The 57,435-nt window shown below is 41.8% G+C and carries 63 protein-coding genes (2 of these 63 running past the window's edge); 42 read left to right on the top strand and 21 right to left on the bottom strand.

Features of this window, described 5'->3' with window-relative positions; genetic code table 11:
- From JS40_RS06745 to JS40_RS06710, 8 genes are all read right to left on the bottom strand, one after another.
- Positions 1-357, bottom strand: partial view of a SusD/RagB family nutrient-binding outer membrane lipoprotein gene (locus tag JS40_RS06745; RefSeq protein WP_034259332.1) — the beginning only. 1,197 nt of this gene lie to the left of the window's left edge; the window shows 357 of its 1,554 coding nt (coding positions 1-357); the start codon lies at positions 355-357; its stop codon lies off the left edge, out of view.
- An 11-nt stretch (positions 358-368) separates the two neighbouring features.
- Positions 369-3,521: a SusC/RagA family TonB-linked outer membrane protein gene (locus tag JS40_RS06740; protein ID WP_034259331.1), complete on the bottom strand. Its 3,153-nt coding sequence runs from the start codon at positions 3,519-3,521 to the stop codon at positions 369-371.
- A 201-nt stretch (positions 3,522-3,722) separates the two neighbouring features.
- The gene (locus tag JS40_RS06735; protein ID WP_034259330.1) at positions 3,723-5,045 is read right to left on the bottom strand and encodes a SusD/RagB family nutrient-binding outer membrane lipoprotein; all 1,323 of its coding nucleotides are present in this window, start codon (positions 5,043-5,045) and stop codon (positions 3,723-3,725) included.
- Between the two features lie 17 nt (positions 5,046-5,062).
- A complete protein-coding gene (locus JS40_RS06730) occupies positions 5,063-8,362 on the bottom strand; it encodes a SusC/RagA family TonB-linked outer membrane protein (protein WP_034259328.1) in 3,300 nt (1,099 codons plus the stop codon).
- Between the two features lie 166 nt (positions 8,363-8,528).
- Positions 8,529-8,960 (bottom strand): hypothetical protein, encoded by a 432-nt coding sequence (locus JS40_RS06725; RefSeq protein WP_034259326.1) that lies wholly within the window; start codon positions 8,958-8,960, stop codon positions 8,529-8,531.
- Between the two features lie 19 nt (positions 8,961-8,979).
- Complete coding sequence (locus tag JS40_RS06720; RefSeq protein WP_034259324.1) at positions 8,980-10,407, bottom strand: RagB/SusD family nutrient uptake outer membrane protein; 1,428 nt, start codon at positions 10,405-10,407, stop codon at positions 8,980-8,982.
- A gap of 17 nt (positions 10,408-10,424) precedes the next feature.
- Positions 10,425-13,487: a SusC/RagA family TonB-linked outer membrane protein gene (locus JS40_RS06715; protein ID WP_034259322.1), complete on the bottom strand. Its 3,063-nt coding sequence runs from the start codon at positions 13,485-13,487 to the stop codon at positions 10,425-10,427.
- A 119-nt stretch (positions 13,488-13,606) separates the two neighbouring features.
- Positions 13,607-15,304 (bottom strand): BamA/TamA family outer membrane protein, encoded by a 1,698-nt coding sequence (locus JS40_RS06710; RefSeq protein ID WP_034259320.1) that lies wholly within the window; start codon positions 15,302-15,304, stop codon positions 13,607-13,609.
- A gap of 183 nt (positions 15,305-15,487) precedes the next feature.
- Here JS40_RS06710 and rpsL point away from each other — a divergent pair, with 183 nt between their 5' ends.
- The 38 genes from rpsL (at position 15,488) to ctlX (ending at position 39,650) form a co-directional block, all read left to right on the top strand.
- On the top strand, positions 15,488-15,862 hold the full coding sequence (rpsL, locus tag JS40_RS06705) for a 30S ribosomal protein S12 (protein WP_006795815.1): 375 nt from the start codon (positions 15,488-15,490) through the stop codon (positions 15,860-15,862).
- Between the two features lie 23 nt (positions 15,863-15,885).
- Positions 15,886-16,362, top strand: a complete 477-nt coding sequence (gene rpsG, locus JS40_RS06700) for a 30S ribosomal protein S7 (RefSeq protein ID WP_034259318.1) — start codon at positions 15,886-15,888, stop codon at positions 16,360-16,362.
- A 3-nt stretch (positions 16,363-16,365) separates the two neighbouring features.
- Positions 16,366-18,498: an elongation factor G gene (gene fusA, locus JS40_RS06695; RefSeq protein ID WP_034259317.1), complete on the top strand. Its 2,133-nt coding sequence runs from the start codon at positions 16,366-16,368 to the stop codon at positions 18,496-18,498.
- Positions 18,499-18,508: 10 nt separating this feature from the next.
- Positions 18,509-18,814, top strand: coding sequence for a 30S ribosomal protein S10 (rpsJ, locus tag JS40_RS06690; protein ID WP_010181931.1), 306 nt, complete (start codon positions 18,509-18,511; stop codon positions 18,812-18,814).
- Positions 18,815-18,984: 170 nt separating this feature from the next.
- Positions 18,985-19,596, top strand: coding sequence for a 50S ribosomal protein L3 (rplC, locus tag JS40_RS06685; RefSeq protein ID WP_034259315.1), 612 nt, complete (start codon positions 18,985-18,987; stop codon positions 19,594-19,596).
- Positions 19,596-20,225, top strand: a complete 630-nt coding sequence (gene rplD, locus JS40_RS06680) for a 50S ribosomal protein L4 (RefSeq protein WP_034259314.1) — start codon at positions 19,596-19,598, stop codon at positions 20,223-20,225. Before rplC ends, rplD begins: the two co-directional genes overlap by 1 nt.
- 7 nt (positions 20,226-20,232) lie before the next feature.
- Positions 20,233-20,523, top strand: coding sequence for a 50S ribosomal protein L23 (gene rplW, locus JS40_RS06675; protein ID WP_034259313.1), 291 nt, complete (start codon positions 20,233-20,235; stop codon positions 20,521-20,523).
- Positions 20,524-20,549: 26 nt separating this feature from the next.
- Positions 20,550-21,374, top strand: coding sequence for a 50S ribosomal protein L2 (gene rplB / locus JS40_RS06670; protein WP_034259311.1), 825 nt, complete (start codon positions 20,550-20,552; stop codon positions 21,372-21,374).
- A gap of 3 nt (positions 21,375-21,377) precedes the next feature.
- The gene (gene rpsS, locus JS40_RS06665; RefSeq protein WP_034259310.1) at positions 21,378-21,656 is read left to right on the top strand and encodes a 30S ribosomal protein S19; all 279 of its coding nucleotides are present in this window, start codon (positions 21,378-21,380) and stop codon (positions 21,654-21,656) included.
- A 6-nt stretch (positions 21,657-21,662) separates the two neighbouring features.
- On the top strand, positions 21,663-22,073 hold the full coding sequence (gene rplV, locus JS40_RS06660; RefSeq protein WP_034259308.1) for a 50S ribosomal protein L22: 411 nt from the start codon (positions 21,663-21,665) through the stop codon (positions 22,071-22,073).
- A gap of 3 nt (positions 22,074-22,076) precedes the next feature.
- Positions 22,077-22,802 carry a 30S ribosomal protein S3 gene (gene rpsC, locus JS40_RS06655; RefSeq protein ID WP_034259307.1) on the top strand — a complete coding sequence of 242 codons (726 nt, stop codon included), beginning with the start codon at positions 22,077-22,079 and terminating at the stop codon, positions 22,800-22,802.
- Positions 22,803-22,820: 18 nt separating this feature from the next.
- Entirely contained in the window at positions 22,821-23,240 is a 420-nt protein-coding gene (gene rplP, locus JS40_RS06650) for a 50S ribosomal protein L16 (RefSeq protein WP_034259306.1), read from the top strand.
- Positions 23,241-23,251: 11 nt separating this feature from the next.
- Complete coding sequence (gene rpmC / locus JS40_RS06645) at positions 23,252-23,443, top strand: 50S ribosomal protein L29 (RefSeq protein ID WP_034259305.1); 192 nt, start codon at positions 23,252-23,254, stop codon at positions 23,441-23,443.
- 17 nt (positions 23,444-23,460) lie between these two features.
- Positions 23,461-23,721: a 30S ribosomal protein S17 gene (rpsQ, locus tag JS40_RS06640; protein WP_034259304.1), complete on the top strand. Its 261-nt coding sequence runs from the start codon at positions 23,461-23,463 to the stop codon at positions 23,719-23,721.
- Between the two features lie 2 nt (positions 23,722-23,723).
- A complete protein-coding gene (gene rplN / locus JS40_RS06635) occupies positions 23,724-24,092 on the top strand; it encodes a 50S ribosomal protein L14 (RefSeq protein WP_034259303.1) in 369 nt (122 codons plus the stop codon).
- An 11-nt stretch (positions 24,093-24,103) separates the two neighbouring features.
- On the top strand, positions 24,104-24,418 hold the full coding sequence (gene rplX, locus JS40_RS06630) for a 50S ribosomal protein L24 (RefSeq protein WP_034259302.1): 315 nt from the start codon (positions 24,104-24,106) through the stop codon (positions 24,416-24,418).
- 2 nt (positions 24,419-24,420) lie between these two features.
- Positions 24,421-24,972, top strand: a complete 552-nt coding sequence (gene rplE / locus JS40_RS06625; RefSeq protein WP_034259301.1) for a 50S ribosomal protein L5 — start codon at positions 24,421-24,423, stop codon at positions 24,970-24,972.
- 3 nt (positions 24,973-24,975) lie between these two features.
- A complete protein-coding gene (gene rpsN, locus JS40_RS06620; RefSeq protein WP_034259300.1) occupies positions 24,976-25,245 on the top strand; it encodes a 30S ribosomal protein S14 in 270 nt (89 codons plus the stop codon).
- Positions 25,246-25,330: 85 nt separating this feature from the next.
- On the top strand, positions 25,331-25,732 hold the full coding sequence (gene rpsH, locus JS40_RS06615; protein ID WP_034259299.1) for a 30S ribosomal protein S8: 402 nt from the start codon (positions 25,331-25,333) through the stop codon (positions 25,730-25,732).
- 18 nt (positions 25,733-25,750) lie between these two features.
- Positions 25,751-26,293, top strand: a complete 543-nt coding sequence (rplF, locus tag JS40_RS06610) for a 50S ribosomal protein L6 (RefSeq protein ID WP_034259298.1) — start codon at positions 25,751-25,753, stop codon at positions 26,291-26,293.
- An 11-nt stretch (positions 26,294-26,304) separates the two neighbouring features.
- Positions 26,305-26,661 carry a 50S ribosomal protein L18 gene (gene rplR, locus JS40_RS06605; protein WP_034259296.1) on the top strand — a complete coding sequence of 119 codons (357 nt, stop codon included), beginning with the start codon at positions 26,305-26,307 and terminating at the stop codon, positions 26,659-26,661.
- 5 nt (positions 26,662-26,666) lie between these two features.
- Positions 26,667-27,191, top strand: coding sequence for a 30S ribosomal protein S5 (gene rpsE, locus JS40_RS06600; protein WP_034259294.1), 525 nt, complete (start codon positions 26,667-26,669; stop codon positions 27,189-27,191).
- A gap of 11 nt (positions 27,192-27,202) precedes the next feature.
- The gene (gene rpmD / locus JS40_RS06595) at positions 27,203-27,382 is read left to right on the top strand and encodes a 50S ribosomal protein L30 (protein WP_034259293.1); all 180 of its coding nucleotides are present in this window, start codon (positions 27,203-27,205) and stop codon (positions 27,380-27,382) included.
- Positions 27,383-27,392: 10 nt separating this feature from the next.
- Complete coding sequence (rplO, locus tag JS40_RS06590) at positions 27,393-27,845, top strand: 50S ribosomal protein L15 (RefSeq protein ID WP_034259291.1); 453 nt, start codon at positions 27,393-27,395, stop codon at positions 27,843-27,845.
- A gap of 13 nt (positions 27,846-27,858) precedes the next feature.
- Positions 27,859-29,202: a preprotein translocase subunit SecY gene (secY, locus tag JS40_RS06585; RefSeq protein ID WP_034259289.1), complete on the top strand. Its 1,344-nt coding sequence runs from the start codon at positions 27,859-27,861 to the stop codon at positions 29,200-29,202.
- A gap of 2 nt (positions 29,203-29,204) precedes the next feature.
- Positions 29,205-29,420, top strand: a complete 216-nt coding sequence (gene infA / locus JS40_RS06580; RefSeq protein WP_034259287.1) for a translation initiation factor IF-1 — start codon at positions 29,205-29,207, stop codon at positions 29,418-29,420.
- 78 nt (positions 29,421-29,498) lie between these two features.
- Positions 29,499-29,615, top strand: a complete 117-nt coding sequence (gene ykgO / locus JS40_RS15235; RefSeq protein ID WP_013305171.1) for a type B 50S ribosomal protein L36 — start codon at positions 29,499-29,501, stop codon at positions 29,613-29,615.
- 2 nt (positions 29,616-29,617) lie between these two features.
- Positions 29,618-29,992 (top strand): 30S ribosomal protein S13, encoded by a 375-nt coding sequence (gene rpsM / locus JS40_RS06575; protein ID WP_034259285.1) that lies wholly within the window; start codon positions 29,618-29,620, stop codon positions 29,990-29,992.
- Positions 29,993-30,003: 11 nt separating this feature from the next.
- Positions 30,004-30,405 (top strand): 30S ribosomal protein S11, encoded by a 402-nt coding sequence (gene rpsK, locus JS40_RS06570; RefSeq protein ID WP_034259283.1) that lies wholly within the window; start codon positions 30,004-30,006, stop codon positions 30,403-30,405.
- A gap of 83 nt (positions 30,406-30,488) precedes the next feature.
- Positions 30,489-31,094 carry a 30S ribosomal protein S4 gene (rpsD, locus tag JS40_RS06565; protein WP_034259281.1) on the top strand — a complete coding sequence of 202 codons (606 nt, stop codon included), beginning with the start codon at positions 30,489-30,491 and terminating at the stop codon, positions 31,092-31,094.
- A 21-nt stretch (positions 31,095-31,115) separates the two neighbouring features.
- On the top strand, positions 31,116-32,108 hold the full coding sequence (locus JS40_RS06560) for a DNA-directed RNA polymerase subunit alpha (RefSeq protein WP_034259279.1): 993 nt from the start codon (positions 31,116-31,118) through the stop codon (positions 32,106-32,108).
- 60 nt (positions 32,109-32,168) lie between these two features.
- A complete protein-coding gene (gene rplQ, locus JS40_RS06555) occupies positions 32,169-32,654 on the top strand; it encodes a 50S ribosomal protein L17 (protein WP_034259278.1) in 486 nt (161 codons plus the stop codon).
- A 116-nt stretch (positions 32,655-32,770) separates the two neighbouring features.
- Positions 32,771-33,892 carry a glutamine-hydrolyzing carbamoyl-phosphate synthase small subunit gene (gene carA / locus JS40_RS06550; protein WP_034259276.1) on the top strand — a complete coding sequence of 374 codons (1,122 nt, stop codon included), beginning with the start codon at positions 32,771-32,773 and terminating at the stop codon, positions 33,890-33,892.
- Positions 33,889-35,175, top strand: coding sequence for a phosphopyruvate hydratase (eno, locus tag JS40_RS06545; RefSeq protein WP_034259274.1), 1,287 nt, complete (start codon positions 33,889-33,891; stop codon positions 35,173-35,175). Before carA ends, eno begins: the two co-directional genes overlap by 4 nt.
- Positions 35,176-35,320: 145 nt before the next feature.
- Positions 35,321-36,607 (top strand): citrate synthase, encoded by a 1,287-nt coding sequence (locus tag JS40_RS06540; protein WP_034259272.1) that lies wholly within the window; start codon positions 35,321-35,323, stop codon positions 36,605-36,607.
- Positions 36,608-36,673: 66 nt separating this feature from the next.
- Positions 36,674-37,594 carry a dimethylarginine dimethylaminohydrolase family protein gene (locus tag JS40_RS06535; RefSeq protein WP_034262185.1) on the top strand — a complete coding sequence of 307 codons (921 nt, stop codon included), beginning with the start codon at positions 36,674-36,676 and terminating at the stop codon, positions 37,592-37,594.
- Between the two features lie 36 nt (positions 37,595-37,630).
- Positions 37,631-38,434, top strand: coding sequence for a transporter (locus JS40_RS06530; protein WP_084677453.1), 804 nt, complete (start codon positions 37,631-37,633; stop codon positions 38,432-38,434).
- Positions 38,435-38,741: 307 nt separating this feature from the next.
- Complete coding sequence (ctlX, locus tag JS40_RS06525) at positions 38,742-39,650, top strand: citrulline utilization hydrolase CtlX (RefSeq protein WP_034262182.1); 909 nt, start codon at positions 38,742-38,744, stop codon at positions 39,648-39,650.
- Positions 39,651-39,659: 9 nt separating this feature from the next.
- On the opposite strand, the gene JS40_RS06520 is transcribed toward ctlX, so the two are convergent.
- Positions 39,660-41,087 (bottom strand): SDR family oxidoreductase, encoded by a 1,428-nt coding sequence (locus tag JS40_RS06520; protein WP_034262179.1) that lies wholly within the window; start codon positions 41,085-41,087, stop codon positions 39,660-39,662.
- 117 nt (positions 41,088-41,204) lie between these two features.
- On the opposite strand from JS40_RS06520, the gene JS40_RS06515 reads away from it, so the two are divergent.
- Positions 41,205-41,411, top strand: a complete 207-nt coding sequence (locus tag JS40_RS06515) for a hypothetical protein (protein ID WP_034259269.1) — start codon at positions 41,205-41,207, stop codon at positions 41,409-41,411.
- A 1-nt stretch (position 41,412) separates the two neighbouring features.
- Here the strand turns inward: JS40_RS06515 and JS40_RS06510 are convergent, their stop codons facing one another.
- Positions 41,413-41,844: an arginyl-tRNA synthetase gene (locus JS40_RS06510; protein ID WP_034259267.1), complete on the bottom strand. Its 432-nt coding sequence runs from the start codon at positions 41,842-41,844 to the stop codon at positions 41,413-41,415.
- Between the two features lie 152 nt (positions 41,845-41,996).
- On the opposite strand from JS40_RS06510, the gene argS reads away from it, so the two are divergent.
- On the top strand, positions 41,997-43,772 hold the full coding sequence (argS, locus tag JS40_RS06505) for an arginine--tRNA ligase (RefSeq protein WP_034259265.1): 1,776 nt from the start codon (positions 41,997-41,999) through the stop codon (positions 43,770-43,772).
- Here the strand turns inward: argS and JS40_RS06500 are convergent, their stop codons facing one another.
- From JS40_RS06500 to JS40_RS06460, 9 genes are all read right to left on the bottom strand, one after another.
- On the bottom strand, positions 43,773-44,453 hold the full coding sequence (locus JS40_RS06500) for a hypothetical protein (protein ID WP_152558148.1): 681 nt from the start codon (positions 44,451-44,453) through the stop codon (positions 43,773-43,775).
- Positions 44,454-44,458: 5 nt separating this feature from the next.
- A complete protein-coding gene (locus tag JS40_RS06495) occupies positions 44,459-45,103 on the bottom strand; it encodes a response regulator (RefSeq protein WP_034259263.1) in 645 nt (214 codons plus the stop codon).
- Entirely contained in the window at positions 45,100-47,061 is a 1,962-nt protein-coding gene (locus JS40_RS06490) for a tetratricopeptide repeat-containing sensor histidine kinase (protein WP_034259262.1), read from the bottom strand. The genes JS40_RS06495 and JS40_RS06490 overlap by 4 nt, the downstream gene beginning before the upstream one ends.
- Positions 47,062-47,104: 43 nt before the next feature.
- Entirely contained in the window at positions 47,105-47,644 is a 540-nt protein-coding gene (locus tag JS40_RS06485) for a hypothetical protein (protein ID WP_051957515.1), read from the bottom strand.
- Positions 47,645-47,689: 45 nt separating this feature from the next.
- The gene (locus JS40_RS06480; RefSeq protein ID WP_034259260.1) at positions 47,690-48,241 is read right to left on the bottom strand and encodes a hypothetical protein; all 552 of its coding nucleotides are present in this window, start codon (positions 48,239-48,241) and stop codon (positions 47,690-47,692) included.
- A 138-nt stretch (positions 48,242-48,379) separates the two neighbouring features.
- Positions 48,380-48,919: a hypothetical protein gene (locus tag JS40_RS06475; protein ID WP_034259259.1), complete on the bottom strand. Its 540-nt coding sequence runs from the start codon at positions 48,917-48,919 to the stop codon at positions 48,380-48,382.
- Positions 48,920-49,040: 121 nt separating this feature from the next.
- On the bottom strand, positions 49,041-51,599 hold the full coding sequence (locus JS40_RS06470) for a carboxypeptidase-like regulatory domain-containing protein (protein WP_034259257.1): 2,559 nt from the start codon (positions 51,597-51,599) through the stop codon (positions 49,041-49,043).
- The gene (locus JS40_RS06465) at positions 51,580-52,488 is read right to left on the bottom strand and encodes a FecR family protein (protein WP_034259255.1); all 909 of its coding nucleotides are present in this window, start codon (positions 52,486-52,488) and stop codon (positions 51,580-51,582) included. Before JS40_RS06465 ends, JS40_RS06470 begins: the two co-directional genes overlap by 20 nt.
- Before the next feature lie 62 nt (positions 52,489-52,550).
- Positions 52,551-53,090 (bottom strand): RNA polymerase sigma factor, encoded by a 540-nt coding sequence (locus tag JS40_RS06460; RefSeq protein ID WP_316932508.1) that lies wholly within the window; start codon positions 53,088-53,090, stop codon positions 52,551-52,553.
- Positions 53,091-53,167: 77 nt separating this feature from the next.
- On the opposite strand from JS40_RS06460, the gene JS40_RS06455 reads away from it, so the two are divergent.
- The gene (locus JS40_RS06455) at positions 53,168-54,955 is read left to right on the top strand and encodes a hypothetical protein (protein ID WP_034259251.1); all 1,788 of its coding nucleotides are present in this window, start codon (positions 53,168-53,170) and stop codon (positions 54,953-54,955) included.
- 55 nt (positions 54,956-55,010) lie between these two features.
- Positions 55,011-55,472 carry a hypothetical protein gene (locus JS40_RS06450; RefSeq protein ID WP_233273945.1) on the top strand — a complete coding sequence of 154 codons (462 nt, stop codon included), beginning with the start codon at positions 55,011-55,013 and terminating at the stop codon, positions 55,470-55,472.
- An 81-nt stretch (positions 55,473-55,553) separates the two neighbouring features.
- On the opposite strand, the gene JS40_RS06445 is transcribed toward JS40_RS06450, so the two are convergent.
- Both JS40_RS06445 and JS40_RS06440 read right to left on the bottom strand, forming a co-directional pair.
- Entirely contained in the window at positions 55,554-55,961 is a 408-nt protein-coding gene (locus JS40_RS06445) for a hypothetical protein (protein ID WP_034259248.1), read from the bottom strand.
- Between the two features lie 2 nt (positions 55,962-55,963).
- Positions 55,964-57,435, bottom strand: the 3' portion of a protein-coding gene (locus JS40_RS06440) for a M28 family peptidase (RefSeq protein ID WP_034259246.1). Its footprint extends 10 nt past the window's final position; only the last 1,472 of its 1,482 coding nucleotides appear in the window; its start codon lies beyond the right edge, outside the window — the gene reads right to left on this strand; it ends in the stop codon at positions 55,964-55,966.

Below are 57,435 nucleotides of genomic sequence, written 5' to 3'. Positions count from 1 at the left end.
GTTAATATCTTCAGTTTCCAGTGCCAGTGCCAGTTCTTTCAGCTGTTTCGTTTCAATAAGACAGTTTGCATACGCATTGACCCAAACACCGTTAAATGAATCAGAGTCATACTGATTGGCGTAAAAAGGAGAATTCCGCATCAACTCCATACGTGTCACAGTTGCAACGTTGAATTGCAACCCTTGAAAGAAACTGTTGAATCCCAATTGGCTTGCATTGAACAAGAATTCAATATTCGCTTCGTCAGCACCAAGATTACTTGGGTCCTCGGTAAGATTCGTATCTATGGTTTCGCATGATACTGTAAACAGCGTTAGCAGTATTGCGATGATTTTTATGTGAATATATTTTTTCATGATATGTTTTTTTAGAATGATGCTTTTATACTAAGACCGATTCTTCTTGAAGAGGGGCTGGTTCCACCTTCAATACCGGCACCGTTACTATTCACCCCTGTTCCTATCGAGTTCGTGTCTAGATTGATACCATCCGGTGCATTTAGTGCTTTATAGTATAAGTTCTCACCAACAACAGCGACTGAAAAATAACCGAAAGGTGTTTTATCCAATGCTTTGTCTGTAAAACGGTACGTAAGTGCGACCTCCTGAAGACGAATAGTAGTTCCGTCAAAAATCCCGAATTGATCCGGGCCGTTGTTGTATTCGTTAAAGAGCGCATCTCCTGCGCTTATTACTACCTCATTAGGTTCTCCCGTAGTAGTGTTAATTCCCGGAAGTACATAGCCCACATTTTGTAGACCATCACCATCCGTAGTTAACCCTCGACCCAATAAGGATCGAGCCGTCGTTGAATACACATCACCGCCCTGTCTGTATTGTACGTTAGCCGTTAATGAAAGATTCTTAAACCGTATGGCAGTGAACATGGACGCTATCCAATCGGGATTAGGATCACCAATTATAGCAATATCATCTGCGATCTCGTATTGACGTCCGTTGGTTAGATAGTTTCCGTTTTCATCGGTAGCAATTACCTCTCCTAATATAATATTGACAGGTTGACCTTCGATAAGGTAATTTCCTACCGTTCCAAGAGTAGTAACTGCAAATCGATCTTCTTCCAGTTTCGTCACTTCAGATTCGTTCTTTGTAAAGTTTCCACCAATATCGAAAGAAAAATTATCGGTTTCGATCGCCGTAATATTCAATTCGAGTTCAATTCCGTCTACCTGAAACTCATTAACGTTTCTGGGAGAGACCGTGAAACCTGTTGAGGGGTCCAGATTTCTTGTAAAGATAAGATCGCTTGTTACTCTTTTGAAGTAACTTGCATCGAAAGAGATCCGGTTTTTCCAGAATTTAGACTCAAAACCGAATTCGTATTCTTCAATCAAGGCAGGACCCAGCTCACGGTTGGCTAATGTGTTGCTGATGGCATCCGTATTAATAACATCTCCGTTCGCAGTCACAAATGTATTGGAGTTGGAATCGATCGTTTGAATGGTTGGATACGGGATAAAGCCCCCAAATAAACTTCCACCAGGTACATTGAAGTCTGCAGAGGTCCCGTAATTGGCACGAACTTTAAAATAATTAAGGACATCACCCTTTAAGGCTGTAAAGGCCTGTGTTGGTATAAAAGACAAGCCAACACCGGGGTAGAACTGTGAGTTATTTTCGAAATTAGATGTCCAATCGTTTCTTGCACTGGCCGTTAAGAACAAATAATTATTATAATCTAAGGTCGCTTGGGCTAAGATACCGGGTCTGTTTAATGCATACCTGCCAGAGGTGGCCGATTGTTCTTCGAAGAAGTCATGCTCTAAAGCGTCAAAAACGGTTTGTCCTGTGCTATTTGTAGCTTCTAGAGCTTCTTCAGTTCTACTAATATCGACACCGACATTGGCACTTATTCCAAATCGGTCTTGAGCAAATCGCTCCTCGATGTTCATTAAGAAAGCATGCGTGAAAAGTGTTTGTCTTCTCGCACTGGTGGTTAGTGCACCTGTAGTATTTGAAGCATCGGTACTTCCTCGATTAATATAGATCTTTCGCTGTTCAACGCTAACATCTGTTCCAAAGCGATACGTTGCCGACAACCATTCCGTAAGATTAAAACTGGCTGATACCTGACCGTAAATTCTGTTTACATCTTCTTCTACACCAGAGTTGTTAATATACCAGTACGGATTGGAAGCACCGGAGTCGTTTTGAAAGTTGATCTCTTGACCCGTGAGAGGGTGCTGTGATGGCCATCCGGCCAAGTCGATACTTCGAGGTGTGTTGAGCAGTCCTGTAAAGATGGGCCCTGTAAACGGAGAAGTAAAATCAACTCGTGAGTAATTTAGGGTAGAAGAAACGTTGATCTTATTTGCCAAGTTTCCGTTACCACCCACAGATAGTGTATTTCTGCGAAGTGTATTGCCGGGTAAAAAACCTTGATCATCCAGATTCCCCACAGAGAGGTTGTATCCAAAATTTTCGGTCCCGCCGTTTACGCTGGCATTGATGTTTTTTACAATTCCGGTTCTAAAGAAGTTCTCTTGAGATTTATAGTTTTTGTAATCAACTCTGGAATCTACTTGGTCCGGAAATCCATCATTAAAAACCGGGCTATTGAGTGAATAAGGGTGCGAGACCTGTCCTTGAGCATCCACGTTTCCGTAGTCCCATCTGCCAAAAGTTGCGCCCCAGTTTCCGAAGAAATTGTAGTAAGCATCATAATACCCTTGACCGCGCTCGTCTGTAAAATCGGGTAGACTTGCAATCTCGTTATAAAAAGTAGAAACAGTAAGTGTGACTTCCGTTTGTTTGTTTCTGTTACCTCCAGCGCTACCGGCTTTTGTTGTAATCACGATCACCCCGTTTTTACCATCGGCACCATAAAGAGTGGTTGCACTTAACCCTTTAAGAACGTTTACAGTCTCTATGCTGTTTGGATCGAGGTCCAAAGAACGACTCGTTCCGGAAAATCCGCTTCCGTTTGTATTCGAATTGAATCGAACACCATCAACTACATAAAGTGGTTGGTTGTTACCTGTAGAAGTAAGACCTCGAATAGTGATACTCGACCCGGCTCCTGAAAGACCACTGGCATTAATAATGTTGACACCCGCAGCTTTTCCTTGAAGAATTTTGGTGATATCACCGGTGGCCCTTTGTTCTATATCCTCTGCGGAAATAGATGTTACTGCATAGCCTAACGCTTTTTTCTCCTTTTTGATACCCAGAGCGGTCACGATCACTTCGTCCAGCTCTGAAGCGCTTTCATTTAGTGTTACGTTGATCGTGCTCCTAGCCGGAGTTACTTGTATCTCCTCCGCTGTGAAACCAACGTATGAGAACATTAAGATATCACCGTTGCTGGCCATGATAGAATAGTTTCCGTCAAAATCAGTTTGGGTTCCTGTTGAAGTGCCTTTTAAGATAATGTTTACACCGGGTAAAGGCAGCCCGGAATTGTCGCTGACATTACCTGTGATCGTCCTTTCTTGTGCAAGAGCTGTGAACGAGATACTAAGAAATGTCAAACAAATAATCCAGAATAGTTTTGTTTTCATATTCACCGTTTTAGAATGTAGTACAAATGTGGTGATTATATGATTTTAATGCAATTAAATATCATAAAATGTTAAGGAAAAACTATAAAAAGAGAAGTTGTAGTGAAGAACATGTATGTTCTGTGCGTCCCGCATAATCTAAATAAATAAAAAAAAGCCGTTAGTATTACTAACGGCTTTTGATATTAAAATGAATGCTACTTATTGGTTTACCGGAGTAGCAGTAAACAGTGTTGGAATTGGGCGTGGGGTATTAGGATTCACATCCAATTCAGTTTGAGAGTACAGAAAACGTTCTGGTAATTGTGACCCTGTTTTAAGAGGCACTCCCAAAATGTTATCAGTTCTTGTTAGATCATGCCAAGTTTGAGGAGAAGGATATAAGGTAATGTACTTCTCTTCTAAGATGTGCAATAATAATGTTCCTCCAGTTGCCGCAGAGGGAGGGAATCCTCCACCATACTGAGCATCTAAAGCAGCTCTTACGGCATTTAAAGTGTTTTGCGCCAAGGTATTATTGCCTGTTCTTTGAGCAGCTTCCGCAAGGATCAATTGTGTTTCATGCCAAGAGATAATTGGTAATGAAGCGTCTTGTGCCATCAATTGACCTTCCGACGTTCCAAAATTTCCGTTCTCTTTGTAGTAGAAGTCGTATCTCGCAGCTTCTCCAGGTGTAGGTAACATACGGTTAGCCGATCCATTAGGATCAATAAGCTCTTGCAAATAACTTCCTACCGGACTAGTGTTTGCTGGTCTGGCAAGTACAGTAAAATTATACCATAGATTCTGAGAACCTGTTGAGCTGGTGTGAGTAGAGAAATAGTCTCCGCCTACGCTATTGATACCAGCTTGAGCAGCTGTAAGAGCCATTGGGTAATTTTTAGAGATCATGTAGTATCTCGCTTTGAATGAATTCGCTACTCGTCCTAATGTTGAGGTCGTGCTTGTAGAACCATTACCATCTGAGATATAGAGCGTAGATCCTGAACCTGCAGCAATTGCTTCATCCAATAGAGTTTGCACATGAGCTAGAACAGAGGCTTGGCTATCGTACACAGGGAAGTCAATTCCATCTACAGAAGCTTCGCTATCCGGAACAGCACCAAAAGATGTCGCCAACTCACCTAAGAAATAGGCTTCAAGCATAGCGGCAGTTGCAAAGGCATCATTGTCTTCTTCTATTAGCGCCTGTTCTTTAGCCAATCGAACGCTTCTTATTCCTTCTACATAGGTATTGCTCCAAAGTGCGTCAAAATCGGTTGGTGTAAAACGATATTGCTCGTATCCAATCCACTGTGCATCTGCACCTGTGATAGAGTTCGACATGATTCCAGCATATCTGGAAGCATCACTCTCTGCAAGATATGTAGCAACTAGTTCCGCTTGAGAAATCAAGTTTACAGTAGGTACGGAACCTACAGTGTTCGGGTTATCTTGGTAATTTGTTTCTGTAACCAATTTCTCGCAAGAAAATAGGAGCACCGAAATGGTTGTTAGAAGCAAAATTGATTTTATATTTTTCATCTTTCTATTTTTTTAAATTATAGTCCTAAACGTAAGGTAAATTGATAACTAGCTGTAGACGGGTTGGTAAAGTATTCCAAACCTCTACCCTTAGAAGCACCAGTTAAGTTATTATCTGGATCAAAACCTTCAATATCAGACCAAGTTACTAAATTTCTTCCTGAAACCGCAAGGCTTAGAGATTCTAAACCAACGTGCTCGATCAATCTTGTTGGGAATGAATAAGAAAGTGTAATTTGACGTAACTTCACATACGAAGCATCTTCTACATATAGCTCTGATGAACCGTTAAAACCACTTGCTGTTCCTCCGTTATACCATGCTTGATCCAATAATACAGTTCCAGCTCCAAAGTCATCTAAATTACCACGAACGGTATAACTTCCATCAGCGTTTTGCTGCGCATTTGGAAGATCAGCAATGGCTACCCCTTGGAAGTTTACAATTGTAGCTGCATCAGCTGCAGAAACTGTAACTTCATTAGCAGTAATAGAGGTCACACCAAAGTGGTTCAATACCCCTAATGTACCATTCCATACATCCATTCCCTGACGGAAATCGAATAATGCTGATAGTTCAAATCCTTTGTATGCGAACTCTGTTCCAAGACCACCGATCCAATCTGGGTTCGGGTCACCAAGTACCTGCTCACCTTCTGTTGAGATAACAGGAAATCCAAAGTCGTTTAATTCTAGATTGCCATTCTCATCTCTCAATAAAGGTTCTCCTGCAAAGACTGCAAAAGGTTGACCATCATAAACTGAAGAAGCAGAACCTGTAAATCCGTTAAGTACGGTTAACAACTCACCGTTTCCATCAGGACTCATTACTAAGTTATCGTTCATACTGTAGTTGGCGTTGATCTTCCATGAGAAATCATCGGTTTTGATGATTGTTGCACTCATATCCAATTCTAATCCTTTGTTTGTGATCGTTGCAGCATTACTTGTAAGTGCCGTAAATCCAGAAGATGGAGCAACTACTCTGTCTAAAAGTACGTCTTCGGTCTTACGATCGTAATAGGTACCGTTAAGAGAAAGACGGTTGTTGAAGAATCGTAAATCTACGCCTCCTTCAATTTCTTTTACTCTTTCTACCACTAGATTTGGATTTCCTTGAGTGTTCTCCAAAGAAGAAACACTTCCATACTGGTCTCCCGATAAGGCATCTCCCCATGAGGAACCAACACCGCCACCAACAAATCCACTACTTAATGAGTAAGAAATTGGTGCAACAGCTACTTCACCGTAAGAAGCTCTTAATTTACCGAAACTTAATATGTTGTTATCACCTATGGCTTCAGAGAATTTCCAACCTAAAGAAGCAGCAGGATAATAGAAATTCTGATCCGGTAGGGTAGAAGATCTATCCATACGACCCGTTAAGTTAAAGAGTACTTGGTTAAAAATCTCACCTTCTACTAATACGTAAGCACCTACCTGCTTCGAGTAATCTGTAAAGTTAAAGGCTGCAATATTTTCTGCAGCAGCATTACCAACATCAATTAAATCTGATAAGGTAATAAATGGATTTACAAACGTAGTCGCCGTAGCTGCAAACTGCTCTAATTTATTGTCTTCATAGGTTGTACCGACAATCCAGTTGAAATTAAAGTTATCTGAAATATCGTGGTTAACACTTAAGAAAGCCGTTGCGTAATCTGAAGATACAAATCGCTCGTCTTGTCCAAAGAAGCCCTCCCCAGTTGTTGGAGTACCGGTGATACTATTTTCGTTCGTTCCTGAATTGAACGGGAAAAATTCTCTTCTTCTATCTCTATAGGAGTCTTTGTTATATCGGGCCGTTAAAAACACATTGTCACTAAATTTGTAAGTGATTTCGGGTGACATAGTGATACGATCTACATTGATAGTATTCACCTGTTCGTTCACTGTCCACAACGGGTTGTTATATACTGGAATTGGTCCAAGAGGAGTTCTATAGCCTCGTTGCGCATTGATAATAGCATTCCCTTGCGCATCAAATGCAGTTCCTTTATAATCACGGTTGTCAAAATCTGCAGGAGTTCTTAACAAACCAAGATATAATCCGTTTAAGTTCGATCCAGATTGAATCGCATCTGCCTCAGTCTTCACATAAGAAGCTGAAACTCTTGCTGAAAGCTTATCTGAAAAGTTTGTTGTGTTGTTAAAACGCATTGCTCTACGAACGTAGTTGGATCCATTCTTAATGATACCTTCTTGATTCCATTCGCTAGCACTAATATAAGTATTCCCGTTTTCTCCTGAATGATCCAAACTAAGATCGTTCTCGAAAGTTAGACCGGTTCCGATTACCGCATCGAAATTAGACTCCAAAAAAGTTTCTCTGGATCTCTTTTCAATGATAGGATAATAAACTGTACCATCTAACGCTTCAAATCTTTGTAAACTACTAGTATCTACTAAGTCTGGTCCACCCGGACGACTTGCGATAAGATCACCCCAAGCACCATTGAAACTAGAAGCCATACCGTTAGTTCCTTGACCATATTTACTCTGAAGATCCCAACGCTCGTTGACTTCATCTACATAAATACTTGATTTGTAATTAAGGTTCCACTTTCCTGCGGCTCCTCTACCAGATTTCGTTTTAATAACGATTACCCCGTTTGCAGCACCGGTACCATAGATGGCAACCGCAGAAGCTCCCTTAAGGACGCTTACAGATTCGATGTCTTCTGCAGGAATATCGTTCAATCGAGATTGCTCCGATACACCAGCTACACCAGCTCCAAAATTAAAGTTGTTAATTAAAACCCCATCAATAACATAAAGTGGTTCGTCATCACCTTGAATGGTGTTCGCTCCACGAATCTGGATAAAAGCTCCAGCTCCGGGATCACCACTACCTCTAACAACGTTCACACCTGAGGTCTTTCCTGCCAAACCTGTGGCAACCCCAACTTCACCCGATCTTGTGATGCTTTCAGATTGTACGGTTGTTGTTGATGTAAGGTCATCATCCTTCTTACGTGTTAACCCGATCGCATTAATGATTACCTCGTTCAATACAGCCGCATCCTCTTGAAGAAGGACGTCTATATCGCTTGAGGCTCCTGTAATTGGGCGTTCAACCGTAGTAAAACCAACGTAACTAAAAACCAACGTCTGACCAACACTCGCTTGAATCGAGTAATTTCCGTCAAAATCGGTTTGAGTACCGCTGCTTGTACCTTTCACGACGATGTTAACTCCAGGCAGGGGCAGACCAGTATTGTCGCTCACCGTACCGGAGATTGTTTTTTCTTGTGCGAACGTGAGTTGCACGACAAACGCCAATAATAGCGTTAAGATTCCACTAAACTTTGTTCTCATTTTATAATTTATTTGAATTAGCCAATGCCAAAAATCATAATAAAAAGTTAATTACACAACTTTTTAAACCTAAATTTTGCTTTTAAGCCTCAGGGAATGCTTTATTTATAGGCAAAAAAAAGACCGTTACAATGTAACGGTCTCTTATGTGTAATGTGTGATTAAACTATTGTTGTTTCACATTAAAAGAAATAGGGGTTCCTGAAACAATCTCGTCCGTAGATGTCACTACCAAATCAAGATCTTGAATTTCAGTAGTCAAATTAACATCGTTTACTGTAACTACAAACATTACTTCTCTCTCGTTTGCAGGAATAGTGATGGTTGCAGGGAAAGAGACGCTCGCTGCGCCTACTTCTGAACTACTTGCTATTGAAACAGAAAACGTAATCCCTTGTGATGATGCTACCGATGAAAATGCGCGCACTTCCTTTTCGGCTGAACCACCGACAGGTACGTTGATATTTGGACCACCTGTACCTCCAACAAGTCCAACAACGGGATCTCTGTTAGTTTCATAATCATTATAGTCTGTTTCACAAGAAACCGTCAATCCTGTTACTAACAATAGGATAATTATTTTGGTTATATTTTTCATACGAATTGAATTTTATTGATTAATATCCTGGATTTTGTACCAAGTTTGGATTTGCGTCCAGAGACTCCAGTGCCATAGGTAACTGAAATTTGTTACTTCCTGCAGGTAAGGTCAACACCTCTGATGGTGTCCCGGAACCGTCGGCTTCATCTCCGGCAGCTGTTCTTTGAACAGGTAATCCCCAACGCTTAAGGTCTAAGAATCGCTGATATTCGAAAGCAAATTCCAATCTTCTTTCAAGACGAATAGCATCGCGTAAAGCAGTTCCGGTTTCTCCACTAGGAGGAGTAAGGTAACGCTTGGTGCGAACTGCATCTAAAGCTTGTCTGGCTGCTGGTTCATTTCCTAAGTTGAAAAGTGCTTCGGCTTTATTAAGTTGCGCTTCCGCAGCACGGAAAAACTTATAGTCAACTTGTCCGTTCACTTGACCTTCTCTTCCTAATAGTTTCTTGATCGCATTGTATTGCGTTCCGCCATTAGATCCAGGAATAATATACGCTTCTTTACGGATATCATCATCTGCGTACAAGTTGAATAACTCAAAAGATGCAACATATTCAGGAATAAGGCTTGTTAGAGAACCTTGGCTCCAAGTTACTCCAATGCTATTTCCTAATACGCCAACTTCATTTGGAATGTAGAATGTTAATCCGTCTCTGCTTGAGTCTTCCCAAACTGCCACTACATTGTCACGAGAAGCGACTGGAGTAGAAACTGCATTTGCTGCGTTCACTGCATTTTGCCATTGTCCCATGTATAAATATACTCTAGAAAGCAAGATGTTAACAGCGTCTCTTCCCATTCTTCCTTCCGGGTTCGTGGCGTTGATACCTGCTGCAGCCTCTTCCAAATCCTGTGCGATAAGCGCATACGTTTCACTTACTGTAAGACGAGCAGGTTCGATAAGTGGATCTGCTTCGGTTACATAAGCAACACCTAAGCTTCCGCCGGCATCTCCAGACTGCGTCGGGATTTTTGCAAACATAGCAGCAACATTGAAATGTGCCAATGCACGAAGCGCTTTTGCTTCAGCCACAATATTTGCTTTATTCTCACCTTCGAAATTTTCAGCATAGAAAAGTATCTGGTTTGCTTTATAGATAAGTGCATACGCATTTCTGTAAAGTCCTAACATGGTACTTCCAGCGTTGTAGTTATAACGGTGTAGGTATTGCTTAGAAAAACGTCCGTCTTGAGATATAGTAACATTGTCTGCTAATACATCCGGGGCGCTAAGCATGGACCCAGCATCACTACTGCCGTAAAATGATCCGGCGGTTAGCGAGACATAAACGCCACGTATACCATTTTCGAAATCCTGTGCAGTGATGAATGCTTGTTCAGTTGCAAATTCATCGAATGGAATCTGATTTAAATCCTTATCACAAGAAGCAAAGGTTCCTGCGAATAGGATTACTGTGATTAAAATTTTGACTGTATTTTTCATATTATCTTTTATTAATTTTAGAAACTTACGTCCAGACCTAACTGAAACGATTGTGTATTTGGATAGCTATAAAGGGTAGCTTCTCCCGGAGCAACAGAATTAGCAAAGCTAATAGTTTCTCCAGAGGATAGACCAACTTCAGGATCTCCAAAGAACTCAGTAAATGTTAAAAGGTTTTGACCTTGCACATAGATTCTGAATGAATTAAACGGAGTTCTGTCCAATGATGTTGACGGGAATGTATAGGAGAAAGTCACGTTACGCAAACGAATGTAATCTCCTTTTTCCAAGAAACGATCTGAATTGATCTCAGTTACTTCATCTCTGTAAATAGGGCTTGGGTTCACGTTGGTGTCACCCGGTCTTTGCCAATAGTTGAAAGCTTCCAAAGCTTGGTTGCTTTGTACATTGACACCATCTGAAACTAAATTTGATTTTACGAAGTTGTTAATGTAGTTACCTGCTTTAAATACAAAGTCAGTTCTAAGACCAAATCCTTTATAATTTACGTTACTGAAGAAACCTCCTTCTTTATCAGCGATGGTTGATTTACCTTGGAAAACTCGGTTATCGAATTCATCTTCCGGAAGATCGCTTGCAAAATAAGTATTACCGTCGGCACCAAAATACAATGGGCGTCCGGTTGCTGGATCTACTCCGGCATAACGTACCAAGAAGTGCTCGTTGATCTTTCTTCCTTCACTGTAACGAATGTTAAAAGCGTTACCCGGTGTAACATCTTCACCGTCCGGTAATTCTAATACTTCAGTATCAAGGAATACAATATTTCCTCCTACGGTCCAAGTTAAGTCGGTAGATCTAAAAATATCTGCCTGTAACGACAATTCAAGACCAGAGTTTCTAATTTTTCCTAAGTTTCCAAAAATGGCACCAACACCTGCTTCATCTGCAGTTGGAACACTAAATAGAAGGTCTTCTGTATCTCTGATAAAGTAGTCTACAACCCCACGGACTCTTCTGCTGAATAGATTGTACTCCAAACCAACGTTTGTGGTTGTTGTAGTTTCCCATTGAAGTTCCGGGTTTCCAATATTAGATAAGTTCGTGGCCGACCCTCCTGGGTACGATCCAAACTGAACTGTATTTAAAGCCGCATATCGCGTAATACCATCACGGTTACCTACAGTACCGTAAGCACCTCTAATTTTAAGATCGTTGATGGCATCGATACCAAAGAATTCCTCTTTAGCGATGTTCCATCCGGCACTGGCACTGTAAAAAAGACCGTATTGGTTGTCAATACCGAAATTTGAAGAAGCGTCATATCGTGCAGAAGCAGAAAGAAGATATTTCTCATCGTAATCATAATCTGCAAATAAACCATAAGAAATCAAAGCAAGTTTATTTCTGGTGGTTGAAGCAGCAGTTGGCATGTTTGCATTCGACTGCGTCGATAATTCAGCAGATGGGAAACCGATACTTCTTAATGAGTAACCATTGTTCTCGTTGTAGTTATATTCAAATAACCCCAAAAGATTTAGGTGGTTGTTGTTCGCATTTAAGTTGTAGTTCAATCTATTGCTAACAGTGATATCATAACGATACGCGCCTGTATCCAATTTGTTTCCTGGATTGTCTGCATCACCAATTAACGAGTCTAATATACCTCCCGGCTTCGAATAACTTTCAGTTCTTCTGTTCAAACTGTTGATGGCTACTGCAAAACCATAACTAAGGTCTTCTGTAAACTTTACTACAGCATCTAAGCTAGATATCAAACTGTTTTCGATAGCCACTGCCGGTTCAGACAATAAAGCTCCTCGAACGTTGAAAGAAGTACTTGTAGGACTATATAATGGATTACCATTTTCGTCCAATACTACATTACCGTCTTCGTCTAAAACGAATTCTGTTTCGTACGGGTTGTAGTCATACATCGCACGGAATGGGTTTTGTACGTTGTTTCTATCTCGTGGCTCATCACTGGTAGAACGGGCATAACCAACATTCACCCCAATACTTAACCACTCCTTAGCGTCAAAATTAACATTCAAACGTGAGTTGATTCTTTCGAATCCATCCAATTGATCGATAATCCCGGTGTTTCTGTCATGACCTACGGAGAAATAATAATCTGCTTTTTCAGCTCCACCAGAGATGGAAACATTATTATTCTGGATATATCCTTCTTTAAGAATTAGATCTTGCCAGTCGGTTTGATTGTTGATCAAAAATTGACGCTCAGCACTTCCAGGCTCTGTAGTAACACCCGGCAAGCTTGAAGCTGCTATAATTCCAAGCGCAAACATTTCGGCTTCGTATTGCAGTTTTTGCTCGGCATTCATGATGTCGAAATTAGGATCGATTCTGGAAATGGTTCCAAATCTAGAACTGAATCGCACCACGGCATCTTTATTACGATTACCGCTCTTGGTAGTAATAACGACAACCCCACTTGCTCCTCTGGAACCATATCGCGCGGTAGTTGCAGCATCTTTTAAGATCGTTACGTTTTCAATATCTTCATTGGCAATGTTACCAAGGTCATCTTCTCTAATAATAGCACCATCTACAACATATAGAGGTGAAGAAGCTCCTGCGGTAAGCGAACCTACACCACGAATACGTACAAACGCTCCCTGGCCTGGTTTACCGTTTGCGGCAGTTACCTGAACACCCGCAGCTTTACCTTGTAGCAAGTTGTCAATACTTGTAGTTGGAGCTAACTGGGAAATTTCTGAAGCCGATATGGAAACCACAGATGAAGTTTGAACCGTTTGATTACGATTCGAATATCCCGTTACCACAACAGTTTCAAGAACCGATCCTGCCTGCATTTCTACATTAATTGTGTTGGAGGTCCCAACCACAACTTCCTTGGTCTCAAACCCTATATAACTAAATGTAAGAGTTTGTCCAACATTTGCATTAATGGAGTAGTTCCCGTCAAAATCAGACTGAGTTCCGGTACTTGTTCCTTTAATGATGATGTTAGCACCTGGCAAGGGAAGACCTACATCATCCGTCACCGTTCCTGTAATTGTTTTTTCTTGTGCAAAAGTGAGCTGCACTACTAACACTAACAAGAGTGTTAAAATTCCACTAAACTTTGTTTTCATTTTATGATTTATTTGAATTAGCCAACGCCAAAAGTCACAATAAAAAGTAGATTAAACAACTTTTTAAACTTAAAATTTATCATTTTTTAAAGTTTTCTTTACTTAGGGATGTTAAAAAATTAAAATCTGGAAGTGAGGCTTAGATGTATTTTAGTATTTGCGAAGGCAAAATCTTGTTGAGTGCCACTCCCGTTGGCGATATTGAATTTAAATATTCCTGCCTTGGTCCGCATTCCTAAACCAATTCCGAAACTGTACAGCCGCTCTTCCTGTGTAAAGAATTGATTTTCAAAATATCCCAGATCGATAATACTGTGTATATATATGGAGGGAGTAAATGCATAGCGGTATTCGGTATTTAACACCGAAAATAATGAAGCATCTATGCTGTTCTCGTTAAAACCACGAATACTGTTGATCCCTCCAAACCGAAACAACTCGTTGGTTAAGTAGGTGTCGGATATTAAAAAGCTTGTAGTGTTCTGTATATAGATAGAATTCTTATTGTTCAAATTGAATATGTGTTGAGCGCTTACGCTAATTCGCTGTTGCGATTCTGTCGTTCCTCTTAGTTCCCGACGACCTATTTCGGTATCTAAGGATAAGAATGTTTTAACGGGAAAAAGATAACTGTTCTGCGGTTTTGTGTAAGCCAATCCGGCAATGGCAAATCGTGAGGTGTAATCGTCTACGGGTGTTCCGGCTACGGTCGTTTCGAGCAAATTACTGGATTCATAACCTTTATAGCCTATGTATGTGGATGATGCTGGATTTATCTGGTAGGTTACCCTTGCCTGTTGCTGGGTAGTAACAAAAGTGCTGTCCCTTTTAAATATTTGGAGTTCGGCGCCTATCCCGAATGGGGTCTTGAAGAGGTACGGCATGGTGACCCTTGCCCGAAAGTTCTGTTGTTCGTTGCCATCGGCTTTATAATTGATGAGCAACTGCTCCCCAAAGTTTAGGTTGTTATTCAGTTCCAAATTCAAATACCCGTTAAATTCCAGTCGCTGGGTGTCTTCATTGGTAGCGAATCCCAAAATACCGTCAAACAAATTGTTGTTTTCTTTTTGTAGGTAAAAATAGACCGTGGTATTATTTTTTCTGAAGAGGGCCTCCGGAGGTTTGATCGTAGAAACAAATCCCAGTCCGTTCAATACATCGTTTTGGGCTACTAATTTTTTTTGACTAAAGCGTTTTCCTTTCTTTACCCCGGCAAAGTAGGTGAGGTAAGATCTAGGAAACTTTTCATACCCCTTGACAACAATTGAGTCGATCGTTCTAACATTTCCGGTGTTAATAAGGAGGTCTGCGGTAAGGGTGCCGTCTTCGGTTTTAGTGATATTGGTTAGACTCGTTCGAGTAAAGGGATCGCCGTTCTCTGCTACTAGGGTGTTGAGTTTTTGGAGGGATGAAGATAGCTTCGGAAAAGGAAGCGTGAAATAGGTTTCGGTTACATCCTGGGAGATCTTCTGAAGGATTTTTTCTGAAACTAGGGTGCGCTCATAGAATATTTTGATGGTCTTGTACCTTCTGCCAAGAAAAAAACGAGCTGTATGGACACTGTCGTTCTCCTTCCGAAGCATTTGCAACTCACTTTCTATATAGCCTATATTTTGAAATCTTAGAAGCAGGGAATCTGCTTCGGCCACAAGCGATCGATAATCCAGAAAACGGGACTGAAATCCCAGGCTGTCCAGAAGCGATGTATTGACCGTTTCTTCGGCCTCTATTTTCAGTTCCAATTGCTGAGCATCTGCTGCCCAAAAAACAGCAGTATATATATTAAGGTATAAAATAAGGAAGAGGCTCTTTTTCAACAACTCACATTTTAACTTGTAAAACTAACGTTTCATCGCCGGTTTTAATATCTCTTCTGCGAAATAATAAAACCGCTTGTAAAATTACTTTAGGAACGTTTGATTAATTCAATTTTATTTCTACCTTTGCAAGCCCTTAAAAAGAGGGATTTTATATTTAATAAAGTATAATTAAAAGTTTATATGCCAACAATTTCACAATTAGTACGAAAAGGAAGAGCCAAAATAACCAAGAAGAGTAAATCGGCTGCTTTGGATTCGTGCCCTCAACGAAGAGGTGTGTGTACGCGTGTATATACCACTACGCCTAAGAAACCTAACTCTGCGATGCGTAAAGTAGCAAGGGTTCGGTTAACAAATGGTAAAGAGGTAAACGCTTACATCCCTGGTGAAGGTCACAATCTACAAGAGCACTCGATAGTATTGGTTAGAGGTGGAAGGGTAAAGGATTTACCGGGAGTTAGATACCATATCGTTCGTGGCGCTTTGGACACCGCTGGTGTTGCAGGGAGAACACAACGTAGATCTAAGTACGGAGCTAAACGCCCTAAGAAGTAATTAAAAAACTTTAAAGAGAAGACATGAGAAAAAGACAAGCCAAAAAGAGACCCCTTTTGCCGGATCCAAGGTTTAATGACCAGTTGGTAACACGTTTTGTGAACAACATGATGTGGGACGGAAAAAAGTCGGTGGCTTTTAAAGTGTTCTACGATGCAATCGATATTGTAGACGAGAAAAAAACAGACGATGAAAAAACGGCATTAGAGCTTTGGAAAGATGCACTTTCCAATGTAATGCCTCACGTAGAAGTTCGTAGTCGTAGAGTTGGTGGGGCTACCTTCCAAATTCCTATGCAAATTCGTCCGGATCGTAAAATTTCTACCGCAATGAAGTGGTTGATCCTTTACGCACGTAAGAGAAACGAAAAATCTATGGCGCAGAAGTTGGCCGGCGAGATCCTTGCTGCCGCTAAAGAAGAAGGCGCTGCGGTTAAGAAGCGTACCGATACGCACAAAATGGCCGAAGCAAACAAAGCATTCTCACATTTCAGATTCTAAAAAATGGCACAAAGAGATTTAAAATTTACAAGAAATATAGGTATTGCTGCGCATATTGATGCCGGTAAAACCACAACTACAGAGCGTATTCTGTACTATACCGGAGTAAGTCACAAAATTGGTGAAGTACACGATGGAGCAGCTACGATGGACTGGATGGAACAGGAGCAGGAACGAGGTATTACTATTACTTCGGCTGCTACTACCTGTACCTGGAAGTTCCCTTTGAAAAATGGAGAACCTGTAGACGAAACAAAAGATTACCACTTTAACATTATCGATACTCCTGGTCACGTTGACTTTACTGTGGAGGTAAACCGTTCCTTACGTGTATTGGACGGATTGGTATTCCTTTTTAGTGCGGTGGATGGTGTAGAACCACAATCTGAAACGAACTGGAGACTTGCCGATAATTACAAGGTGCCACGTATTGGTTTTGTTAACAAAATGGACCGTCAAGGATCTAATTTCTTGGCTGTTTGTCAGCAGGTAAAAGACATGTTGAAGTCTAATGCTGTACCTATTGTATTGAACATTGGGGACGAGGCAGACTTTAAAGGGGTGGTCGATTTGGTTAAGAACCGTGCGATCATCTGGCATGACGAAACCTTAGGAGCTACCTTCGATGTGGTGGATATACCTGAAGACATGAAAGAAGAAGCAAGAAAGTACCGAGGACTTCTTATTGAAGAGGTTGCTGCCTACGACGAAAACTTGCTTGAGAAATATATGGAAGATGAAGATTCTATTACCGAAGAGGAAGTGCATGCTGCACTTCGTGCTGCGGTAATGGATATGTCTATCATTCCAATGATCTGCGGATCGGCGTTTAAAAACAAAGGAGTTCAGTTCTTATTGGATGCCGTTTGTCGTTACTTGCCTTCTCCCGTGGACAAAGAAGGTATTATTGGGATTAACCCGGATACCGAGAAAGAAGAGATCCGTAAGCCGGATGTATCTGCACCTTTTGCAGCCTTGGCATTTAAGATCGCTACCGATCCTTTCGTAGGTCGTTTGGCATTCTTCCGTGCATACTCTGGTCGATTGGATGCCGGTTCTTATATCCTGAACAACCGTTCCGGTAAAAAAGAGCGTATTTCTCGTATCTACCAAATGCACTCTAATAAGCAAAATGCTATCGATTATATTGAAGCTGGTGATATTGGAGCTGCGGTAGGGTTTAAAGATATTAAGACGGGAGACACCATGTCTGATGAGAAACACCCTATTGTTCTGGAAAGTATGAACTTCCCGGATCCTGTAATTGGTATCGCAGTTGAGCCTAAAACTAAGGCAGATGTTGATAAGTTAGGTATGGCTTTGAGTAAATTGGCGGAAGAAGATCCAACATTTACCGTTCGTACCGATGAGGCGTCAGGTCAAACCATTATCTCTGGTATGGGTGAGCTTCACTTAGATATTATTGTAGACCGTTTGCGTCGTGAATTTAAAGTAGAGGTAAACCAAGGTCAGCCACAGGTTGAGTACAAGGAAGCCATTACAAAAATTGCAGATCACCGCGAAGTGTATAAGAAACAATCAGGTGGTCGTGGTAAGTTCGCCGATATCGTATTTACATTAGGGCCAGCCGAAGAAGGAAAAGTTGGACTCGAATTCGTGAATGAGGTAAAAGGAGGAAACGTTCCTAAAGAATTTATCCCTGCTGTTGAAAAAGGATTCAAACAGGCCATGGTAAATGGTCCATTGGCTGGATTTGAAGTGGATAGCATGAAAGTTACTTTAAAGGACGGATCGTTCCACCCTGTGGATTCGGATGCGTTATCTTTCGAGTTGGCTGCTAAAATGGGCTTTAAAGCCGTTGCTAAGAAAGCAGGAGCTGTAATTCTTGAGCCAATTATGAAATTGGAAGTAATTACACCTGAGGAGAACATGGGTGATATCGTTGGTGACTTGAACCGTCGTCGCGGTCAGGTAAATAACATGAGCGACAGAGCTGGAGCTAAAGTTGTAAAAGCTGAAGTGCCACTTTCTGAAATGTTCGGTTATGTAACCACATTAAGAACCTTATCATCAGGTCGTGCCACATCAACAATGGAATTTGCACACTATGCTGAAACTCCTTCTAATATTTCAGAAGAAGTGATCGCAGCTGCAAGAGGAACCGCTAACGTATAATATTTCAGCAATGAGTCAAAAAATAAGAATCAAACTAAAATCTTACGATCACAATTTAGTGGACAAATCTGCTGAAAAAATCGTGAAGACCGTAAAAAGTACCGGTGCTGTAGTAACGGGTCCAATCCCATTACCAACACACAAAAAGATCTTTACCGTATTGCGTTCACCACACGTAAACAAGAAGAGTAGAGAGCAATTCCAGTTGAGCTCGTATAAGAGACTATTGGATATCTACAGCTCTTCTTCAAAAACAATTGACGCTCTAATGAAATTAGAGTTGCCAAGTGGTGTAGAAGTAGAGATCAAGGTATAGTGCTTTTGCTGGAACAGTATAGTTTCAGTAACATGTCCGGAGCTGCGTGCAATGGAAAAACGGAACAAAATACATTCAGGGTTGAATTTATTTTGACCCTGTTTTTTTCTGAAGGAATTCCTTCAGCATAAATAAATAAGTGAATAATTAATAACTAATAATAATTAAATATGTCTGGGTTAATTGGAAAAAAGATAGGGATGACCAGCATCTTTGACGAAAACGGAAAGAACATTCCGTGTACCGTGATCGAAGCAGGACCCTGTATTGTTACCCAAGTCAGAACCAAAGAGGTTGACGGGTACGAAGCTCTTCAACTTGGTTTCGATGACAAGAAGACTGTTACAAAAGCTGCCGAAGGGCACGCCAAAAAAGCAGGAACCGTTGCAAAACGCAAAGTCGTGGAATTCCAAGGATTTGAAGAAGATTACAAATTAGGTGATACGATCACCGTAGAGCACTTTATTGAAGGTGAGTTCGTGGATATTTCAGGGACATCTAAAGGTAAAGGATTCCAGGGAGTTGTGAAACGTCACAACTTTGGTGGAGTTGGACAGGCTACACACGGTCAACACAACCGTTTAAGAGCTCCTGGTTCCATTGGTGCAGCATCTTATCCTGCGAGAGTATTCAAAGGAATGAAGATGGCGGGCCAAATGGGTAATGAAAAAGTGAAAGTTGAAAATTTAAGGGTTTTGAAAGTAGTTCCTGAAAAGAACTTACTTGTGGTTAAAGGATGTGTTCCCGGCCATAAGAACGCTTATGTAATGATTCAGAAATAATGAAGGTAGCTGTATTAGATCGTAACGGAAAAGACACAGGCAGAAAGGTTGAACTTTCTAAGGATGTGTTCGGAATTGAACCTAACAATCACGCTGTATACCTGGATGTGAAACAATACCTGGCCAATCAGCGTCAAGGAACTCACAAGGCCAAGGAACGTGCAGAGATTGCCGGTTCAACACGAAAGATAAAGAAGCAAAAAGGAACTGGTACGGCCCGTGCGGGTAGTATCAAGTCTGGATTGTTTAAAGGAGGTGGTAGAATGTTTGGTCCACGACCACGTAACTACTCCTTTAAATTGAATAAGACATTAAAGCGTTTGGCGCGTCGTTCGGCCCTGAGTATCAAGGCAAACGACAAGGCAATCGTGGTGTTGGAAGACCTTAATTTTGATGCACCTAAAACAAAGGATTTTACCTCGGTTTTAAAGACCTTAGGCCTTGAAAACAAAAAATCTTTGTTTGTGTTGGGAGAGTTAAATAATAATGTATATTTGTCGTCTCGCAATTTGAAAGGTACTGAAGTTATAACTAGCTCAGAATTAAGTACTTATAAAATTATGAATGCAAACAGCGTTGTGTTGTTTGAAGGTTCTTTGGAAGGAATTGAAACAAACTTAAGTAAATAGAAACAAGATGAATATCTTAATAAAACCTATAATTACGGAAAAAGCTACACGTGATGCAGAAGACAAGAATGTTTTCGGATTCGTAGTAAACCCAAAGGCGAACAAGGTAGAGATCAAAAAAGCGGTGGAAGCTGCTTATGGCGTTTCTGTTGAAAAAGTTCGTACAATAAATGTCCGCCCTAACAGGAAGACCCGATATACAAAAACGGGGATCCAAACTGGTAAAACAAATGCTTATAAAAAAGCAATTGTACAGGTGGCGGAAGGTGATACAATAGATTTTTACAGTAACATCTAAGTTCGCTTAGATTTAATTAGACAAACATGTCAGTAAGAAAATTAAAACCTATCACCCCAGGTCAGCGATTTAGAGTTGTAAATGGATTTGACGCCATTACAACTGATAAGCCGGAGAAAAGTTTATTAGCTCCGAATAAAAGATCTGGTGGTAGAAACAGTCAAGGAAAAATGACCATGCGCTACATAGGTGGTGGTCATAAGAGAAAATATCGAATTATCGATTTTAAGCGTGACAAAGCAGGAATTCCTGCAACTGTTGCGACCATTGAATACGATCCTAACCGTACGGCATTTATCGCTTTATTGAATTACCAAGATGGTGAAAAGCGTTATGTAATTGCACAAAACGGTCTACAAGTTGGTCAGAATATAGTTTCCGGTGAGAGCGTAGCTCCAGAGATTGGAAATGCTATGACGCTTGCCAATATTCCATTAGGTACAATCATTTCTTGTTTAGAATTACGTCCTGGTCAAGGAGCTGTTATGGCACGTAGTGCCGGAGCCTTTGCTCAATTAATGGCGCGTGACGGGAAGTATGCTACTGTTAAGTTGCCTTCAGGGGAAACGAGACTAGTTTTAGTTGCCTGTATGGCGACCATTGGTGCTGTATCAAACAGTGACCATCAGTTGTTAGTGTCCGGTAAAGCAGGGCGTTCACGATGGTTAGGTAGAAGACCTAGAACCAGACCGGTAGTAATGAACCCTGTGGATCACCCAATGGGTGGTGGTGAAGGTAAGTCTTCCGGAGGTCACCCGCGTTCTAGAAACGGTATTCCTGCAAAAGGATACAGAACCCGTTCTAAGACGAAATCTAGTAACAAATATATAATCGAACGTAGAAAGAAATAAGCTATGGCAAGATCGTTAAAAAAAGGACCTTACGTTCACTACAAGTTAGAGAGTAAAGTACAAGAGAATGTGGAATCAAACAAGAAGACCGTTATCAAGACTTGGTCACGCGCTTCTATGATCACACCGGATTTTGTTGGGCAAACCATCGCAGTACATAACGGACGTCAATTTGTTCCTGTGTATGTAACTGAGAATATGGTAGGACATAAACTAGGAGAATTTTCACCTACTCGATCATTCCGTGGTCATGCTGGTGCAAAAAACAAAGGAAAAAAATAATAGGCCATGGGAGTTCGTAAAAGAGAAAGAGCAGAGCAGATCAAGGAAGCAAAGAAGACAATGTACTTTGCTAAGTTGAATAATTGCCCTACATCACCAAGAAAAATGCGCTTGATGGCGGATCTTATTCGCGGGGAAAAAGTAGACAAGGCACTAAATATTTTGAAGTTCAGTTCAAAAGAATCATCACGTCGTTTAGAAAAGCTTGTACTGTCTGCCATTGCAAACTGGCAAGCGAAAAATGAAGATGCTTCTTTAGAAGATGCAGATCTTTTCATTAAAGAGATCCGTGTGGATGGAGGAACGATGTTAAAAAGACTTCGTCCTGCACCTCAGGGTCGCGCGCACAGAATTAGAAAACGTTCCAACCACGTAACATTGGTTTTAGGAGCTAACGATAACACACAAAGCAATTAATAAATGGGACAGAAGACAAATCCAATCGGGAATCGCCTAGGTATTATTAGAGGATGGGAATCCAACTGGTACGGAGGCAACGACTATGGTGATAAATTGGCCGAAGACGATAAGATTAGAAAATATGTTCACGCTCGTTTAAGTAAAGCTAGTGTGTCTAGAGTGATTATTGAGCGTACGCTTAAACTTGTAACCGTTACTATTACCACTGCCCGTCCCGGTATCATTATCGGTAAAGGTGGACAGGAAGTAGACAAGTTGAAAGAAGAGCTTAAAAAGATCACGGGTAAAGAAGTACAGATCAACATCCACGAGATCAAACGACCAGAATTGGATGCGTACTTAGTAGCGGCAAGTGTTGCAAGACAGATCGAGAATCGAATCTCGTACCGTCGTGCTATCAAAATGGCTATCGCTGCTGCCATGCGTATGAACGCAGAGGGTATTAAGATCCAGATCTCAGGACGTTTGAACGGTGCAGAAATGGCACGTTCAGAATCGTACAAAGATGGACGTATTCCTTTATCTACATTTAGAGCTGATATTGACTATGCTTTAGTTGAGGCACACACTACCTATGGTAGATTGGGTGTTAAAGTATGGATTATGAAAGGCGAAGTATACGGAAAGAGAGAGCTTTCTCCTTTGGTTGGTTTGACCAAAAAAGGCGGAAAGAGCGGAAATTCCACAGGACGAGCAGGCAATAACAAAGCCCGTCGTAGAAAGTAATTTTTTAAATAGAAGAAAATGTTACAACCTAAGAGAACAAAGTACCGTAAAATGCAAAAGGGCCGTATGAAAGGGAATGCTGGTCGTGGTAATCAGCTTGCCTACGGAACCTTTGGTATCAAGTCTTTAGATTCAAACTTCTTGACAGCACGTCAAATAGAAGCAGCGCGTATCGCCGCTACCCGATATATGAAAAGAGAAGGTTCTATCTGGATCATGATTTTCCCGGATAAACCAATTACAAAGAAACCTCTTGAAGTACGTATGGGTAAAGGTAAAGGAGCTGTGGAATATTGGGCAGCCGTTGTAAAGCCGGGTCGAATTTTGTTTGAAGTTTCTGGAGTTCCTTTAGAAACAGCCAAAGAAGCATTGCGCCTTGCAGCTCAAAAACTTCCTGTGAAAACGAAATTTATTATGTCTAGAGATTATCAAGCTTAATTTTTACAAAGATGAAACAATCAGAGATAAACGAAGCGTCTACAGCGGAGCTACAAGAGAAACTTGCTGAATCTAAAAAGGCATATACAGATCTTAAAATGGCACATACCATTTCACCGTTGGAAAATCCAATTCAATTGAGAAGACATAGAAGAACTATGGCCAGAATTGCGACAGAACTAACTAAAAGAGAAGTACAATAACGGTACGAAGCTGAAAGATGGAAGAAAAAAGAAACTTAAGAAAAGAACGTATAGGAGTAGTTACCAGTAACAAGATGGAAAAATCCATTGTTGTTGCCGAAGTAAAGAAAGTAAAACATCCTATGTACGGAAAGTTCGTTTTAAAAACGAAGAAATACGTAGCACACGACGAAAAGAACGACTGCAACGAAGGAGATACTGTAAAGATCATGGAGACACGACCTTTAAGTAAGACCAAATGTTGGAGGTTAGTAGAAATAATTGAAAGAGCGAAGTAATCATGATACAACAAGAATCAAGACTAAAAGTAGCAGACAACACCGGCGCTAAAGAAGTGCTAACTATTAGAGTGTTGGGCGGTACAAAAAAGAGATATGCTTCTATTGGAGATAAAATTGTAGTGACTGTTAAAGAAGCTACTCCCAATGGAAACATTAAAAAAGGTGCCGTTTCTACTGCAGTAGTGGTACGTACCGTGAAAGAAGTAAGACGTCCCGACGGATCGTATATTCGTTTCGACGATAATGCATGTGTGTTGTTGAACCCACAAGGGGAGATGAGAGGAACACGTGTGTTTGGTCCCGTGGCAAGAGAACTTCGTGACAAACAATTTATGAAAATAGTATCATTGGCACCCGAGGTGCTTTAATACGAATCAAGATGGCAAAGCTTAAAATAAAATCAGGGGATACCGTAGTAGTTACGGCCGGAGAACATAAAGGTTCCGAAGGGAAAGTACTTAAGGTGCTCCTTGATAAAAACAAAGCAATAGTAGAGGGAGTAAACACAGTGAAAAAACATGAGAAGCCAAGTGCGGCGAACCCTCAAGGTGGAATCACAGAAAAAGAAGCTCCTATTCATATTTCAAACCTATCGCTGGTAGATCCAAAATCTGGAGAACCAACACGCGTAGGGTATAGAATGGAAGATGGTAAAAAAGTACGATTTTCTAAAAAATCGAATCAAGTATTATAGTTATGGGATATACACCAAGACTTAAGGAAGAGTACAAGAGCAGAGTAATTAATGCTCTTACAGACGAGTTTGGATACAAAAATGTAATGCAAGTACCAAAACTAGAGCGCATCGTTGTGTCTCGTGGCGTAGGTGCAGCGGTTGCAGATAAAAAACTTATCGACTACTCTGTAGATGAATTGACAAATATCACGGGGCAAAAGGCCGTTGCGACAATCTCCAAAAAGGACGTTGCAACCTTTAAGCTTCGTAAGGGAATGCCTATTGGTGCGATGGTAACATTGCGAGGTGAGCGTATGTACGAGTTTTTAGACAGACTCGTTACGTCTGCACTGCCAAGGGTACGTGATTTTAACGGTATCAAAGCCACAGGTTTTGACGGAAGAGGAAACTACTCTTTAGGAATTACCGAGCAAATTATATTTCCTGAGATCGATATCGATAAAGTAAAAAAGATCGAAGGGATGAACATTACTTTCGTTACTTCTGCTGAAACCGATAAAGAAGCGAAAGCATTACTAACAGAACTAGGATTACCTTTTAAAAAGAACTAAGAGATGGCTAAAGAATCAATGAAAGCCCGCGAGGTGAAAAGAGCTAAAATGGTAGCAAAGTATGCTGAAAAACGCAAAGCTTTAAAAGAAGCTGGCGATTGGGAAGGCCTGCAAAAATTACCAAAGAACGCTTCTCCGGTACGTCAACACAATCGTTGTAAGTTAACCGGAAGACCAAAAGGGTATATGAGAGTTTTTGGAATTTCACGTGTAATGTTTCGTGAAATGGCCAATCAAGGTCTTATCCCTGGTGTTAGAAAAGCAAGTTGGTAAAATTATAAACTGGTAGCAGGTTTGTCACAATAATCCCGATAAGAATCAGGATTGAGACGAAAACCATTACCGCAAACAAAAGGAAATGACAACAGATCCAATCGCAGATTATCTAACACGAGTTAGAAATGCAGTAAAGGCAGGACACCGAGTAGTAGAGGTGCCGGCTTCAAATCTAAAAAAAGAGATTACAAAGATCTTGTTTGATCAAGGTTTTATCTTAAGCTACAAATTCGAAGATGATAAAGGACCGCAAGGAATTATCAAGATCGCTTTGAAATATGATAAGCTTACAAAAGATCCGGTGATCAAGAAGATTCAAAGAATTAGTAAACCCGGTTTACGTAAATACGCAAGTTCTAACGAGATCCCTCGTATCCTAAACGGTTTGGGTATTGCTATTGTGTCTACTTCAGCAGGAGTAATGACAGGAAAGCAAGCCAAAGCTCAAAACGTAGGTGGCGAAGTATTGTGTTACGTATACTAACAATAAAGACAAGAAGAAATGTCAAGAATAGGTAATAACCCGGTAGCAATTCCAGAAGGAGTTACAGTTGAAGTAAAAGACAATGTAATTACCGTTAAAGGAAAATTAGGTGAGTTAACTCAGGAGTATTCTGATGTGACCATCAAAGTAGAAGACGGTAATGCATACGTGGAACGTCCCAGTGATGCAAAGAATCACAAAGCCAAACACGGGCTTTACAGAGCATTGATCTATAACATGATAGAAGGTGTATCTAAAGGATGGACAAAAGAATTGGAACTTGTAGGGGTTGGATATCGTGCCTCTAATCAAGGTCAGAAATTAGATTTGGCGGTTGGTTACTCTCACAATATTGTGTTGGAAGTCGCTCCGGAAGTAAAGGTGGAAACTGTTTCTGAAAAAGGAAAGAACCCCATCGTTAAATTAACCTCTCACGATAAACAATTGGTAGGACAGATCGCGGCTAAGATTCGTGGTTTCCGTAAGCCGGAACCTTACAAAGGAAAAGGTATCAAGTTTGTTGGTGAACAATTAAGAAGAAAAGCAGGTAAATCTGCATAATAAATAGAGTTATGGCATTATCAAAACAAGATAGAAGAAATCGTCTACGTTTTAGAATACGTAAAACTATTTCAGGAACAGAACAACGCCCGCGTTTGGCTGTTTTCAGAAGCAATAAAGAGATTTATGCGCAACTTATCGACGATGTGAACGGGAAAACCATTACCGCAGCATCTTCAAGAGATAAAGACATTGACGCTGCAAAAGCAAATAAGACCGATGTAGCGAAATTAGTAGGAAAAGCCATCGCTGAGAAAGCGCAGAAAGCAGGTGTAGATACCGTAGCTTTCGACAGAGGGGGTTATCTATATCACGGAAGAGTAAAATCATTAGCTGAAGGAGCACGCGAAGGCGGCCTTAAATTCTAAGTAGTATGTATCAAGATTATAAAAACGTAGAATTAGTAAAACCAGGAGGTCTGGAGTTAAAAGACCGTTTAGTAGGCGTACAACGTGTTACTAAAGTAACTAAAGGAGGTAGAGCCTTCGGATTTTCGGCTATTGTTGTAGTTGGTGATGAGAACGGAGTGGTAGGACACGGTCTTGGAAAATCTAAGGATGTGGCAAGTGCGATTGCTAAGGCGATCGAGGATGCCAAGAAGAACCTTGTTCGTATTCCTTTGAATAAAGCCACACTGCCTCATGAACAAAAAGGTAAGTATGGTGGTGCTCGTGTCAACCTATTGCCCGCAGCTCCTGGTACAGGGGTGATCGCAGGGGGTGCTGTACGTGCGGTATTGGAAGCAGTTGGAGTACACGACGTATTGTCTAAATCTCAAGGATCTTCTAATCCACATAACGTGGTAAAAGCAACGTTTGATGCTTTATTGCAATTGCGCAGCGCACAAACAGTAGCAGACCAACGAGGAATCTCCATGGAGAAATTGTTTAAAGGTTAAACCAAAGAAAAATGGCAAAGATTAAAGTAACAAAGGTAAAGAGTGCTATCAATCGCACACAGACCCAAAAGAGAACGCTTGAAGCGTTAGGGCTTCGTAAAATCGGCCAAACGATCGAGCATGAGGATTCGCCAGCGGTTCTTGGTATGATAAAAAAAGTTAATCACCTGGTTTCAGTAGAAACTAAATAAGATAAAGACAATGGATTTAAGTAACTTAAAACCTGCAGAAGGTTCGGTTAGTAACAAAGGGAAGCGCGTTGGGCGCGGTCAGGGTTCCGGAAAAGGTGGAACAGCAACCCGCGGTCACAAAGGGGCGAAGTCTCGTTCTGGATATTCCAAAAAACTTGGTTTTGAAGGAGGGCAAATGCCATTACAGCGTCGTGTGCCTAAGTTTGGGTTTACTAACATTAACCGTAAAGAGTACCAGGGAATTAACTTGGATACACTTCAGCAGTTAGTAGATGATAAAAAGATAAAAGATACTGTAGATTTTGAAACCCTGGTTGGTTTAGGTCTTGCTGGTAAGAACGATATGGTGAAGATCTTGGGAAGAGGAGAGTTGAAAGCAAGTTTAAAAGTATCTGCTCACAAGTTTACTGCCTCTGCAGCAAAAGCTATTGAAGCTGCTGGTGGTGAAGTAGTAACATTGTAATCCAAGAATACCGATGAAGTTTATTGATACCATAAAGAACGTATTTAAAATAGAGGAGTTGCGTAACCGCATCACGGTAACTTTAGGATTATTATTAGTGTATCGTTTTGGTGCACAGGTTGTGTTGCCGGGCATTGATGCCTCTAAGCTTTCTGAGTTTGCCGGAAAATTTGATGCCGGTGGAATTGGAGGACTGCTTAATGCGTTTACCGGAGGTGCTTTTGCAAATGCTTCGGTTTTTGCATTAGGGATCATGCCTTATATCTCGGCGTCGATTGTGGTTCAATTAATGCAGATCGCAGTTCCTTACCTTCAGAAATTACAGAAGGAAGGAGAAAGCGGCCGTAAGAAGATCAATCAAATTACACGCTGGTTAACTATTGGTATCTGTTTGGTACAGGCTCCTAGTTATTTGTTTGGATTACCTGCATTAGGTGTTCCTGTGGAAGCTTTTATATTGGGTCAAACCCCAATGTTTTATGTGTCGTCAACGATCATTCTTGTAACAGGATGTATCTTTGCCATGTGGTTGGGTGAGAAGATTACGGACAAAGGTATTGGAAACGGTATCTCTATCCTTATTATGGTGGGTATCATTGCTACCTTGCCACTGTCTTTTGCGCAAGAGTTCGCTTCCAGAGTGTTAGAGTCGAATGGTGGTTTAATCATGATCCTAATTGAATTGGTGATCTGGTTCGTGATCATTCTGGCATCTGTGATGCTTGTAATGGCGGTACGAAAGATCCCGGTGCAATATGCCAGAAGAACAGCTAGCGGAGGATACGAAAAGAACATATTTGGTGCGAGACAATTCATTCCTTTAAAGCTGAATGCTTCTGGGGTAATGCCAATCATCTTCGCACAGGCGATCATGTTTGTTCCTTCTGCAGTGGCGAGCCTTTCAGAAAGTGAAACAGCGCAATCGATTCAGGCAGCATTTAGTGATATCTTCGGATTGTGGTACAACATCGTGTTTGCGGCGTTGATCATTATCTTTACCTATTTCTACACCGCGATCACGGTACCTACCAATAAAATGGCAGATGACCTGAAGCGTAGTGGTGGGTTTATTCCGGGGATAAAACCGGGAACTGAAACAGCAGAATTGCTGGACCGGATCATGTCACAGATCACCCTACCCGGGTCCATCTTCTTAGCGTTGATCGCTATCTTCCCCGCATTTGTGGTGAAGTTGATGGGAATCCAGCAGGGCTGGGCATTGTTCTACGGTGGTACATCACTACTTATTATGGTAGGGGTGGCTATCGACACCATGCAACAAATCAATTCGTACTTGTTGAATCGTCACTACGACGGTTTGATGAAGTCCGGTAAAAATAGAAAAGCAGTAGCATAATTATGGCAAAACAACCCGCAATAGAACAAGATGGAACGATTGTAGAAGCATTGTCAAACGCGATGTTTCGTGTGGAATTGGAAAATGGTCATATAGTAACTGCGCATATTTCGGGTAAGATGCGTATGCACTACATTAAGTTGTTGCCCGGAGACAAAGTAAAATTAGAAATGAGCCCGTACGATTTAACCAAGGCTCGAATAACATACAGATATTAAAAATTACGAATTGCGAATTGAGAGTTCATTATTGAATCATATCTAAAATCGTATATCGTAAATCGCAAATAGCTAATTATGAAAGTAAGAGCATCAGTAAAAAAAAGAAGTGCCGACTGCAAGATTGTTCGCAGAAAAGGCAGATTATATGTAATTAATAAAAAGAACCCTAGGTTCAAACAAAGACAAGGATAATTATGGCAAGAATCGCAGGTGTAGATATCCCGAAACAAAAAAGGGGTGTAATCGCGTTAACGTATATCTTCGGAATTGGTAAAAGCCGAGCGAAGGATATATTGAACAAAGCCGGAGTTAGTGAAGACAAGAAAGTAAGCGAATGGAACGATGATGAAATCGGGGCAATTCGTGACGCTGTTGGATTCTTCAAGATCGAAGGTGAATTACGTAGTGAAGTCCAGTTAAGCATCAAACGCTTAATGGATATTGGTTGTTACAGAGGTATTCGTCACAGAGCAGGTCTCCCATTAAGAGGTCAGCGTACGAAGAATAACTCAAGAACAAGAAAAGGAAAACGTAAAACAGTTGCTAACAAGAAAAAGGCAACTAAATAATCCCTAGAGATATGGCAAAAACTAGCTCAAAAAGTACAAAAAGTACAAAGAAACGCAAGGTTAATGTTGAGTCTGTTGGTGAGGCACATTTGAACGCTTCCTTTAACAACATCATTATCTCATTAACAAACAAGAACGGAGACGTAATTGCTTGGTCATCGGCCGGTAAAATGGGCTTTAGAGGATCCAAGAAGAACACACCTTACGCTGCACAATTAGCAGCCGAAGACGCTTCTGCCGTAGCACACGCTGCAGGGTTGCGTAAAGTAAAGGTATATGTGAAGGGTCCGGGGAATGGTAGAGAGTCTGCTATTCGTTCCATCCACAATGCAGGAATTGAAGTGACCGAGATCATCGATGTTACGCCAATGCCGCACAACGGATGTCGTCCTCCAAAAAGAAGAAGAGTATAATTATAAATATCAACCAGAAGGAGCAACAAAGCTAGAGGATAGTTAAGACCTTAATTTAGTTTTTCCTTCTAAACAATTTAAACATGGCAAGATATACTGGTCCAAAAACTAAAATAGCCCGTAAATTCGGCGAGGCTATCTTCGGAGAAGATAAATCCTTCGAAAAGAGAAATTACCCTCCGGGGCAACACGGGAATAACCGTCGTCGCGGAAAGAAATCTGAATACGCGATCCAATTGGCTGAAAAGCAAAAGGCAAAATATACCTATGGTATCTTAGAGCGTCAGTTCAGAAATATGTTTAAAAGAGCGACAGCTGCTCCCGGCATTACCGGTGAAGTATTGTTGCAATTGGCAGAGTCACGTCTTGACAACGTAGTGTACCGAATGGGTATCGCTCCTAGCCGTCAGGCTGCAAGACAATTGGTGTCTCACCGTCATATCACCGTTAATGGTGAAAAAGTAAACATTCCTTCCTACCAGTTACAGGCAGGGGATGTAGTTGCTGTAAGAGAGAAATCAAAATCTCTTGAAGCTATTCAAAATTCGTTGGCGAACGCAAGTCATGTGTACGAGTGGATCACCTGGAACGGCGAGAAAATGGAAGGAACATACGTGTCCATCCCACAACGTCTTCAGATCCCCGAGAACATCAACGAGCAGTTCATCGTCGAATTATATTCTAAATAATCAAAACACACGAGTCGCACTATGGCAGTATTTAGTTTTCAGAAGCCTGATAAAGTTATCATGATTAATTCAACCGATTTCGAAGGGAAATTTGAATTTCGTCCTTTGGAGCCAGGTTACGGATTAACCGTTGGTAACGCATTAAGAAGAGTACTACTTTCTTCATTGGAAGGATTCGCAATCACTTCGGTACGTATCGAAGGTGTTGATCACGAATTCTCTACGATCGCAGGAGTTGTGGAAGATGTAACCGAGATCATCTTGAACTTAAAACAAGTTCGTTTTAAAAGACAGATCGATGAGATCGATAATGAGACCGTTACTATTTCTGTAAGTGGATCAGATCAAGTAGTAGCTGGAGATTTCCAAAAATTCATCTCAGGATTTCAGGTGTTGAACCCGGAATTGGTGATTTGTAACATGGAGAAGAAAGTGAACCTTAATTTCGAGATCACGATCGAGAAGGGAAGAGGATATGTTCCTGCCGAAGAGAATAAGAAAGCAAATGCTCCTCTTGGAACCATCTTTACAGATTCTATCTACACGCCTATAAAAAATGTGAAATACAGCATTGAGAATTTTCGTGTAGAACAAAAAACCGACTACGAAAAGTTAGTTTTCGAGATCGTTACAGACGGTTCTATTCATCCTAAAGATGCGTTGACCGAAGCAGCCAAGACCTTGATCCACCACTTTATGTTATTTAGTGATGAGCGAATTACCCTTGAGGCTGACGAGATCGCGCAAACCGAAACCTACGATGAGGAATCATTGCACATGCGTCAGTTGCTAAAAACAAAGTTGGTAGATATGGACCTTTCGGTGCGTGCGCTTAACTGTTTGAAAGCTGCTGAAGTGGATACCCTTGGAGACCTTGTTTCGTACAACAAGAACGATCTGATGAAATTCAGAAACTTCGGAAAAAAATCATTGACCGAACTTGAAGAGTTGGTGAATGTGAAAGGACTAAACTTCGGGATGGATCTTTCAAAATATAAATTAGATAAAGATTAATACGTCATATTTTGCTCCTCAAAACGGGTTGTAGCAAGATGATGATTAAAAAACAATGTCATGAGACACGGAAAGAAAATAAATCACTTAGGTAGAAAAACAGCGCATAGAAAGTCTATGTTGGCGAATATGGCCTGTTCCCTAATTGAGCACAAGCGAATCAACACTACCGTTGCAAAAGCAAAAGCGTTGAAGCAATTTGTAGAACCTGTGATCACTAAATCTAAAGAAGATACAACGCACAACCGTCGTATCGTAATGGCAAAATTACGTCAAAAGGACGCCGTTACCGAATTGTTTAGAGATGTGGCCGTAAAAGTGGGAGATCGCCCGGGAGGATACACCCGAATCATCAAATTGGGAAATCGATTGGGTGACAACGCTGACATGGCGATGATCGAGTTGGTCGATTACAACGAATTGTACAACGCTGGAAAAGCTAAGAAATCGAAGTCTACACGCCGTAGTCGTCGAGGAGGTAGCTCTAAGGCCGCTGCAACAGCTCCGGCTGCAAAAGCAACTGAAGCTAAAAAAGAAGAGGAATAAATGAGTACTCTCAAATAAATTCAAAAAGGGATAAGCAGACAATGTTTATCCCTTTTTTTATGCCTGCATTGTACAGGTTTATCTTTTAAAGTATTTTTGCAAAACATCTTGAAACAATGAAATACCAAACACGAAAAAAAGCACTAATCTTATTGGCAGACGGCACGATCTTCTATGGAAAGGCCGTTGGAGGAAAGGAAGGCTCTGCCTTTGGTGAAGTATGTTTTAACACCGGTATGACCGGCTATCAAGAGATCTTTACAGATCCGTCTTATTTTGGACAATTGATGGTCACAACCAATGCCCACATTGGGAATTATGGCACCCACAAAGATGAAGTAGAATCTGAGGGGATCAAGATCGCCGGACTTATATGCCGTAATTTTAGCTATCACTATTCACGACCTGCAGCAGACGATTCTTTAGAGTCGTTCTTGGACCAACATAATCTACTCGCCATAAGCGATGTGGATACGCGTGCACTTGTAAGTTACATTCGCGATAATGGCGCAATGAACGCTGTGATCTCTACAGAAGTAGATAATATTGATGGCCTGAAGGAACAATTGGCCAAAGTACCGGATATGAAGGGGCTGGAATTGGCGTCTAAAGTTTCTACTAAAGCACCTTATTTCTTCGGAAAGGAGGACGCAACCTATAAGGTCTCTGCCCTGGATATTGGAATTAAAAAGAATATCCTTCGCAACCTTGCCGAGCGTGATTGTTACATCAAGGTATTTCCTTACAATACATCCTTTGAAGAATTACAGGCCTTTCAACCCGATGGTTACTTCTTGTCCAACGGTCCGGGGGATCCTGAGCCATTGAACGAGGTGATAGCGACTACTAAAAAGATCATTGAATCGGGCGCACCGCTCTTCGGAATATGTCTGGGGCATCAAATCTTGGCCTTGGCAAACGGTATCTCAACCTATAAGATGCATCACGGCCATCGAGGAATCAATCACCCAATTATGAACCTGCTAACCGGTAAAGGGGAGATCACCTCGCAGAATCACGGCTTTGCGATCAATCGTGAAGAAGCTGAAGCACATCCGGAGATCGAGATCACACATCTTCATCTTAACGATAAGACAGCAGCCGGTATCCGTATGAGGAATAAACCGGTCTTTTCGGTACAATACCATCCCGAAGCAAGCCCGGGACCTCACGATGCTTCCTACCTTTTTGATGACTTTCTAAAAAACATTAAATCTCATAAATTACAAACAGCATGAGCATCATTATAGACATCCACGCACGACAAATATTCGACTCACGGGGCAACCCTACCATTGAAGTAGATGTCATCACCGAAAATGGATTCATGGGTCGTGCTGCGGTTCCTTCGGGCGCATCCACGGGAGAGCATGAGGCAGTAGAAATGCGTGATGGCGGAGATGAATACATGGGGAAAGGTGTCTTGAAAGCTGTTGAAAAGGTGAATGGAAAGATCGCCGGAACACTTTTGGGTATCTCTGTTTTCGAACAGGCACTTATCGACCAGATCATGATCGACCTGGATGGTACTGCCAATAAGTCGAAACTAGGAGCGAATGCTATTCTGGGTGTTTCTTTGGCCGCGGCAAAAGCTGCAGCGAACGAACTGGGAATGCCATTATATCGTTACGTAGGAGGTGTGAGTGCAAAAACACTTCCCGTCCCTATGATGAATATTATCAATGGGGGTTCTCACAGCGATGCGCCCATTGCGTTTCAGGAATTTATGGTCATGCCTGTAAAGGCGAAAAACTTTACACATGCCATGCAAATGGGAAGTGAGATCTTTCATCACCTTAAAAAAGTACTTCACGACAGAGGTCTTAGTACTGCGGTGGGAGATGAAGGTGGTTTTGCTCCCACGCTCGCAGGGACCGAAGATGCGCTGGACACGATCAAACAAGCGACTTCAAAAGCAGGATATACACTTGGAGAAGATGTAATGATCGCTTTGGATTGTGCTTCGGCAGAATTCTATAAAGACGGATCATACGATTATCGCATCTTTGAAGGCGATAAGGGTACTGTACGCTCATCTAAAGAACAAGCCGACTATCTGGCCGACCTTTGTTCCAAATATCCTATCATCTCTATTGAGGACGGTATGGACGAGAACGATTGGGACGGTTGGAAATATCTTACTGAAAAGGTGGGAGATACGGTTCAACTGGTAGGTGACGATCTTTTTGTTACCAATGTAGAACGCTTGTCACGGGGTATCTCTGAAAAAACGGCCAATTCGATCCTAATTAAAGTAAACCAAATTGGTACACTTACCGAAACGATCGCTGCGGTGAATATGGCGCACAATGCCGGTTATACTTCAGTCATGTCTCACCGAAGTGGGGAAACTGAAGATTATACCATTGCAGACCTTGCTGTAGCACTTAATTGCGGGCAGATAAAGACCGGTTCGGCTTCTCGCAGCGACCGAATGGCGAAGTATAATCAATTGCTTCGAATCGAGGAGGAGTTGGGAGAAGTTGCATATTATCCCCAGCGAAAAGCATTTAAGGTGTAATTCGCCCCATAGCTTTCAGTTTACAAGAGGAACGTAACACATATTTAAGGTTTTTTTAACCTAACAAGTGTTAGTAGTTGTTACAAAATCGTTCAATATTTTGTAATTTTACAATTCCGAATTTTTATAAAATCAATTTAAGTATATGTCAAAAACTGCCATCCTCGAGATCGACGGAAAAAAGTACGAATTTCCAATTGTTGAAGGTACCGAGAACGAACTCGCAATAGATATAAAATCACTTCGTGGGGACACGAATGGAATTACGACACTCGATCCGGGGTATAAGAATACAGGATCTTGCGAAAGTGCCATTACGTTTCTCAACGGTGAGGAGGGAATCCTACGTTATAGAGGGTATGCGATCGAAGAATTGGCAGAAAAAGCCGATTTCTTGGAAGTAGCCTATTTGCTAATTTTCGGAGAATTACCAACCAAAACCCAACTGGAGAAATTCCATAATGATATCAAAGCACAGTCTCACGTTGATGAGGATGTGAAAAAGATCATCGACGGCTTCCCTAAATCGGCACATCCCATGGGAGTGCTTTCATCATTGACTTCGGCATTGGTGGCGTTTAACCCTTCTTCAGTAAATGTAGATAGCGAGGAAGAAATGTACAATGCTATTGTTCGTATCCTTGCCAAATTTCCGGTGTTGACCGCTTGGGCATACAGAAAACGGGTAGGACTTCCTTTGGATTATGGTGATGACAATTTGGGCTATGTGGAGAACTTCCTTAAAATGATGTTCAAAAAGCCAAGTGGTGAATACAATTCGAATAAGGTAGTTGTCGAATCTTTGGATAAATTATTGATCTTACATGCAGATCACGAACAAAATTGTTCTACCTCTACCGTGCGTATTGTTGGTTCTTCTCATGCAGGACTCTTCGTTTCTATTTCAGCTGGTATTGCAGCACTTTGGGGACCACTTCACGGAGGTGCAAATCAAGCGGTGATCGAGATGTTGGAAGCTATTAAAGAAGATGGTGGAGATTCTAAAAAATTTATGGCTAAAGCCAAAGATAAGGATGATCCTTTCCGACTCATGGGCTTTGGGCATCGAGTGTACAAGAATTTCGATCCGCGTGCTAAGATCATAAAAAGATCTGCAGACAATGTGTTGGATGCATTGGGGATCGACGACCCTGTGTTGGATATCGCCAAAGGACTGGAAAGAGAAGCACTTGAAGATTCCTATTTTGTAGATCGCAAATTGTATCCTAATGTCGATTTCTATTCAGGTATCATCTATAGAGCATTGGGTATTCCGGTAGAGATGTTCACCCCTATGTTTGCCCTAGGACGTTTGCCGGGTTGGATCGCTCAATGGAGAGAGATGCGATTGCGTAAAGAGCCCATTGGGCGTCCGCGACAGGTATATATAGGAGAAAGTTTAAGATCTTTTAAGGACATTAGCAAGCGCTAAATACCTTTGTATAATTATTTAAGAACCATCCGGTAGCAGCGGATGGTTTTTTTTATATTTACCATTATGATTGAGTTACACATCACAGACGAGATTTCAAGACTAAGAGCTGTTGTTCTAGGAAGGGCAGACAGCAATGGGCCTGTACCTAAACTGGAAGATGCTTACGATCCTAAATCGGCAGAGCATATTGCAGCAGGGACGTATCCAAAAGATGAGGACATGGTAAAAGAAATGGATGCGGTTGCTAAGGTTTTTGAGAAATACAACGTGAAGGTGTATCGTCCTGATAAAATATTGGATTACAATCAAATCTTCTCACGCGACATTGCTTTTGTCATAGACGATAAGTTTATTAAAGCGAATATTTTGGAAGACCGCTCTCGTGAGATCGATGCCTTGCATCATGTGATCGAACAGATCGACGCTTCGAAAATCATCGAATTTCCCGAAGATGCCCATATAGAGGGAGGTGATGTGATGCCCTGGGGAGATTATATTTTTGTAGGCACGTATTACGGTGACGATTATGCAAAATATATTACTGCGCGAACGAACATGAAAGCCGTTACGCACCTTCAAAAATTATTTCCACATAAAAAGGTAAAATCATTTAACCTTCGAAAATCCAATACTGTGGCCAAGGACAACGCCCTGCATTTAGACTGTTGTTTTCAACCGCTTGGCAAAGGAAAATGCATTATCCACAAAGAAGGGTTTTTAGAAAACGATGAGTATGAATGGTTACTGGATTTCTTCGGAAAAGAAAATTGCTTTCATATTACCAAAGAAGAGATGTATGATATGAACAGCAATGTTTTTTCCATTAGTCCTGAGGTGATCATTTCAGAAAAGAACTTTACCCGCCTCAATACGTGGTTACGTTCACAGGGCTTTACCGTAGAGGAAGTGCCATACGCCGAAATATCGAAGCAAGAAGGCCTCCTTCGCTGCACAACCATGCCTTTAGTGCGTGATCCCCGTTAGTTTGTGATCTTCTTTTCGACCTAATTCAAAAATGGTATGAGAGAAGGATTAGTGTTTTGGGTAGCTTTATTGTGTACACCTATGTTGTTTGCGCAGGGGACTATTGATGGGTTTTACAGAGGAAAGGGAAATGCAACAATCGTTCTTGGAGGCGGTTATAAAAAAGGAACTGCCTACTTCGCCGGGAATGAAAAGCTCGACATTGACAGAGAAGAATTTTATGTGAATCTTTTTGGTGCCTTTGGAATTACAGATCGTTTCGATGTACAAGTTTCGGTGCCTTATAGTGAAATTGGTCCTAATCAATCGTTTCAGGATATCCAATTCTTCGCCAAATATGCATTCTTTCAACAAAAGAAACACGCTACTACCTTACAGTTAACCGCTGCCTTAGGTTTTTCCACGCCTATTTCAAATTACGCCATAGGGGGTCTCAATGACATTGGGCAACAAGCAACGATCGTAGAGCCGAAGGTTATGTGGCATTACCAGTACGATTCCGGTTGGTTTGCGACCTTGCAAGCCGGATATGCTTTTAAATTTGATGAAGTTCCCGATGCGTTGCCTGCGACACTGAAATTGGGCAAAGCATCCCATACCTGGTATTTTGACGGATATTATGAATCTCAGTATTCTTTTGGAGGCATTGATTACCGCGGTACACCGCGACCACAGAATTTTAAGGAGTTTGCGGTTCATTATCATAAGATCGGCGGGACGGTATACAAACCGTTTTTTAGGAATTTTGGAATTTACGTAAGTGCTTCGTATGTGTTTTCCGGAAGGAATATCTTTCAAGGACCCGGCTACGGATTTGGGCTGGTATATGATGTAAAGTAAGATTGTTTAATTTCTACCCAAAGAGGATAGTGGTCTTTTTGATCAGGCGCACCCTGTGGGTTCCCCGGCCTGATAAATTTAATAACCCTCCTCAAAAACTATTTGACCATTGTGATTAGTGTAAAGGAATTTGATCAAAAATTGGAATAGTTTTTTCATAGAACGATATCACGAAGAATGAAAAAGACAAATAGGTATTTCTTCTTTTTCAAAATTATTATTTAATATTAAATACCTCGGTTTTTACACTTAAATTTGCACCCTAAATCACACACATTTGGCACAACAGATCACCAATACCATTTTAATGATACGCCCCGTGGCGTTTCGTATGAACGAAGAGACTGCGGTCAATAATTATTTTCAGGAAGATATTGACCTTAAAAACAGTGAGATCAATACAAAAGCTCAGGAGGAATTCGATGCTTTTGTAGCAAAACTGCGTGCTGTAGGAGTTCGGGTGATCGTAGAACACGATGATCTTAAGATGGATACTCCGGATTCCATATTTCCTAATAACTGGGTGAGTTTTCACGAAAATGGTGTGGTAGCCTTATATCCAATGTTCGCAGTAAACCGTCGTCGTGAAAGACGAGAAGAGGTTATGGACCGTTTGGAAAGTGAAGGATTTATTATTGATGCGTATATGGATTATACCAGTGCAGAAGAGGAGGAGCTTTTTTTGGAAGGCACCGGAAGTCTTTTGCTGGATCGCGTCCATAAAAAAGCGTATTGCGCCTTATCACCACGAGCCGATGAAGAGCTGTTGATAGAGTTTTGCGAGGATTTCGATTATTTTCCGGTGGTTTTCACTGCAAACCAAACAGTGGACGGACAGCGTATGCCTATCTATCACACCAATGTCATGATGGCGCTTGGGGAAAATTTTGCCATTATTTGTCTAGACACAATTGATGATAAGGCTGAAAAGAAGAATGTGGTGCATCACCTTCAGGAAGACGGTAAGGAGATCATAACAATTACTGAAGCACAGATGCATCGCTTTGCAGGGAACATGCTTCAAGTGAGAGGAACGAATGATTCAAAATATTTAGTGATGAGTTTGGCGGCCCATAAAAGCCTCACTTCAGATCAGGTCGAAGCCATTGAGAAGCATTGTGAGATCTTGAGCAGTGACCTGGAGACCATAGAGACATGTGGGGGTGGCAGTGCACGCTGTATGATGGCCGAAGTCTTCCTCCCGGAAGAGAAATAAAATATATAGTTAAGCGGCTGCCTTAGCAATATTCCGTATCATTCCTCCAAAGATAAAATAATGGAAGGGCAGTACAGAATACCAATAAAGCCTTCCCCATAATCCTTTGGGTCGGAAGGTGGCAGTTTGATGCAACACATTTTCGTCATCTATACAGAATTCTAACCAGGCTTCTCCGGGAAGTTTCATTTCAGCAAAAAGGAGCAGCCGTCTTTCCTCCTTATCGGCATAGATCACCCTCCAAAAGTCCAGTGCATCTCCCGAATAGAGTTTATCGGGATGGGTGCGTCCGCGTCGTAAACCCACACCTCCAACAAGTAGATCCATAAAACCTCGGATTTTCCAGAGCCAGTTTCCATAGTACCAGCCACGTGTTCCGCCAATGGACCAAATATTCTCAAGGACTGATTCCGGATTTGTGAGCGGGAGTTTCTTTTCATCCTTTAAACAACCGTATTTGGGCACTTGAATGTACCCTTTGAGATTGGTAAACCGCCCGGCCACCAATGAATCCTTCCAGCTCGAGATCACGAGGTTCTGCTCGATCTTTATAAAAGCTTTTTTTATGGATTCTTCATAAGAGATCGGTTCAATGCCTAATAACTCCTGTAGCTTATTATCCTTGGCGACCACTTCCATTTTCATGCTGTCTACAAGATTCACGGCAAGTTTATAGGATGTGCTGGTTACAAAATACAACCAATAGGAGGAGAGTCGTGGAGACATCACAGGCACAGAGATGATCCATAGCTTTAATTTACGCACCTTCGCATAAATGAGCAGCATCTTTTTGTAGGTGTAGATATCGGGTCCTCCAATATCAAAAGATTGATCGTAGCATTTTGGATTTAAGATCACTCCAGACAGGAACGCAATAACATCACGTATCGCAATAGGCTGGATGCGGGTCTTCAACCATCTGGGTGCTATCATTATGGGAAGCTTTTCGCAGAGGTCCCTTATGATTTCAAAAGATGAACTTCCGCTGCCAACGACTATTCCGGCGCGGAGTACGGTAAGATGATAATTACCTTCGTATAGAATGTCTTCTACATTTTTACGAGAAGATAGGTGTTTGGAAAGTTGCTCTTCATTCACGATACCACTTAAATAGATCACCTGCTTCACCGAAGTGCTCGCCATATACTTATTGAAATTAGTAGCGGCCGTGGCCTCCATTTCATCGAAGTTGTTAGTAGAAGCACTCATGGAATGGATGAGGTAATAAACCACATCAATATCTTTTGGGAAACGTTCAATCTCCACTTCTTGGACGAAATCAACCTCATAAATCTGTACCCGTTTTAATGTTTCGGTATCTAAGGAGAATCTGTTCTTGTCCCTGACACAGCAAATCACTTCGTGGCCCTTTTCTAACAGTGCAGGAAGAAGCCTCATTCCTATATATCCGTTGGCGCCTGTGAGTAGTATTTTCAAAATATTTTTGTTTAAAGATAGATAATAGTTGTTAAACAAGTGGTTAAAGTGGCGTTAACAAGATTCCTTGCTGGTAAATAATTTGATTACCTTGGTTGTGTAATTAACAGTACGGTTATGAAAATATTGAAAATTGTTTTACTGGTAGTAGGTTTGGTCCTAGTTATTTTGGGACTTTACAACGCTTTTGTACCACAGGAAGTCTTGGATATTGGCCCATTGGAAGTTTCAGCCAAGGAAGGGTTAAGCAATCAGACATTGGGAATGATCGGTTTGGGGGTGCTGGCACTGCTTGGCGGAACGATCCTGAAGAACAGGCGTTAATTTACGGGTCTTCCAAGCGGGTGGGTAAAGCCTTGGCTTTAGCGTTGAGAACTTTCAGCATAAAAGCATGAATGGCAGTATCTTTGGATCTTGCCAGTACTTTTACGTAATAATCATCACGATACACACTGTATTCTTCGGCTTTACCTTTATATAATACTAATTTGTAGAAGGGAATTACCAATGCATAGGATTCTAATAGGGACCGAAATCCTACAATGATGCCCTTTGGACGTAACTCGATATTACAAACGTTTCGGTTGGAGTCGAGAATGAGCAAGTTGTGAAGGTGGAGGCTGCAGTCCGTAATTACAAGACGCGGGGATCCTATGCCTTGTTGTTTAATTCGCTCTTTTAACGTAAAAGGCTTACCAAGTTCTTCGTCAATTTGCTTAGTGATCGCCTTGTTATTGTAAGATACATTCAAGATCATTCTTTTAAAAGCTTTTCTTTTAAAGATACCATATTACGGATAATCCAAACGTTAAATTTCTTGTATCTTTGCACCCGAACACCACACATGTCTTTCCGAAGAGAACCGCGAAAATCACATTGTAGCAAGGTGTTCTTATTGTTCCAAAAGGTATGAACTTACAAGACATCTTAGAAAAGGAAATACAAAAGGCCGTTACAGAGATCTACGGTGTTACACTGGAAAGCGTTGAATTCCAGGCAACTCGTAAGGAATTTAAAGGCGATATCACCGTGGTGGTATTTCCTATGTTGCGCGTCATTAAAGAAAATCCCGTTCAGATCGGAGAGGCGATTGGAGCGTACCTTCAAGATAGTGTAGAGGCGGTTTCCGGTTTTAATGTGGTGAAAGGATTTCTCAACGTGGTGTTGAGTGATGCTTATTACCTTTCTTTTTTTAATGGTATCGACGACTTTACTTCCTTCGGAAAGGCTCCGCAAGGCGATTTTACCATGATGGTGGAATATGCTTCTCCCAATACCAACAAACCTCTGCATTTGGGACATATCCGCAATGTATTGCTGGGTTATAGTGTGGCAGAGATATTAAAGGCCGCTGGACGAAAGGTGTATAAAACACAGATCATCAATGACCGGGGGATCCATATTTGCAAAAGTATGCTGGCGTGGAAACGCTTCGGAAACGGGGAAACACCCCAATCCGCCGGTTTAAAAGGAGATAAACTGGTAGGAAACTATTATGTGAAGTTCGATCAGGAATACAAGAAAGAAATTAAAAAGCTGGTAGCTGAAGGTCTTTCCGAAGAAAACGCCAAAACTGAGGCGCCTTCACTGGTGGCCGCACAAGAAATGCTTCGCCGGTGGGAAGCGGGCGATCCTGAAACGATAGCGCTTTGGAAGATGATGAACGGTTGGGTATATGAAGGATTTGATGCTACCTATAATGCCATTGGAGTCGATTTTGACAGCTATTATTACGAAAGCGATACCTACCTTCTCGGTAAGGATGTGATCGCTGAAGGATTGGAAAAGGGTGTTTTCTATAGAAAGGAAGATGGCTCTGTGTGGTGTGATCTTACCCAGGACGGGTTGGATGAGAAGATCGTGCTGAGAAGTGATGGAACTGCCGTCTACATGACACAGGACATTGGTACTGCCATACAACGGGTAAAGGATTTTCCGGATATCAACGGAATGATCTATACGGTGGGAAATGAACAAGATTATCACTTTAAGGTGTTGTTTCTCATCTTGAAGAAACTGGGATACGAATGGGCCGCGAACCTGCACCATCTTAGTTATGGAATGGTTGACCTTCCTTCGGGTAAGATGAAAAGCCGGGAAGGCACTGTCGTGGACGCCGATGATCTTATTGCAGATATGGCACAGACAGCCCAAGAGATTAGTGAAGAACTAGGTAAGATCGACGATTTTTCTGAAGAAGAGAAGAAAGACCTGTACCACACCATTGGCTTGGGTGCTTTAAAGTATTATATTCTGAAAGTGGATCCTAAAAAACGTATTTTGTTTGATCCCGAAGAGAGCGTCGATTTTCAAGGAAATACCGGTCCTTTTATTCAATACACCTATGCGCGAATACAGTCTATTTTGCGAAAAGCGGGTAGCTTGCCGGTGCCATCGGCTATAAACGGTTTTGCGCTTCAGGATAAAGAAAAGGAAGTACTAAAACAGCTTCAGCTCTTTCCTGAGGTCATTCAGCAAGCAGCCGAACAGTACAGTCCGGCCTTGGTTGCCAATTATACGTACGACCTGGTGCGTCTTTACAATTCGTTCTTTCAGAACGTCCCGATCTTTGGAGCCGATACAGAAGCTGAAAAGGAATTCCGTATTCGACTCTCCCATGCGGTGGGTGCTGTGATAAAGACTGCTTTTGAAGTGTTAGGCATAACAGTTCCCGAACGTATGTAATTATTCGAAGAATCGAAAGCCAATCACTTTATCTTTTCCTTCGGCCTTATCTACATTCACAAAATAACCGATCGTGCCTTTCTCAAAGACCAAATTGGCCTGGAACTGGTAGATCTCACCAATTTCGTCCCTGTCTTCAGACACGCCGAAAGGCTGATAGGCTATGAGGTCGCCGTAGATTATTTCGTTATTTTTAATCGTTTTCTTGACGCCCTCACCAATAGAGATGGGGATGTCGGCATCACTTTTTAAAGCATCGAGTTTTCCAAAATCCCCGGCTACAATACTTTCAGAAAAGCGTTTGAAATTGCCCGACTTGGTTACGAGGCTTTCGAGTAATTCTGAAGGATAGAAATACGAAGCCGAATCTTTTTTACTGTTTATAAGGTCCACACTTATCCCGCTGTATGATTTTTTTTCTTCTTCGGAAAGACCTTCAAAAACCAGTAACGCTATATTCCCCGATGTGACTGTGGGCGGCAAGGTGTCAATCATTTTGCTGTTTGATACCACAATGTTGAACTCTTTCTTGGTTCCCTGGGCCACATCGAAGCTACTCTTTTTGGAATAGGCGGTGGTAGCACTGTAGATCTCCTCTACAGAGTTAAGGCTCTTTTTTTCTGTCTCTGAAGCACAACTTACCATTGCGAATATCAGAAGGATGGTAACTAATGATCTCATAATTTCTATTTTTTATGTAGTTCGTATTCTAATGCAATGCGTACTAGACCGGCCGTATTCCGGGCACCGGTTTTAATTAGCATATTCCGACGATGGGTCTCCACCGTTCCAAAACTTATAAATAATTTATCTGCGATCTCTTGTGTGGTACATTCGTCCAGAATAAGTAGCAGAATTTCCTTTTCCCTTTTTGACAGTGTTGGAAAAGGACTCTCAAGGCGTTGTTTGCTTCCGTTGGCTACACTATTTACCACAATGGCATTCACGGTGTCATCCAAGTACATGGCGCCACCATGAACGATCTTGATGGCATCAATGACTTCTTCCTGTCCGGCGTTCTTAAGCACATATCCTTTGGCGCCGCTGCTAAGCATGAGTTTAATAAGGCTGCTCTCTTTATGCATGGAAATGGCAATAACCTTAAGGTGCGGAAACTCCTTCAATAAATGCTTACATGTCTCAATACCGTTCATTTCCGGCATATTGATGTCTAAGAGCACCACATCGGTTTTAACCTTAGGGATCAAATCGATCGCATCTTCGCCACTTAAAGCTGTTCCAACCACCTTGATCTCTGGTTCATCTTTTAGTAACAATTCCATTCCCTCTATGACCATTTTATGGTCATCTACTATAAATACGTGTATCATACGATAGGAAGATTTATGGTTATGGAAGTTCCTCTGCCTGGCTGTGTGTCCCAATTTATGGTGCCGTCCAGATATTGAACCCTGCTGTTTATGCTTTTAAGCCCGAGTCCGTCGTTCTCTACAGCTTTTTGATGATCGAAACCCTTACCATCATCTTCTACAATAATATTTACATTTCCATTGTATCCTATTATCTGAATAAGTATGGTTTTGGCTTCGGCGTGTTTTCGAATGTTCGAGATGATCTCCTGTAACAATCGATAGATCATGATCTCTCGTGTAGGTTCCATTTTTTCCGGCAGTTTGCTCACCTCTAATGTTACCTCATACCCTTGCTGGTGTAATTGTTCGCTCATATCTTCCACGGCACCTTTCAGCCCGGAGAGCGATAAAGCGTGTGGCATCATATTGTGGGAGATCCTTCGGACTTCCAAACAGGCTTCGTCTATGAGTGCATTGGTTTTTCCGGTTAGGTTGAGTTGCTCCAATTGTTCGATTTCACGCTGAATGGACGAGAAATGCGCTTTTACAGTACTAAGGAGTCCGCCCAAACTATCATGAAGATCCTTCGCAATACGTAGTCTTTCGGCTTCTTGTCCTTCGATCATACTGCTAAGAGCCAATAATTTGTTTTTTTGCTGAAGTTCTGTGATGCGTTGTGTTTGAAGGGTTTCTTTTTGATGCGCAATAGTCTTTTGATATTTTAAACGCTTTCTGAAGAATAAAAAGGAAACCAGCAATAAGATACCCAAGGCGATTAAGCCGATAAAGATCTGTGTTTTTTGTCTTGATTCTTTTTCGATCTGAAGGTTTTGCTCTGCGATCTTCCGTTCCTTGATCTCGGTATCGTATTTTACTTCAAGCTCTGCAATGTTCTTTTGCATCCGTTCAGAAGAGATACTATCCCGCAGTGAAGCTTCCAGGATCTTATAGTTGTAGGCGTCCTTAAAATTTGATGCAGCTACGTTGATCTCCGCCATCTTGGTATACAGGTAAATGAGGACTTGGGGTTTTTTAACACTTGTAACCTTTTGGATGGCTTCTTCAAGAAAAGGGATGGCAAGTTCCGGGCGTCCCATTTTTGCATAGGTATCCGCCAGAGCCATTGTATTGAATGCAAAGGAATTTATACTGTTCAAACTATCGCTGATAGTGATGGCTTCTTTCAGCCTTGGTATGTTGGAGGGATCGGTCCTTTTTTCAAAAATACTTTTTATAGGCATGTGACCCGCCGGGGTATTGGGATGTGCTTCTTCATAATAGGCTGCCAATCGTTCGGTATATTTTGCAAGTTCCAAAGGGGCATCCACCTGAGAGAAATGATCCACGAGGATGTACAATACAAATCGGTTGGAAGGCGTATTTCCTGCTTCATCTGTGAGCAATCCCATTTTACGGTAATATGCTGTTTGGCCTTCCACATCACCCAACATATCTTGTAGTAGACCTTTGTGGTAATAGAAGTTCCAAAGGAGATCTCGATTCTCCGGCTTTTCTGCCATGGGTTGTGCCGCATTGAGGTGAAACAATGCTTTGTCCGGTAAATTTTGGAAAAGGTAGGCATTCGCCACCGAAATATGATATTCGATGGTCGCTCGCTCATCCTGTAATTTTTCTGCCAGCTCGAGGCCCAGTAGTTTTATCTGTAGCGCTTGGTCTGTGAGTCCTTTTTGAGATAATTTTTGACTAAAGCGCGTGTATAGGACCATACGCCCCAGATCTGTGCTGTCCCGTGAAAGCGCATATTCGAAGAGCGCTTCGGCACCGGCATGATCCTTCAGTATGATCGAATTGATGAAATGATATGCCTCCTTTTTTTCTTCATAGGGCTTATCTGCAAGTGTCTGTAGCGTGCTGTCAATTCGTTGTTTGATATCTTCTTGCGTCAAAGCCAATTGCGGCATTCCAAGGAAAACCGCAATTAGAAAAAGAAAACAATAGGTTGAATTGGCTAGCATACTCAAAAGATATAAAATTTTAACGAGTGTTTTTGCGATTCTCCTAACGAGACTTCATAGAGACAACCAAGGTAAATTCACCCTCACTCAATCCATCTGCGCCTGTAACTCCAATCACAACCCGATATGGATTGTTTATGGCGACCAGGTTGGTCACTTTTCGGGTGTGGTCCTGCGGCGCTTTCCCGCTAAAGTTTCGTTCCTGCTTATGGTCTGCTTCACAACGAATGCATCGTGGCAGATTTGGTACGAGATCGTTACTGTTAACACCAATTTCGTAAGCATATACACTAAAATTGGCAGTGGGATCCTTAGGGATCACCGTTACCTCCATTTCACTGAATTTCGGAATGATTCCCGTAAAAAAGAGATGTTTGCCCGTAAACTTACTTTTCTGAGTCTCAGGAAAGCAGGCGTTCGAACTACTCCATGCCCAGGACAGGTCGTCTAGGACTATTCCTTCTGAAAGATCCCCCGAGTAGGCAACCTCTTCATTTGGTACGGGTTCTATGGCATATACTTTAGGCTGTGCCTGAAGCATATAGGTGCAAAGCATCAGTGCGATAATCAATAATGTTTTCATATACAGAAGATAAGGGAGTGTTGCCACTCCCGGATGAATGTTTCCTTATGCTTTTTTCCCGTTGATACGGTATTTAAACTTGTTTCCTACCGAAAGGTTCTTCATGGCGACAATAATGATCTTACCTCGAACATTGTTAAGGGTGAAGGTTTTCACTTTTCCATTCTTATCGTTTGGAAATTCATACGTGGCCTTTTGTGTAGTCACTCCATCACGCCCTTGTACACAGATCACAACCCCGGTTTTTGCCTTTCCATCGTATTTATTGATAGTGATCTCCACCGAATCATCAAATGAAGGCGGGGAGACAAAGGTACTTTTGGTTTGTCCGGTAATGCTTCCGGTTTCATTCCCACCATCCAGTTCCAGCAGACGGGGTCCAATGGTCGCACCGCCATTGGCCGCGATCCAATTCCAAACATTCTTGATTTTTTGTACTTCGGCCTTAAACGGGATGAGCTGGATGTTCGGCTTCCAGGGACCCCATTTTTCCCAGGTCTTTTCGGCTAATTTCACTCCTTGGTTGCAATTTTGTGCATTCGTTTGCATGCTGAATGCGAAGAGTGCGATGATAACGATGATAGTTGCTTTTTTCATGATCAATATAATTTAATGGTTATTAATGGTTTAACGTGTTCTAATGTATGGTGTCTTAAAAGAAATGCTATCTTAGAATTCTTAGAGGGGTTGAAAATGTATGAATTCCGGTAGGATCGACTTTTTCCTTAGCAGCCGTTAAAAAGCTGCGATCTTATATTCAAATTTTCCGGAAGCCTCTTTATTCTTGATGGAGATACTTATAATTTTTCCTTTGATCGCTTCCAAGACAAAGGTTTGATCGCTTTCTTCACCGGTAAACTGAAACTGATGAATATTCTGTGTCGCTCCCTTTTTATCATGAGCGCAGATCACAACCTCGGCGACTGCTAGTTGTTGTGTATTCTGTATGGTGATGGTAATGGATTCCTTCGGAATAAGAGACGTGATATATACTCTCTTTTTGAGTCCCTTAATGGTTCCTTGTTTTTGCTTTCCGTTTATAAAAAGCAACTTGGGTGCGTCACTCTTAAAAGACAAGGAATTGAGGGAACTGCCCAAGGAGCCTTTTAGTGTATTAAACTCGTCAATGATAGCATCAGGGTTGGTCAGGGCTTGTTCCAGTGTTGCTTTTTCCCAAAGAGAGTTGATCATTCCCAAGCCTTCATTGCATTCCTGTGCACTGGTGGTGAAGGAAATTGCCAAAGCAATTATTCCAATGTGTAATGCCTTTTTCATAGAGTGAGATTTACAGGTGTAACATACTGCTAATCTACTGTGTATCTTCTGTTAAGACATCAAAGAATTCTACTAGGAATTAAAAATATATGATTTCAGGGAGCCTTAAAGCGTACCGCGGTTAGAAGAGGACCTGCACAGATACATTGGGCGTAAAACCTAAGGAGACTTCCTTTACTTGATTGATTCGTGCGTTACCGGACGCATCGGTATCCAAGGCATACCGAATGTTCAATGTGTTTTTTTGGTTCAGTAGGTTCAATACGGCGAGATTGATCTTAGCATCAACACTTTCTGAAAGCTCCCAGAGATATTCAGCAGAAACATCGGTACGGTAATAATTCGAGAGACGTTGTGTATTAGGCTGGGCGTAGATGATGGTCTCCTCCCCATCAATGACCTCAATGGCGTCATTGTCCCGCGGAAATGTATTAGGCTTCCCGGTATGGTAATTAAAGCCTAAGGCAAACTTCAATCTCTTGAGAGTATATGAACCTGCGGCTGTAAGCGAATGCCGGATATCCAGATTATGAGGAAAAGGATCGGGATAGAGGGTTGTAAACGTATAGTCGTTCTGCATGTATAAATAGGTAAACCAGGCACTAAAACGATCTGTTTTCCGATTCAAGGTAAACTCGGCTCCCTTTGATGCATAACTTCCCTGTGCGTCGACAAACTGAAATTGATTTTGAAATCCTTGATTGGATGCGGTTATACCATCTACATGTTTGTAAAAACCCTCCAGATTCACAAACCATTTGCTTTTTTTGAACACCAGACCTGCCGAAAATTGCTTGCTTTGTATGATAGGCGTATCCATTTCGTTTGCTAACACCCACCGTCGCTTCTCAATACCTAGAAAATCGCTGTCGAAATCGATACGTTGGGTGACAGTTTGACTTTTGAGTTCGCCCAGCGCTTCCAGCGCAAATCCCCCTCCTAATTTTTGATGTGCGCTAAACCTGGGTTCCGGGAGGAATCGATCAAACTTTTCATAATAATTGGCGCGTACGCCACCTCTTAAAATCGTATTCTTACTGGAGGAGGTATAGATGAGGTCTGAGAAAAGCACATGAGACCGTAGTACTTTTTTTTCGTAAATTCTGAAACGGGGTAAATTGACATCCTGTAGGTTGGCGATCCCTGTTTCCGAAAAATGATATCCGCCGTCAAGGTGAAGGGTTTCACTTAAGCGATATGAACCATCCAGTTTAAATCCGGCGTCGATCACCTCGTTCTCCTGAAGCTGTACCTGCGTCGTGAAAATGTCATTATTAACAGCATCCAGCAGGTAATAACTGCCGTAGACCAGGGCGGTGGTTTTGAGGTCTCCGCTCCAGGTACGCATCCATGAGAAGCCCCCCAACAGACTTCGCTGTTTCAGATTGCTGGTCTTGGATGCCGAAGAGGTTTCTAATGTTTCGGTGAAATCAAGCTTATTGTCCACAGTAAAAATGGTAAACCGCAGTCTGTCCTTTTCTGAAAGATCCCAAAGGAATTTAGTACTTATATCATAAAAACTAAAATCCTCCGTGACCGAAAGACTCCCCGGCGCAAACGGATTCTCCTGATTGGTAATCTCGGTATCCTGAAAGATTTTTTCAGAGTAGGTCTTATATACGGGTGTTTCAAAAAGCGAGTTGATAGAGTGCCTGCCGGAGAGTTGCATGCTGCTTCTTTCGGAAACTGGGATGTCCAGATAAAAGTTGCCATTGATGAGATTCACGCCCAATCCGCCTTCAATATTTGAAGTGACCTTGTCTTTAGAGCGCATGTCGATCACCCCCGAAACACCTTCACCATACCGCGATGGGGTCCCGTTTTTATACAGCGTGACCTCCTTAGTGAGATCGGGATTGAAAGCCGAAATTAATCCGAAAAAATGACCACTCTGGTACATTTTTATATCCTCGTAAAGAATTAGGTTCTCATCATGCGTCCCACCCCGAATATTGATGTTAGAAATGGTCTCATCTGCACTTTCAACACCCGGAAGTGCTTGTGCGATCTGCAACACATCATTTTCAACCTGCCCGGGTAACAACCCGAAGTTTTCGGTTTTCAGGGTGATGGAACCGTCACTACTTTTTTGGATTCCTTGGGTGAACAAGGTTTCCAGTGTAATGGTAGTAAGTGCGGTTACGGAAGGTAGTAACAGGATCCCGAAACAATCGCCGGTAAGTCGATCTGCTAGAATTTCGGTGGTTTCATAGCCCACATGAGAGATGCGGAGGGACGCACCGGGGGATGTTTCAGCCAGATAAAAAATCCCTTCAGAATTGGTGACAGTAGCAAAGCTGCCGTCTATAGTCTGTACTGTCACATCTGAGAGCGGAAGGCCTGTTTCGGCATCGTAAACCCTTCCGCAGTGAAGTGCTTCACCGTTTTTAAGCGTGGCCGTGATGTAACGATCGTCAATACGGGTAAATCGCAAAGGGGTGTTTTGGGTAAGATAGCGCAAGGTGTTCTCCAGCGAGTTCTCTTTAGCCGGAGGGATGATAACAATTCCTGAGACATCAGAGGTGGCATAAGAAATACTCACATTGTAGGCGGTCTCCACTTGCTCGATAACCGAGGTTAAAGGAATTTTTTGGGGATTCTGGGAAAGCGTTCGTGTACACCACAAAAGCGCTAGGACTGTAAGCAATGCAATGTTCTTTCTACTGACTGCCTTGTGCATAAATTAGTACTTCCCCATTAGTAACTGTATACTGTAATTGTAGTGGTTCACATACCGATTTCAATGCGAGTTCAAGGTCGGAATGTGTAAAGCTTCCTGTGAAGCGCCGTGATAAATCCACATTGGTTGCCGAAATGGTAACCGGATAATAGCGTTCTATTTCCTGTAAAAGTACGCCAAGCGTAATGTTCTCAAAATGACTTTCGTCAGTGATCCAAGCAGGAGCTGTCGCATTACTAGGTGTGTGTACCACTAACGCTCCTTTTTCCACTTTTAGTTTATTACCTGCAGGTAATTTGACTACCGTATCATTAAAAGCTACACTTACCAATCCTTCGTAACAATTGATGTGAAATAATGAATCGCGTGCAAATACATTGAATTGAGTTCCTAAAACTTTTACAACACCCTGTGATGTATTCACCGAAAAGGTATTCCCTTTTGAAACTTTGAAATACGCTTCACCAACAAGTGCCAGACTGCGTTCTTTTTTCCAGTCATTTTTATTGTAGACGATTCTGGAATCTGCATTGAGTATTACTTCTGAAGCATCGGGCAACAGCACAGATTCTTTTTGTGCAATGCCAGTGCTCACGGTTGTGTCCAAGGTGTTGAGATATAAATATCCGGCACAGATCACGGCTACAACTGCTGCGATCTTTAAAAGCGTCTTGATAGGGTGTAATTTTTTTACAGAGGACTGTTCACCTCGCCGCGAAAGGATCGCTTCAAAATTAGCGGTACTATCAAACTGAGGTGCCTCAAAACTTGAAGTGGCTTCCGATATTTTTACATAAGAGGCATACTCGGGAGATGACCTTAACAGTTCGATCTCTTCCGAAGTAGCTTCGCCATTCAGATATTTATGTAAAATGTAGTGTTTATCCATGATTTGCGTATATCATACCTACTTATAAAACAGGGATGCGTTAAATTACCCTACCTGTTATTCTATATATTTTCTATATCGTTTCGTAAGGCCGCAAGTGCCTGACTCATACGTTTTTCTACAGCTTTCACCGAGATGTCTAAGATCTCGGCGATCTCCTTATATTTTTTGCCTTCAATACGGTTCATTAAAAAAGCCGTGCGTTGTGCTTCGGTAAGATCTGCAATGGCATTTTCAATTTTTTTGAGATATTGTTTTTCCTCCAGTAAAAATTCCGGGGATTGATCATTTACCTTTGCCGGCTGAAGGGCTGCATGTTTCAATACCACCTTTTTATGTGCTACCTCATTGAGGAACGCATTGTTAGTGACCGTGTATAAAAAGGATTTTGCTTTCTCAAAAGGGACCTTGGCACAATTTTGCCATAATTTTATAAATGCATCCTGCACAAGATCATCTGCCTGAGCTGTATTTCCACATTTAAAATAGATGAAATTCCAGACCTGTTTTCCGTGATCTTCGTATACTTTCGTAAAAATATGCTCCTTACAAACGTCTTGGTGTTCTTCCATAGAGGTGAGGTGTTGCTCAAAGATATTCAAAAAAGTTTTTTATTTCCAACGTAGGGTAATTTAAAAGTTGTTTGTTCTATTAGTAAACAGCCCAAAAAAAAATTGCTATGAAAAATTTAATTAGAATTCACTTTTTGCTCCTTCTCTCTTTAACCCTTCTTTTCGGTTCCTGCCAAAAAGAAGAGGACGAATTTATTGATGAGACCAACGAAGAAACCATAACCGCTAATTCTACAGTGACGCAACTGCTTATTCGTTCTTCTGAAAATGCAGGCGACTTTGATGATATTATCGACGGAAACAGTTGCGCAAGTGTGGTGCTTCCCGTCACCGTTTTTGCCAACGGACAGGAAGTCGTTATTACCGATGAGGATGATTACGATATCGTGGAAGCTATTTTTAATCAGTTTCCAAATGATGAGGATACACTGGAGATCCAATTCCCCATCACCATTATCTTAGAGGATTTCACACAGGTTGTCGTTAATAGTCAGACCGAGTTGGACGCCATCATCGCGGCCTGCGATGGAGACATTGACGATTCCATTGGGTGCGTGGATTTTGTATATCCTATTACCTTTTTTATCTACGATTCCAATCAGCAGCAGATCGGGACGACCACAGTCAACAGCGATATTGAACTTTACCAGTTCTTAAGTAACTTGAACAGTGACGAATACATTAGTATTGATTTTCCCATTTCGGTGATCGTGAACGGAGAAGTACTTCCTGTAGTGAATAATCAAGAACTTATTGATATTATAAGTAATGCAGATTGCGACGATAGCAGCAATGACGACCCCATAGATAACACTCAGTTTGTCAGCGATCTCACTTCGGGGGTATGGTATATTACCTATTATTTTGATGATTACGATGAAACTTCCGATTTCAACGGATACGAATTCAATTTTTCAACAGACAACACGGCAACTGCCACGAATGGGAATAACACTGTAAACGGAACCTGGAACCTTACCTCCGGCAGTACCCCGGACCTGGAATTATTCTTCGGGACCAATGATCCCTTAGATGAGTTGGATGACGATTGGGATATTATTGAAGCGACTTCAGAGATTATACGTCTCAAAGATGTGAGCGGAGGTGACGGCAGCACAGATTACCTCACCTTCGAGCGAACACCAAACGATGGCGGGTCAAATTCCGACGTGAATGAACTTATCACACAATTAACCACCGGAAACTGGTATGTGAATCTCTATGACGATGACGGTGATAATGAGACCTGCGATTATGTGGACTATACGTTTACCTTCAATACCAATGGAACAGCGACTGCTACAAGCAGCTCTGCAACAAAGAACGGTTTCTGGAGCGTGGAAAGCAGCAGCAACAGTACACTGGACCTCATTCTTAACTTTGAATACGACAACGAGGACGACCCTTTTGAGGACCTCAACGACGACTGGGATGTGCTCGGGTTTGATGCAACCTTTATAAATCTTCAGGATATAAGCGGCGGTAACGGCGGAACCGATCTTCTCAACTTCGGAAGAACACCTTATGACAACTGTAACGGCGGTGGTGGAAATGCCCAAACCTTACGGGATATTATGACCGACGGCCAATGGTATGTGCAATCCTACATAGACGATGGTGATAATGAGACCGGAGATTACAATGGGTATACACTCACCTTTAATACCAACGGTACCGTAATGGCGCAGAACAGTTCTAATACCTTCAATGGAACTTGGGCCATTACCCAAGACAGCAGCGGCCTTGATTTTGTTTTAGACTTCGGCACGCAAGTACCCTTCGACGAGTTCAATGACGATTGGGATGTGCTCAACTTCATTTCGACACGCGTAGAACTCGAGGATGTGAGTGGTGGAAACGGAGGAACCGATACCCTTGTTTTTGAAAAGATATAATTCAGAATAATAAATTAAAAAAGAAAAACCATATATGAAAACTTTGAAAAAGAAAATGATCCGTCTAGTAGTAGTAACCTCCCTATTGACCGCTGTAATCGCTTGCAGTCCTTCCAACGACGACTCCGCGTCTAATGATGCAAGTGCCCAACAAACAGCAGCGATTGCCCGAACCGGCACCTGGGAGATCACCTACTTCTATGACACAGACCAAGAGGAAACCGGTAATTTTAGTGGCTATAGTTTTAGTTTCAATGTGAACGGAAGCTTAGTTGCGGTTAATGGCAGCACTACAGTTACCGGTACCTGGTCTGTTACAAATTCCAGTAACTCCAGCGATGATGATGGTAATGATGACGATGATGACGATTTTAATATATTCTTTGCCTCGCCTCGCGAGTTCGAAGAACTAAGCGATGACTGGGATATCATTTCTGTGACACAAACAAAGATCGAATTGATCGATGTGAGTGGAGGAAATGGAGGGACCGATTACCTAACATTTGAAAAGCAGTAACTCCTCAAGTTTTGTTTTGCCCCAAAAAGCCGGCTGGAATTTTTTCAGTCGGTTTTTTTATTCTGAAAAATCTACGCTCCTTCAATCGGGACGCAGCGTAGCCAAAAGGTTCTCAAGGGTTACACGCTCTTCGGAAGGATTTAGAATAACACGCCATGGTTGTCCATCGTGAGATGCTACAAGAACGGCAGTACGCATTACGCGTTGTGTGTTATGGGTTTCTGAAGCTTCCACCAAAGCTTCTGCCAAAGAAGCGATCTTTTGAAAACTCTTTTCAGAAAGAATACAACTAAAAGGAGTGCCACCGCTATAATACCCCGATGAACTTTCCGAAGCGGTCACAGGATCGAAACGAACCTCATTTCTGGAAATGTGGTAGGTATTGTTGTTCATATCGGTATACGTATACACAACCGAATTTTTAAAGGAGGCACATCCCGAGTTTGTTACAGCAAATAATAGTAGCATGACAGCTATGGACCCTCTCATTTTTATTTTTTGTAAAGTTTTTTTCCGGCTTCTTCATATTTATCACCTGCTGTCCAGAAAGGGGTCACAGGATCGTTGGCGATCTTACGGCCGGACAATACATAAGCGCTAAAAAACTTAAGCAGATAATCGTAATCGAGACTTTCGGCCTCATCTCCCGGACGGTGGTAATACTGGGTGACAGTACCATTAAAAGCTGTAAAGCCTAAGCTAAAAGTAGGTGCGGGTATCCCTTTGGCAGCAAATTTTACATTATCACTACGGTCAAAAAGGCCTTGCTCCGGAGCTGGGTCGTCAATGGCGGTAAGACCAAAGGCTGCGGCTGCTTCTTTTATATGCGGACCGGCTGAGGTTCTGTTCAATCCAATGATGGTCGCGAGGGAAGTATCATTATAGCCTGCATTATCACTATTAAAACAATAGACCATTTGCGACAGCGGAAGGACCGGATTTTCCACATAGTATTCACTCCCCAACAGGCCTTTTTCCTCTCCCGTGAACAAAATGAACAAAGCCGATCGCTTGGTAGGATATTTGGCAAGATTTTCGGCCATGCTCAAAACTGTTGTTATGCCCACAGCGTTGTCACGTGCCCCATTATAAATAACATCTCCGGTCTCGTCCGGTGTTCCTATGCCCACATGATCGTAATGACCGGAATAGATAATATATTCATCTTTTAACACAGGATCTGTTCCCTGCACCATGCCCACAACATTTCGCGTTTTAATAGTTTCGATGGAAGCAGCATCCATCATTAACGTGGCTTTTACAGTACTTTTTTTACTGAGAGCAGCCGCATACGCGCCCTCTTTATCCCAAACCCATATATAAGGCAAGGAGTTTGTTTTATTTTCCTCTTCAGCTTTTGCATTTAATAGGCTGATCCGGGAACTGGTAAAATTGTGCTCTATGAATCCCCACAGGTTCTCGTCGGTTGAAAGAAGTTCAATAACCCCTGCCGCGCCTGCTTTTTTTGCTAAAGACATCTTAGTTTCTCGTAAGCCGAAAGCTGCCCGGGCATCGGAAGCTTCAGCACTCCCGGATTTTATAATCACCAATTGTTTTTTTACATCCTTTCCAAAGTAATCGGCTTCCAGACCATATCCCAGATAGATCGCATTTCCTACAAATTGAGTGAGTACTGCTTCGATGGGAACTTTATTTTCAATGAGCATTCCGTCTATTTTGAGATCGACGGACTTAGGAGGGCTTGTCTTCTTCAAGGGGAATTCCTGATAAAATGTTCCTTCCTTCGATGCAGGTTGTACGCCATAACCACGCATGGTATTTGCCAAATAGGAAGCGGCGATCTTATTCTCTGCCGTACCTGTTTCTCTGCCTTTTAATAGGTCATCTGCCAAGAAGTAGATATGCCCTTCAATGGCATTCTTATCCACTGTATTTTGAACAAGTTCCTTATCGGTTTGAGCTAGAAGGGTGCTGCTGCATAGAAGAAGTAGCGTACTGAATA

Source organism: Altibacter lentus (assembly GCF_000746845.1).
Taxonomy (GTDB): Bacteria; Bacteroidota; Bacteroidia; order Flavobacteriales; family Flavobacteriaceae; genus Altibacter; species Altibacter lentus.
This window is presented reverse-complemented; position numbering and strand designations above follow the sequence as displayed.

Excerpts from the sequence above, each read along its gene's own strand:
- JS40_RS06740 (WP_034259331.1), bottom strand. The coding sequence starts at position 3,521 with ATGAAAACAAAACTATTCTGGATTATTTGTTTGACATTTCTTAGTATC.
- JS40_RS06735 (WP_034259330.1), bottom strand. The coding sequence starts at position 5,045 with ATGAAAAATATAAAATCAATTTTGCTTCTAACAACCATTTCGGTGCTC.
- JS40_RS06730 (WP_034259328.1), bottom strand. The coding sequence starts at position 8,362 with ATGAGAACAAAGTTTAGTGGAATCTTAACGCTATTATTGGCGTTTGTC.
- JS40_RS06725 (WP_034259326.1), bottom strand. The coding sequence starts at position 8,960 with ATGAAAAATATAACCAAAATAATTATCCTATTGTTAGTAACAGGATTG.
- JS40_RS06720 (WP_034259324.1), bottom strand. The coding sequence starts at position 10,407 with ATGAAAAATACAGTCAAAATTTTAATCACAGTAATCCTATTCGCAGGA.
- JS40_RS06715 (WP_034259322.1), bottom strand. The coding sequence starts at position 13,487 with ATGAAAACAAAGTTTAGTGGAATTTTAACACTCTTGTTAGTGTTAGTA.
- rpsL (WP_006795815.1), top strand. The coding sequence starts at position 15,488 with ATGCCAACAATTTCACAATTAGTACGAAAAGGAAGAGCCAAAATAACC.
- rpsG (WP_034259318.1), top strand. The coding sequence starts at position 15,886 with ATGAGAAAAAGACAAGCCAAAAAGAGACCCCTTTTGCCGGATCCAAGG.
- fusA (WP_034259317.1), top strand. The coding sequence starts at position 16,366 with ATGGCACAAAGAGATTTAAAATTTACAAGAAATATAGGTATTGCTGCG.
- rpsJ (WP_010181931.1), top strand. The coding sequence starts at position 18,509 with ATGAGTCAAAAAATAAGAATCAAACTAAAATCTTACGATCACAATTTA.
- rplC (WP_034259315.1), top strand. The coding sequence starts at position 18,985 with ATGTCTGGGTTAATTGGAAAAAAGATAGGGATGACCAGCATCTTTGAC.
- rplD (WP_034259314.1), top strand. The coding sequence starts at position 19,596 with ATGAAGGTAGCTGTATTAGATCGTAACGGAAAAGACACAGGCAGAAAG.
- rplW (WP_034259313.1), top strand. The coding sequence starts at position 20,233 with ATGAATATCTTAATAAAACCTATAATTACGGAAAAAGCTACACGTGAT.
- rplB (WP_034259311.1), top strand. The coding sequence starts at position 20,550 with ATGTCAGTAAGAAAATTAAAACCTATCACCCCAGGTCAGCGATTTAGA.
- rpsS (WP_034259310.1), top strand. The coding sequence starts at position 21,378 with ATGGCAAGATCGTTAAAAAAAGGACCTTACGTTCACTACAAGTTAGAG.
- rplV (WP_034259308.1), top strand. The coding sequence starts at position 21,663 with ATGGGAGTTCGTAAAAGAGAAAGAGCAGAGCAGATCAAGGAAGCAAAG.
- rpsC (WP_034259307.1), top strand. The coding sequence starts at position 22,077 with ATGGGACAGAAGACAAATCCAATCGGGAATCGCCTAGGTATTATTAGA.
- rplP (WP_034259306.1), top strand. The coding sequence starts at position 22,821 with ATGTTACAACCTAAGAGAACAAAGTACCGTAAAATGCAAAAGGGCCGT.
- rpmC (WP_034259305.1), top strand. The coding sequence starts at position 23,252 with ATGAAACAATCAGAGATAAACGAAGCGTCTACAGCGGAGCTACAAGAG.
- rpsQ (WP_034259304.1), top strand. The coding sequence starts at position 23,461 with ATGGAAGAAAAAAGAAACTTAAGAAAAGAACGTATAGGAGTAGTTACC.
- rplN (WP_034259303.1), top strand. The coding sequence starts at position 23,724 with ATGATACAACAAGAATCAAGACTAAAAGTAGCAGACAACACCGGCGCT.
- rplX (WP_034259302.1), top strand. The coding sequence starts at position 24,104 with ATGGCAAAGCTTAAAATAAAATCAGGGGATACCGTAGTAGTTACGGCC.
- rplE (WP_034259301.1), top strand. The coding sequence starts at position 24,421 with ATGGGATATACACCAAGACTTAAGGAAGAGTACAAGAGCAGAGTAATT.
- rpsN (WP_034259300.1), top strand. The coding sequence starts at position 24,976 with ATGGCTAAAGAATCAATGAAAGCCCGCGAGGTGAAAAGAGCTAAAATG.
- rpsH (WP_034259299.1), top strand. The coding sequence starts at position 25,331 with ATGACAACAGATCCAATCGCAGATTATCTAACACGAGTTAGAAATGCA.
- rplF (WP_034259298.1), top strand. The coding sequence starts at position 25,751 with ATGTCAAGAATAGGTAATAACCCGGTAGCAATTCCAGAAGGAGTTACA.
- rplR (WP_034259296.1), top strand. The coding sequence starts at position 26,305 with ATGGCATTATCAAAACAAGATAGAAGAAATCGTCTACGTTTTAGAATA.
- rpsE (WP_034259294.1), top strand. The coding sequence starts at position 26,667 with ATGTATCAAGATTATAAAAACGTAGAATTAGTAAAACCAGGAGGTCTG.
- rpmD (WP_034259293.1), top strand. The coding sequence starts at position 27,203 with ATGGCAAAGATTAAAGTAACAAAGGTAAAGAGTGCTATCAATCGCACA.
- rplO (WP_034259291.1), top strand. The coding sequence starts at position 27,393 with ATGGATTTAAGTAACTTAAAACCTGCAGAAGGTTCGGTTAGTAACAAA.
- secY (WP_034259289.1), top strand. The coding sequence starts at position 27,859 with ATGAAGTTTATTGATACCATAAAGAACGTATTTAAAATAGAGGAGTTG.
- infA (WP_034259287.1), top strand. The coding sequence starts at position 29,205 with ATGGCAAAACAACCCGCAATAGAACAAGATGGAACGATTGTAGAAGCA.
- ykgO (WP_013305171.1), top strand. The coding sequence starts at position 29,499 with ATGAAAGTAAGAGCATCAGTAAAAAAAAGAAGTGCCGACTGCAAGATT.
- rpsM (WP_034259285.1), top strand. The coding sequence starts at position 29,618 with ATGGCAAGAATCGCAGGTGTAGATATCCCGAAACAAAAAAGGGGTGTA.
- rpsK (WP_034259283.1), top strand. The coding sequence starts at position 30,004 with ATGGCAAAAACTAGCTCAAAAAGTACAAAAAGTACAAAGAAACGCAAG.
- rpsD (WP_034259281.1), top strand. The coding sequence starts at position 30,489 with ATGGCAAGATATACTGGTCCAAAAACTAAAATAGCCCGTAAATTCGGC.
- JS40_RS06560 (WP_034259279.1), top strand. The coding sequence starts at position 31,116 with ATGGCAGTATTTAGTTTTCAGAAGCCTGATAAAGTTATCATGATTAAT.
- rplQ (WP_034259278.1), top strand. The coding sequence starts at position 32,169 with ATGAGACACGGAAAGAAAATAAATCACTTAGGTAGAAAAACAGCGCAT.
- carA (WP_034259276.1), top strand. The coding sequence starts at position 32,771 with ATGAAATACCAAACACGAAAAAAAGCACTAATCTTATTGGCAGACGGC.
- eno (WP_034259274.1), top strand. The coding sequence starts at position 33,889 with ATGAGCATCATTATAGACATCCACGCACGACAAATATTCGACTCACGG.
- JS40_RS06540 (WP_034259272.1), top strand. The coding sequence starts at position 35,321 with ATGTCAAAAACTGCCATCCTCGAGATCGACGGAAAAAAGTACGAATTT.
- JS40_RS06535 (WP_034262185.1), top strand. The coding sequence starts at position 36,674 with ATGATTGAGTTACACATCACAGACGAGATTTCAAGACTAAGAGCTGTT.
- JS40_RS06530 (WP_084677453.1), top strand. The coding sequence starts at position 37,631 with ATGAGAGAAGGATTAGTGTTTTGGGTAGCTTTATTGTGTACACCTATG.
- ctlX (WP_034262182.1), top strand. The coding sequence starts at position 38,742 with ATGATACGCCCCGTGGCGTTTCGTATGAACGAAGAGACTGCGGTCAAT.
- JS40_RS06515 (WP_034259269.1), top strand. The coding sequence starts at position 41,205 with ATGAAAATATTGAAAATTGTTTTACTGGTAGTAGGTTTGGTCCTAGTT.
- JS40_RS06510 (WP_034259267.1), bottom strand. The coding sequence starts at position 41,844 with ATGATCTTGAATGTATCTTACAATAACAAGGCGATCACTAAGCAAATT.
- argS (WP_034259265.1), top strand. The coding sequence starts at position 41,997 with ATGAACTTACAAGACATCTTAGAAAAGGAAATACAAAAGGCCGTTACA.
- JS40_RS06500 (WP_152558148.1), bottom strand. The coding sequence starts at position 44,453 with ATGAGATCATTAGTTACCATCCTTCTGATATTCGCAATGGTAAGTTGT.
- JS40_RS06495 (WP_034259263.1), bottom strand. The coding sequence starts at position 45,103 with ATGATACACGTATTTATAGTAGATGACCATAAAATGGTCATAGAGGGA.
- JS40_RS06490 (WP_034259262.1), bottom strand. The coding sequence starts at position 47,061 with ATGCTAGCCAATTCAACCTATTGTTTTCTTTTTCTAATTGCGGTTTTC.
- JS40_RS06485 (WP_051957515.1), bottom strand. The coding sequence starts at position 47,644 with ATGAAAACATTATTGATTATCGCACTGATGCTTTGCACCTATATGCTT.
- JS40_RS06480 (WP_034259260.1), bottom strand. The coding sequence starts at position 48,241 with ATGAAAAAAGCAACTATCATCGTTATCATCGCACTCTTCGCATTCAGC.
- JS40_RS06475 (WP_034259259.1), bottom strand. The coding sequence starts at position 48,919 with ATGAAAAAGGCATTACACATTGGAATAATTGCTTTGGCAATTTCCTTC.
- JS40_RS06470 (WP_034259257.1), bottom strand. The coding sequence starts at position 51,599 with ATGCACAAGGCAGTCAGTAGAAAGAACATTGCATTGCTTACAGTCCTA.
- JS40_RS06465 (WP_034259255.1), bottom strand. The coding sequence starts at position 52,488 with ATGGATAAACACTACATTTTACATAAATATCTGAATGGCGAAGCTACT.
- JS40_RS06455 (WP_034259251.1), top strand. The coding sequence starts at position 53,168 with ATGAAAAATTTAATTAGAATTCACTTTTTGCTCCTTCTCTCTTTAACC.
- JS40_RS06450 (WP_233273945.1), top strand. The coding sequence starts at position 55,011 with ATGATCCGTCTAGTAGTAGTAACCTCCCTATTGACCGCTGTAATCGCT.
- JS40_RS06445 (WP_034259248.1), bottom strand. The coding sequence starts at position 55,961 with ATGAGAGGGTCCATAGCTGTCATGCTACTATTATTTGCTGTAACAAAC.